This is a genomic window from Aquibium sp. A9E412 (assembly GCF_030398335.1).
Lineage (GTDB): Bacteria > Pseudomonadota > Alphaproteobacteria > Rhizobiales > Rhizobiaceae > A9E412.
Genome location: NZ_JAOAOP010000009.1, coordinates 57672 through 101306 on the forward strand (window position 1 = coordinate 57672; position 43635 = coordinate 101306).

General features: G+C 71.0%; 42 protein-coding genes and 2 tRNA genes (1 of these 44 cut by a window edge). 14 read left to right on the forward strand and 30 right to left on the reverse strand.

The genetic code is table 11. The annotated features are described in order from the left end of the window. The 19 genes from N1F89_RS06105 to N1F89_RS06195 all read right to left on the reverse strand — a co-directional run. Positions 1-543 carry the start of an MFS transporter gene (locus N1F89_RS06105; protein WP_290082548.1) on the reverse strand. Its footprint begins 618 nt before the window's first position, so only the first 543 of its 1161 coding nucleotides appear in the window; its start codon is at positions 541-543; its stop codon lies off the left edge, out of view. Positions 544-983: 440 nt separating this feature from the next. Next, the gene (locus tag N1F89_RS06110) at positions 984-2183 is read right to left on the reverse strand and encodes a nucleoside hydrolase (protein WP_290082550.1); all 1200 of its coding nucleotides are present in this window, start codon (positions 2181-2183) and stop codon (positions 984-986) included. Between the two features lie 315 nt (positions 2184-2498). After that, positions 2499-2987 carry a DUF1772 domain-containing protein gene (locus tag N1F89_RS06115; RefSeq protein ID WP_290082552.1) on the reverse strand — a complete coding sequence of 163 codons (489 nt, stop codon included), beginning with the start codon at positions 2985-2987 and terminating at the stop codon, positions 2499-2501. A 159-nt stretch (positions 2988-3146) separates the two neighbouring features. Beyond that, a complete protein-coding gene (locus N1F89_RS06120; RefSeq protein WP_290082554.1) occupies positions 3147-3626 on the reverse strand; it encodes a VOC family protein in 480 nt (159 codons plus the stop codon). 121 nt (positions 3627-3747) lie between these two features. Further along, positions 3748-4608, reverse strand: coding sequence for an alpha/beta hydrolase (locus tag N1F89_RS06125; RefSeq protein ID WP_354670310.1), 861 nt, complete (start codon positions 4606-4608; stop codon positions 3748-3750). Between the two features lie 17 nt (positions 4609-4625). After that, a complete protein-coding gene (locus N1F89_RS06130; RefSeq protein WP_290082559.1) occupies positions 4626-5057 on the reverse strand; it encodes a VOC family protein in 432 nt (143 codons plus the stop codon). A gap of 27 nt (positions 5058-5084) precedes the next feature. Further along, on the reverse strand, positions 5085-5693 hold the full coding sequence (locus N1F89_RS06135; RefSeq protein WP_290082560.1) for a dihydrofolate reductase family protein: 609 nt from the start codon (positions 5691-5693) through the stop codon (positions 5085-5087). Positions 5694-5766: 73 nt separating this feature from the next. Beyond that, on the reverse strand, positions 5767-7038 hold the full coding sequence (locus tag N1F89_RS06140; RefSeq protein ID WP_290082562.1) for an RNA polymerase sigma factor: 1272 nt from the start codon (positions 7036-7038) through the stop codon (positions 5767-5769). Next, the gene (locus N1F89_RS06145) at positions 7022-7399 is read right to left on the reverse strand and encodes a YciI family protein (protein WP_290082563.1); all 378 of its coding nucleotides are present in this window, start codon (positions 7397-7399) and stop codon (positions 7022-7024) included. The genes N1F89_RS06140 and N1F89_RS06145 overlap by 17 nt, the downstream gene beginning before the upstream one ends. Positions 7400-7782: 383 nt before the next feature. Continuing rightward, positions 7783-7858, reverse strand: a tRNA-Phe gene (locus N1F89_RS06150). A gap of 603 nt (positions 7859-8461) precedes the next feature. Continuing rightward, positions 8462-8665 carry a DNA gyrase inhibitor YacG gene (gene yacG / locus N1F89_RS06155; protein WP_290082566.1) on the reverse strand — a complete coding sequence of 68 codons (204 nt, stop codon included), beginning with the start codon at positions 8663-8665 and terminating at the stop codon, positions 8462-8464. Positions 8666-8673: 8 nt separating this feature from the next. Then, positions 8674-9303 (reverse strand): Maf-like protein, encoded by a 630-nt coding sequence (locus N1F89_RS06160; protein ID WP_290082567.1) that lies wholly within the window; start codon positions 9301-9303, stop codon positions 8674-8676. A gap of 43 nt (positions 9304-9346) precedes the next feature. Continuing rightward, positions 9347-9565, reverse strand: a complete 219-nt coding sequence (gene infA / locus N1F89_RS06165; RefSeq protein WP_099307963.1) for a translation initiation factor IF-1 — start codon at positions 9563-9565, stop codon at positions 9347-9349. Positions 9566-9652: 87 nt separating this feature from the next. Then, a complete protein-coding gene (locus N1F89_RS06170) occupies positions 9653-10159 on the reverse strand; it encodes a low molecular weight phosphatase family protein (RefSeq protein WP_290082570.1) in 507 nt (168 codons plus the stop codon). A gap of 40 nt (positions 10160-10199) precedes the next feature. Further along, positions 10200-10685 carry a UPF0262 family protein gene (locus N1F89_RS06175; protein ID WP_290082573.1) on the reverse strand — a complete coding sequence of 162 codons (486 nt, stop codon included), beginning with the start codon at positions 10683-10685 and terminating at the stop codon, positions 10200-10202. 9 nt (positions 10686-10694) lie between these two features. Beyond that, entirely contained in the window at positions 10695-11987 is a 1293-nt protein-coding gene (hisD, locus tag N1F89_RS06180) for a histidinol dehydrogenase (RefSeq protein ID WP_290082575.1), read from the reverse strand. Positions 11988-11990: 3 nt separating this feature from the next. After that, positions 11991-12428: a DUF2948 family protein gene (locus N1F89_RS06185; protein WP_290082576.1), complete on the reverse strand. Its 438-nt coding sequence runs from the start codon at positions 12426-12428 to the stop codon at positions 11991-11993. Between the two features lie 143 nt (positions 12429-12571). Continuing rightward, the gene (gene murA, locus N1F89_RS06190) at positions 12572-13861 is read right to left on the reverse strand and encodes a UDP-N-acetylglucosamine 1-carboxyvinyltransferase (protein WP_290082578.1); all 1290 of its coding nucleotides are present in this window, start codon (positions 13859-13861) and stop codon (positions 12572-12574) included. Positions 13862-13989: 128 nt separating this feature from the next. Then, positions 13990-14247, reverse strand: coding sequence for a hypothetical protein (locus tag N1F89_RS06195; RefSeq protein WP_290082580.1), 258 nt, complete (start codon positions 14245-14247; stop codon positions 13990-13992). A gap of 173 nt (positions 14248-14420) precedes the next feature. Between N1F89_RS06195 and N1F89_RS06200 the strand changes: the two genes are divergently transcribed. Next, positions 14421-14495 (forward strand) — tRNA-Thr (locus N1F89_RS06200). Positions 14496-14574: 79 nt separating this feature from the next. On the opposite strand, the gene N1F89_RS06205 is transcribed toward N1F89_RS06200, so the two are convergent. After that, a complete protein-coding gene (locus N1F89_RS06205) occupies positions 14575-18039 on the reverse strand; it encodes an indolepyruvate ferredoxin oxidoreductase family protein (protein WP_290082582.1) in 3465 nt (1154 codons plus the stop codon). Positions 18040-18167: 128 nt separating this feature from the next. Here N1F89_RS06205 and N1F89_RS06210 point away from each other — a divergent pair, with 128 nt between their 5' ends. The 3 genes from N1F89_RS06210 to N1F89_RS06220 all read left to right on the forward strand — a co-directional run bounded on the left by N1F89_RS06210 (position 18168) and on the right by N1F89_RS06220 (position 20477). Further along, positions 18168-18665: an Lrp/AsnC family transcriptional regulator gene (locus N1F89_RS06210; protein ID WP_290082584.1), complete on the forward strand. Its 498-nt coding sequence runs from the start codon at positions 18168-18170 to the stop codon at positions 18663-18665. A 61-nt stretch (positions 18666-18726) separates the two neighbouring features. Beyond that, the gene (locus tag N1F89_RS06215) at positions 18727-20049 is read left to right on the forward strand and encodes a homoserine dehydrogenase (RefSeq protein WP_290082586.1); all 1323 of its coding nucleotides are present in this window, start codon (positions 18727-18729) and stop codon (positions 20047-20049) included. Next, a complete protein-coding gene (locus N1F89_RS06220; RefSeq protein WP_290082587.1) occupies positions 20046-20477 on the forward strand; it encodes a GFA family protein in 432 nt (143 codons plus the stop codon). The genes N1F89_RS06215 and N1F89_RS06220 overlap by 4 nt, the downstream gene beginning before the upstream one ends. A 104-nt stretch (positions 20478-20581) precedes the next feature. On the opposite strand, the gene N1F89_RS06225 is transcribed toward N1F89_RS06220, so the two are convergent. From N1F89_RS06225 to N1F89_RS06250, 6 genes are all read right to left on the reverse strand, one after another. Then, positions 20582-21400, reverse strand: a complete 819-nt coding sequence (locus N1F89_RS06225; protein ID WP_290082588.1) for an ABC transporter permease subunit — start codon at positions 21398-21400, stop codon at positions 20582-20584. 3 nt (positions 21401-21403) lie between these two features. Then, positions 21404-22315: an ABC transporter permease subunit gene (locus N1F89_RS06230; protein WP_290082590.1), complete on the reverse strand. Its 912-nt coding sequence runs from the start codon at positions 22313-22315 to the stop codon at positions 21404-21406. Positions 22316-22325: 10 nt separating this feature from the next. Continuing rightward, a complete protein-coding gene (potA, locus tag N1F89_RS06235) occupies positions 22326-23465 on the reverse strand; it encodes a polyamine ABC transporter ATP-binding protein (RefSeq protein WP_290082592.1) in 1140 nt (379 codons plus the stop codon). An 81-nt stretch (positions 23466-23546) separates the two neighbouring features. Further along, entirely contained in the window at positions 23547-24644 is a 1098-nt protein-coding gene (locus N1F89_RS06240; RefSeq protein ID WP_290082594.1) for a polyamine ABC transporter substrate-binding protein, read from the reverse strand. Between the two features lie 121 nt (positions 24645-24765). Next, positions 24766-26163: a glutamine synthetase family protein gene (locus N1F89_RS06245; protein WP_290082596.1), complete on the reverse strand. Its 1398-nt coding sequence runs from the start codon at positions 26161-26163 to the stop codon at positions 24766-24768. Positions 26164-26311: 148 nt separating this feature from the next. Beyond that, entirely contained in the window at positions 26312-26590 is a 279-nt protein-coding gene (locus tag N1F89_RS06250) for an acylphosphatase (protein WP_290082598.1), read from the reverse strand. A gap of 137 nt (positions 26591-26727) precedes the next feature. On the opposite strand from N1F89_RS06250, the gene N1F89_RS06255 reads away from it, so the two are divergent. Next, entirely contained in the window at positions 26728-27705 is a 978-nt protein-coding gene (locus tag N1F89_RS06255; protein ID WP_290082599.1) for an NADPH:quinone reductase, read from the forward strand. A gap of 19 nt (positions 27706-27724) precedes the next feature. Here N1F89_RS06255 and N1F89_RS06260 read toward each other — a convergent pair whose 3' ends face one another. After that, positions 27725-29170 (reverse strand): short-chain fatty acyl-CoA regulator family protein, encoded by a 1446-nt coding sequence (locus N1F89_RS06260; RefSeq protein WP_290082600.1) that lies wholly within the window; start codon positions 29168-29170, stop codon positions 27725-27727. A gap of 220 nt (positions 29171-29390) precedes the next feature. Between N1F89_RS06260 and aceA the strand changes: the two genes are divergently transcribed. The 5 genes from aceA (at position 29391) to N1F89_RS06285 (ending at position 34524) form a co-directional block, all read left to right on the forward strand. After that, positions 29391-30680, forward strand: a complete 1290-nt coding sequence (aceA, locus tag N1F89_RS06265; protein ID WP_290082602.1) for an isocitrate lyase — start codon at positions 29391-29393, stop codon at positions 30678-30680. 28 nt (positions 30681-30708) lie between these two features. Continuing rightward, on the forward strand, positions 30709-30957 hold the full coding sequence (locus tag N1F89_RS06270; protein WP_290082603.1) for a hypothetical protein: 249 nt from the start codon (positions 30709-30711) through the stop codon (positions 30955-30957). 208 nt (positions 30958-31165) lie between these two features. Next, positions 31166-31612 carry a response regulator gene (locus N1F89_RS06275; RefSeq protein ID WP_290082604.1) on the forward strand — a complete coding sequence of 149 codons (447 nt, stop codon included), beginning with the start codon at positions 31166-31168 and terminating at the stop codon, positions 31610-31612. A 90-nt stretch (positions 31613-31702) separates the two neighbouring features. Further along, the gene (locus tag N1F89_RS06280) at positions 31703-33136 is read left to right on the forward strand and encodes a glutamine synthetase family protein (protein ID WP_290082605.1); all 1434 of its coding nucleotides are present in this window, start codon (positions 31703-31705) and stop codon (positions 33134-33136) included. Between the two features lie 101 nt (positions 33137-33237). Then, positions 33238-34524: an FAD-binding oxidoreductase gene (locus tag N1F89_RS06285; RefSeq protein WP_290082607.1), complete on the forward strand. Its 1287-nt coding sequence runs from the start codon at positions 33238-33240 to the stop codon at positions 34522-34524. A 38-nt stretch (positions 34525-34562) separates the two neighbouring features. Here the strand turns inward: N1F89_RS06285 and N1F89_RS06290 are convergent, their stop codons facing one another. From N1F89_RS06290 to N1F89_RS06300, 3 genes are all read right to left on the reverse strand, one after another. Further along, positions 34563-36335 carry an SLC13 family permease gene (locus N1F89_RS06290; RefSeq protein WP_290082609.1) on the reverse strand — a complete coding sequence of 591 codons (1773 nt, stop codon included), beginning with the start codon at positions 36333-36335 and terminating at the stop codon, positions 34563-34565. A 70-nt stretch (positions 36336-36405) separates the two neighbouring features. Further along, entirely contained in the window at positions 36406-37155 is a 750-nt protein-coding gene (locus N1F89_RS06295; RefSeq protein ID WP_290082611.1) for an SDR family oxidoreductase, read from the reverse strand. A 150-nt stretch (positions 37156-37305) separates the two neighbouring features. Next, on the reverse strand, positions 37306-38781 hold the full coding sequence (locus tag N1F89_RS06300) for an aldehyde dehydrogenase family protein (RefSeq protein WP_290082613.1): 1476 nt from the start codon (positions 38779-38781) through the stop codon (positions 37306-37308). A gap of 178 nt (positions 38782-38959) precedes the next feature. Here N1F89_RS06300 and zwf point away from each other — a divergent pair, with 178 nt between their 5' ends. The 4 genes from zwf to N1F89_RS06320 all read left to right on the forward strand — a co-directional run bounded on the left by zwf (position 38960) and on the right by N1F89_RS06320 (position 43609). After that, complete coding sequence (zwf, locus tag N1F89_RS06305; protein ID WP_290082615.1) at positions 38960-40432, forward strand: glucose-6-phosphate dehydrogenase; 1473 nt, start codon at positions 38960-38962, stop codon at positions 40430-40432. Between the two features lie 3 nt (positions 40433-40435). Then, entirely contained in the window at positions 40436-41158 is a 723-nt protein-coding gene (gene pgl / locus N1F89_RS06310) for a 6-phosphogluconolactonase (protein WP_290082617.1), read from the forward strand. Next, positions 41155-42981, forward strand: a complete 1827-nt coding sequence (gene edd, locus N1F89_RS06315) for a phosphogluconate dehydratase (RefSeq protein ID WP_290082618.1) — start codon at positions 41155-41157, stop codon at positions 42979-42981. The genes pgl and edd overlap by 4 nt, the downstream gene beginning before the upstream one ends. 214 nt (positions 42982-43195) lie before the next feature. Then, a complete protein-coding gene (locus N1F89_RS06320) occupies positions 43196-43609 on the forward strand; it encodes a universal stress protein (protein ID WP_290082620.1) in 414 nt (137 codons plus the stop codon). Positions 43610-43635: the final 26 nt, after the last annotated feature.

Sequence of the window (43635 nt, forward strand, 5' to 3'; positions counted from 1 at the left end):
CGCAAGGAACAACTGGATAAGCGCCCAGCCGATACAAGCCTCGCGCCAGCCCCATGTTGCGAGCATCAGCCCAGAAAGCGGCCAACCGACGGTGCTAGCAAATCCGGCAATCAGCGTGATGCCGGTGATCGGTCCACGCGCGTCCTTGCCGTAAATCCCCGCCAGTGTGGCAAACCCGGCTTCATAGAGCCCTATGCCCATCCCAAGCCCAATGACCGCCCAGCCTGCGAAAAGGATCGGCGGTGATGGGGCAGCGGCGAGCAGCATGAGGCCGGCGGCAAACACGATGTTCGACAGCATCAACACGCCCCGCCCCCCGGCGCCGTCAATCCTCGCTCCCGCCCAGGGGCCGACCATGGCCGAAACCATCATTGCCATGGAGAATGCGCCGAACACCCAGACCGGCGACAGACCCAGATCTTCGGCCATTGGGACCGCCAAGACCGCCGGAAGGTAGTAGCTCGAGGCCCAACTGACCGTGAGGGACGTTCCGAGTACGGCCACGGTCGGACCGCGCCGCACCGGTGTCAGTCGTGGGATCATGCTCGGTTTTTCCGTTCGGAGGGAAGCGGTGAAGCCGCTGCCGCGGATCAAGCCATCGAGAACAACAGGCCCGAAGCAAGAGCTCTGGTCAACAACACGCGATGTAGAGCGCGAAGGCTGCTGCCGCGCCAAGGTCCCAACGAACATGCTCGGCGTTGCGCAGCCGACGCACAAGCGGCAGGGCCGCGCAGCCGTTCCGAGAACGGCTGGATCACCAAACGGGATCGCGGTCAAGGTTGCGGCCGGGCTCCGGACCAGCATCGCGCATATCCTGGACAACGACCAAGGTCGGCCACCGGTCAGCTACGCGGCGGGGAACGGTGTCGGCGTCAGCGCCGCCCTGCCAGCTCCAGAGGCAGGAACAAAGCCACCGGGATAAGTGCGATCAGTCCTTCGAGGAGCCATTTGACCTGCAAGATCCCGGCTGCCGCCAGGGCGGTTCATGGCGACCGAGGCGTCCTTTCGGCATCGGCGCCATCTGCGCGTGTGCGCGTGCCGGCCAGTTTGCTCATCAGCCAGGCGCGCAACGCGGGGTCGATCCCCACGCAATAGATCAAGTCGGTTTCCGCCATCGCGTCGTCGGAGCGTTCCGCGCGCAAACCGACCTGCAACGCGAGCGGATCGACGAGCGGGAGGTTGTCGAGCCGATGGTCGCGGCCGATCCATGCCAGGGCAACGGCGCAATCGAAGCGTTCCGGCCGAAGCACGTAGGCGGCTGCCAGGAGGTCGAAGGGATGGAATCCGTCGAGCCCGATGTCTTCCCGCCAGAAGTCGAGCCACTCTCGTGCGCCGGATGCGATCCATGGTCCCGTCTCGCCCGCCCGGGCGAGACGATCGAGATCAGCCTCCGTCAGGCTGATCCCGCGCGCCACGTCATAGGGGATCAGCGACATCGGCAGTTGCATGGCGAGCAGGTCGAGGGCCGCCTCGCGGTCCATATCGAAGTTGAGATCGCGGAAGACGGGACCGTGCCCGAACAGGATGCCGTCTCCCTGGCCTTCGGACGGGTGGAAGATGTGACCTGGCCGGCGTCCCATCACCGCAACCACGCGCCGGACGTTCTGCTGCAATCCCGGCCGCCCCTTCAGCGCCGCGGAGACATTCGTCAGCGGCCCGAGCGCGACGATCGTCAGGGGCCCACCCGCAAGAGCCTCGCGCAGTCCCGCCTGCGCCGGGGTCGCGGCGGCGGCAGGCGCGTCTGCACCAGGCAACACAGCGGGAACCCGCGCACCGTCACGGCGCAGCTTGCCGGCCAGCGTGCGAGCGGTCCGGTCGGTGTCCTCCAGGTCGGCATTGCCGAACACGCTCGACATGCCAACGATCCGGATGTTCGGATCGCGGGCAAGCAGCATCAAAGCAAGGCAATCGTCCGGGTCGGTACGGCGGCCGACACCGCATGCCGCATCGGTGTCGATCCACACGCGATCAGCCGCTGCGATATCCGGGCCGTTCTTGATGATCGGCAGCGGCGGCGCGGGCAGCCGGCCCGTGCGCCAGACGGAAACAGGCATGGCCAGGAGAAGGACAGCCAAAGCCGCCAGGACCATTGCGGCCATGCTGATTGCCTTGAGGGTCTTGCCAAGCGGTGCCATCGCAAAATCGAATCCGAGTGCGCCGGACAACGAGCCGGCGATCAGCACATGCGCCGACGCCGCGCCGGCGGCGAAACGCTCGGGGTGAGGAGTGAAGGCCCTGCCCCGCCCGCACGTGCTGGAGCAGCGCGGGCCGCAGGCTCGCGCGACCTGCCCCGCGCCATGCGGCCCTCAGGCCCGCCGATGAACCGGGTCACGTCGTTCCCTCGCTCCCTTGCGTCGTGCCGCTTGCTCGGTCGACCCCACGGGCCCTGGGGTCCGTTCCTCCTAAAGCGCTTCCAGGCGATGTGGAAACCGGTTCGCCGTTCGCAAACGCGTCAAGGCAACAAGCTGGAGCCGATCTGCGATACCAAAACGGATACTCTAGGGCCCGGTCAGCCCGACTGCGAGCGCAAGCAGGCTCGCTCCGGCGAGAACGGCGCGCAGCACATGCGAGCGCTCCCAGCGGTCGCGCATGGCTCGCCAGTCGCCTTCCGCGCGCGATCCGGCGGCGAAGAAGCGCGACGCTGCCGAGGTCGTCGCAACGTCCCTGACCCAGAAGTCGTTGACCGGATGGGTGAAAAGCCAGTAGGCGGCGTGCACCGCGACGAGCAGCGCAAGCGCTGCGGCCGTCCACCAGAAACGGTCGGTTCCGTAGGGAAGCGGCAGGAGCGCGGCCGCCAGCAACACGATGCCGCCCAACTCGCCGACCAGCCCGCCATAGGTGAACCCGGGATAGTAGATCGCCTGCACGGCACCATACGTGTTGCGGTCGAGGCGCATCTTTCCCGGAAGCTCCAGGGCATGCGCGAGCGCGAGCCCGAACGTGACGGCGACGCAAAGCAGCGCGGCGATGGTGATGACCTGGATCATGTCTTGGCTCGGTCCCTCCCCGGTTCCTCCCGGCGCTCGTGATCTTGCGTGCGCCACTGCCGGAAGGATGCGAAACCATCCGGCTGGGCACCGGTCGGTTCCCGAAAGCCCGACGCCCGCCGCGTTCCGGGCGGCACCGAAGGCCGCGGGAACAACGCGTCAGACACGACGCGCCGCTTCGATGGCGGCGACGTCGATCTTCCGCATGTCCATCATTGCCTCGAAGGCCCGCTTCGCCTCGTCGCCACCGGCGGCCATCGCCTCGGTCAGCACGCGCGGCGTGATCTGCCAAGAGATGCCCCATCGGTCCTTGCACCAGCCGCAGGCGCTTTCCTCGCCGCCGTTGCCCACGATGGCGTTCCAGTAGCGGTCGGTCTCCTCCTGGTCGTCGGTGGCGACCTGGAAGGAAAAGGACTCGTTGTGCCGGAACGCCGGACCGCCATTGAGGCCGAGGCAGGGGATGCCGAGGACGGTGAAGTCCACGGTCAGCACGTCGCCGGCCTTGCCGGACGGATAGTCGCCGGGTGCGCGGTGCACCGCATACACCGCGCTGTCGGGAAAGGTGGCGGCGTAAAAACGCGCGGCGGCCTCCGCATCCTTGTCGTACCAGAGGCAGATCGTGTTCTTCGCAGTGGTCATGGCGTTTCCTCTCTCGCATTGATCGTGCCGGGGGCGACGCGACCGGCGCGTCGCGGCCAATGCCGGCACCCGGGTGCGCTGCCGGGCCGGGCACGGCTTCCGCCCCCGGACAGACAGGACTTCAGTCCCACATTCCCGCGGGCGTCTCGCCCTGCAGGAACGGCTCCATGAAGCGCATGAGCATCCCGGGCTGGTTGATCACGGCCGTGTGGGAGGTCGCCGGCAGGATCGCAAGGCGCGACGCGGGCAGCGGTGGGCCCAGATCGCCCATGGCGCCACCGCCGAGAAGACGAAACAGCGCGACCGTGTGTTCGAGGGTCACGACGTCGGCATCTCCGGCAATGAGGAGCACCGGCAGGTCGAGCGCCTCCACCGCCTCCTTCCAGTGCATCGGCTGCTTCTCGAGCGCGATCAGCTTCTCGGCCAGCTCGGCGAAGCCATCGGGATCGGGGGCAAGGTTGCGCCACTCGGTTTCGAGCGGGCTGCCGACGAGCATGTCCGGCGTCATCTGCGGGATGAAGTCGCGGAAGGCGTGCTGCCACCCGCTCTCGTCGAAGGCGACGGAGGCGAGCACGAGCCGGTCGACCCTTTCCGGATGACGAATCGCCAGCTGCAGGGCGGCGGCGGCGCCCATGGAGTAGCCGAACACATCCGCTTGCGGCAGGTCCACAGCCGCCATGAACGCGGCCACATCGTCAGCGAGGTTCGGATAGGTGATCGGCCGACCGGTATCCTCCGTGCGACCGTGACCCTGGAATTCCAGCGCGTAGACGCGGTGCGTCTCGGCCGCCAGGGGGATGATGTCGCCCATGGATTCGATGCTCATATAGGCGCCATGCAGGATGACCAGCGGTTTGCCAGCTCCGGACACCTCGTAATACATCTCCATGCCATTGACCTCGGCGACATGTCCGGTCGGGCCGTCATCGGCTTCGGCGGGTATTGCCATGAGCAGCAGCGCGGCGACGACGGGGCGCGCCATGCGGCGGGCTTTCCGTTTCATAAGACCTCCTGCGACGCCTTGGAGCCTTCGTAGTTCATCATCCAGGGGGTGCCGAACCTGTCGGTGAACATCGCGAAACGCTCTGCCCAGAAGGTTTCACCGGGCGGCATGTCGATGGCAAGGGCTTCCTCGGAGAGCGCCGCCAGGATGCGGTCGAACTCCGCGCGCGAGGCGGGCGCGATCTGCACGCGGAAGCCCTGCGGTCGATCGTACATTTCCGCGGGCGCGTCGGAGCCCATGACGGTGGCGCTGCCGAGCCGAATGCTCATGTTCATCACCAGGTCGTCGCCACCGGGCATGCGGCTGTCGGCGTCGGGCGCATCGGCGTTGCGCACGATGCTCAAGACCTCGCCGCCCAGGACCTCGGCGTAGCGGGTCATGGCCTCTCGACACGTGCCGTCGAAGAAGAGGTAGATGGTGGGCTCCATGACGGTGTCTCCTTGAAACAATTCGCCTCAGCGTGACCGGCTGTCCGGCTGCAGGGGACCGACCGGCCGATACATGTTCGCGAGCGCGCCGGACGATGCAGGCCGGCTGTTGACGAGGGCGAGTTCGCGTGGCGCCACCCGGCCGGAAAAGAAGCGCTTTCCTTCGCCCAGCAGGATCGGAAAGACGAAGAGAAGCACCTCGTCGACCAGGCCCTGCTCGAAGAGCAACGGCGTCAGCGTCGAGCTGCCCCAGACGATGATGTCGCGACCGCCCTGCGCCTTGAGCTCGCGCAGGTGGGCGCCGATGTCCCTGCCCAGCCCCTCGGCCGGTCCCCAGCCGAGGGTCTCGGGCCGGTGCGTCGCGACGTATTTCGTTGCGCGGTTCAGAGCGTCGGCGGTCCGGTCGTTCTCGGCGGTCGGCCAGTAGCTGGCGAAGATGTCGTAGGTGCGTCGCCCGACGAGCAGATCGAAGGTCTCGCCCTGCGCGGCCGCAACGTCCCCGCCCATCGCGGGATCGAAATGCCGCATCGCCCAGCCACCGTGCGCGAAGCCGCCGTCGCGGTCCTCGTCCGGCCCGCCGGGTGCCTGAATCACGCCGTCGAGCGAGATGTTGGCGATGATCCTGATCCGTCTCATGCGGCGGCGCGCTCGTCTTCCACTCGGTTCCGACCGAAGGACGAACGATGCGGCGCGATCCCGACAGCCTTCCTCAGATTTTTTTCGGGCTGTCGCCGGCTTCGCCCGCCAGCCGGTCGAGATGCTGGCGGATGTGCGCCGCCTCGGCCGGCGTTCCGGCCAGCGCAACGGCGCGGCCGAACGCGTCACGCGCCTCTGCCGGGCGACCCAATTGGTCGAGCAGCGCTCCGCGCACGCCGTGAAAGTAGAAATAGCCGTCGAGCGCCTCTGCCAGCGGCGCGACCATGTCGAGCGCGCGCTTCGCCCCGTAGAGCTTCGACACCGCCACCGCCCGGTTGAGCCTCACGACCGGGGACGGCGCGTGACTCTCGAGCGCGGCGTAGAGCCGCTCGATCCCGGCCCAGTCGGTGTCCTGCGGGCGCGCGGCGCGGGCGTGCGAGGCGGCGATGGCCGCCTGGATCTGGTAGCGGCCGGGCCGGCGGTGGCGCAGGGCCTTGTCGAGAAGCGCGAGCGCTTCGCCGATGGCAGCGCGGTTCCAGAGCGTCCGGTCCTGGTCGTCCAGGAGAACCGGCAGACCATCCGCATCGAACCGCGCCCGCTGGCGGGAATGCTGAAGCAGCATCAGCGCCAGAAGACCCATCAGTTCGGCCTCGGCCGGGAACATGCGCAATAGCAGACGGGCAAGGCGGATCGCTTCCGCGCAGAAGGCGGCACGGTCGCCGGCGGGATCGGCGTCGGTGTAGCCCTCGTTGAACACCAGGTAGATCATCGCGGTCACCGCAGCCAGCCGTTCGGCGCGTTCCGCGGGGCCGGGTGACTCGAAGGGCACCCGGGCCCTGGCGATGCTCGCCTTGGCGCGGGTGATCCGCTGCTCCATCGCACGGTCGCCCACGAGAAAGGCGCGCGCGATCTGCCGCACGGTCAGACCGCAGACGATCCGCAGCGCCAGCGCTATCTGCTGGGTGGCGGGCAGGTCGGGATGGCAGCAGATGAACAGAAGCCGCAGGATGTCGTCGCGATAGTCGGCCGCGTCGAGGCGTTCGGCCATGTCCGGCTCCACGTCCCGGCGGTCGGAGATCTCGGCCTCGTGCGGCAGTTCCGTCGTCTTTGCCCGGCGCCGCACCTGGTCGAGCGCGGCGTTGCGCCCGACCATGATGAGCCAGCCGTCGGCATCCCGCGGCGGGCCTTTCTCCGGCCAGGTCCTGAGCGCCCTGAGACAGGCCTCCTGATAAGCCTCCTCGGCCAGATCCAGATCGCGGAAATAGCGCAGCAGGGCCGCCACGGCGCGCGGCCGCGCGGCGACCAGCCGCGCCTCGACCCAGGCCGGGTCAGTCGGGGCGGCCATCGTCCGGCCCCGTTGCGCCCGGATAGTAGAGCATCACTGGCCGCACCTCGTAGGCGCCGCCGGGATTGGCCTGCGCCAGGTCGCGCGCCAAGCCGAGTGCCGTCTCAAGCGACTCGGCCTCGAGCATGTAGAAGCCCAGCAGCTGCTCCTTGGTTTCGGCAAAGGGGCCGTCGAGCACGACATCGTCGCTCTTGCGCAGCGTGGTCGCGGCGCTCGTCGGCATCAGGCGGACGACAGGGCGCAGATGGTCGGCCCACCTGCGGTGCACCTCCTCGAGCTTCTTCATCACCGCGGCGTCCTCTTCGTCGCTCCAGGCCGTGGTGACGGCTTCGTCGTGGTAGCAAAGCAGGGTGTAGAGCATTTCCGGAACTCCGTGGTTCAAGAACGTTTTCGGCGCGCCCCGGCCGACACGAGGCGCGGGTTTTTCTTCGGCGATCGGGTGTCGCGTGCGGCATCGGCCGGTTGCACCGTCAGGCCAACCAACACCCGTGCGCAGCACACCGCAATCCCGCAACCGAGGTCGTGGCAAGTTGAGAGGACACGACATCCCGCGCCGGCCGACTTCGACCCCGAACGCTGCCCCTAGCCGGTCGACAGGGACAGGAGCATCGCCGAGATTCGCCGCCCGCGGACCTTGAGAGACCCGACGTCGACGGGCAGCAAGGGATGGCAGGGTTCAGCCATGCAACGCGTTAGAAATGGCGGCTTTTTGGCAAGCTATATTCAACGGGGGTGGAAGGCTGATGGTGCCCAGGGGCGGAATCGAACCACCGACACTGCGATTTTCAGTCGCATGCTCTACCAACTGAGCTACCTGGGCCCTCGACGGCCTGCGAAGCGGGCCGCGGCGCCGGCGGAGCGATGGGCCGCGCCGGCGAAAGCGCGTGGGTTATAGCACGAGATCGGCCGCTGTCCAGCGCCCCGGCGACGGATTTCTCGCCGCGTCACGTCGCCCTGCGCGAGGCTGCGCGGCGGCGGTCCGCACCGCCGGCAAAGGCCGCGCGGAGGCGGGCCGGCAAGCTGCGGCGCGCGCCGCGAAGATCGAGATACAGCGCCCGAACGGCGGCACGCGACGGCGCCACGGCCGCCCCCAGATGCCACCCCCCTTCCGGCCAGCGGCACGGGGCGGACGCGGGCCAGGCGGACGCGGAACCGATGGCGCAACATTGCAGCAAGCCAACGGTTCAGGTCGACGTTCTTGCGGCACGGCAAGCAGAACGGACAGGCGCCCGCGAGGATCGAGACACCGGGCCCGAACGACGGCACGCGACGGCGCCACGGCCGGCCGGCGGATGCCGCCCCTCCGGCCAGCGGCACGGGCGAACGGGGACCGGCGGTGCGGCGGTGCGTGCGGCGCCGGCAGTGCGACCGTAGGTGCGGTGCCGGCGGCGCGGCGGGCGGCGCGCGGGCAGCGGCCGCCGCCTCAGCCGCCCGACGGGTCGTCGCCCTCCTCGTCTGCCGGCGGTCCCGGCACGACGTAGCGGCCGGCCAGCCAGCGGTTCAGGTCGACGTCCTTGCAGCGCGGCGAGCAGAACGGATAGGTGGCGCGCGCGGAGGGGCGGCCGCATTCGGGACACGGACGCGGCGGACGCAGCGGCGTCACCTTGGGTGCGGTCTTCTCGCTCATCGCGGGCGTCAGCTCCCGGCGCCAGCCAGCCAGTTGAAATGCACCTTGTAGCCGTCGGCGACCAGCAGCGCGACGGTCTCGTGCAGCGGCAGGCCGACGACGTTGGTGTAGGAGCCGACCAGCTTGACGACGAAGGTGCCGGCCAGGCCCTGGATGGCGTAGCCGCCGGCCTTGCCGCGCCACTCGCCGGAGGCGAGATAGCTTTCCAGCTCCTCGCGCGACAGCCGCTTGAAGCGCACCCGCGTCTCGACCAGCTTCTGGCGCAGGCGGCCCGACGGCGTGGCCAGGCACAGGCCCGTGTAGACCCGGTGCGAGCGGCCCGACAAAAGCCGCAGGCAGTTCGACGCCTCGTCGAGCAGCTCGGTCTTGGGCAGGATGCGCCGGCCCACGGCGACCACCGTGTCGGCGGCCAGCACGAAGCAGGCGTCGGCCTCGCCGTCCTTCTTCAGCCGCTCCAGCGCCTTCTCCGCCTTGCCGCGCGCCAGCCGCTTGGCCAGCGAGCGCGGATGCTCGGCCTTGAGCGGCGTCTCGTCGATGTCGGCCGGCATCAGCCGGTCGGGCTCGATGCCGGCCTGCTGCAACAGCTCGATGCGGCGCGGCGATCCCGAGGCCAGCACCAGTTTCTGGAAGACGCTCATCTTCGACCCGTCGGCAGGCCGCCACGCGCCGCGTGGCCGGCCGCTACTTGAAGCGGTAGGTGATGCGGCCCTTGGTCAGGTCGTACGGGGTCATCTCGACCAGCACCTTGTCGCCGGTCAGAACGCGGATGCGGTTCTTGCGCATGCGCCCGGCCGTGTGGGCGATGATCTCGTGCTCGTTCTCGAGCTTGACCCGGAACATGGCGTTGGGCAACAGCTCCGTCACCACGCCGGGAAACTCCAATACCTCTTCCTTCGCCATCCGCTGCCTTCGATTTTTCGGGATTGTTGGCGGCGCCGCCGCAATGCGCGCGGAACCTAGCCGATAACGCCGGCTTTGTGAACAAGCTTATTGGCCCTGCGCCGGCGCGCCGTCGGGCGGGTCCTGCGCGGCGGCGGCGGCGAAGCGGCCGGCGATGCGGGCGGCCAGCCGGTCGCGCACGTCGCGGTAGGCGGCGAGGATCTGCTCGCGCGTGCCGCCGATCGTCGTGGGGTCCATCGTCGGCCAGTATTCCACGTCGACGGCCATGGTGCGCGTCAGCTCGAGCGCGGCGTGGTGTGCCTCCGGCGCCAGCGTGACGATCAGCTCGAAATAGGCGTCCTCGAGATCGTCGAGGCCCTGCGGCTGGCGGTCGCCGAGCGACAGGCCCTCCTCGGCCAGCACCGCGTCGACGAACGGGTCGCGCTCGCCGGCGCGCACGCCGGCCGAGGCGACGAAGACGGTGCGCGGCAAGACCCGCCGGGCCAAGAGCTCGGCCATCGGCGAGCGCACCACGTTCATGCCGCACAGAAACAAGACCGAGCGCGGCAGGCCGCCCTCGCCGGCCCGCGCCGTGCGCTCGCCGGCCGCGCTCACCGCCGGCCCCGCCGCGTCGCCCGCCGCCCGCCGGCCACCGCTAGCCGCGCCAGTGCAGCACGCAGACCAGCGTGAACAGCCGGCGCGCGGTGTCGAAGTCGACGTCGATCTTGCCCTTCAGCCGGTCCTTGAGGGTCTGCGAGCCCTCGTTGTGCAGCCCGCGCCGGCCCATGTCGATCGCCTCGATCTGGCTCGGCGAGGCGGTGCGGATCGCCTCGTAGTAGCTCTCGCAGACCAGGAAGTAGTCCTTGACGATGCGCCGGAAGGGCGTCAGCGACAGGATGTGGGTGACGACCGGCTCGCCGTTCTCGCGGGCAACGGCGAAGACCAGCCGCGATTCGGCGAGCGACAGGCGCAGCCGGTAGGGCCCGCCGGCCTCGTCGCCGACCGGCTGGAAGCAGTTCTCCTCCACCAGGTCGAAGATCGCCACCGCCCGCTCGTGCTCGATGTCCGGCGTGGCGCGGCCGATCGACTCGTCGAGCTCGACGTCGATCAGGCGCGCCTTGTCCCGGGCGGGCGTGGCCATGCAGCGATCCTAGAGGTTGAGGCGGACGGAGACGGAGCGGCCGTGCGCGTCGAGCCCCTCGGCCTCGGCGAGCGCCAGGGCGGCCGGCGCCAGCGCGCGCAGCTGGTCGGGCCCGAGCCGCAGGATCGAGGTGCGCTTGACGAAGTCGAGCACCGACAGGCCGGAGGAGAAGCGCGCCGAGCGCGCCGTCGGCAGCACGTGGTTGGAGCCGCCGACATAGTCGCCGATGACCTCGGGCGTGTGGCGGCCGAGAAACACCGCGCCGGCATTGCGGATGCGGGCGAGAAAACCGTCCGCGTCGTCGATCGCCAGCTCGAGATGCTCCGGCGCGATGCGGTCGACCAGCGGCACCGCCTCGTCGCGCGTGCGCACCACGATCAGCGCGCCGTGGTCGCGCCAGCTCGCCGCGGCGATGGCGTTGCGCGCCAGGCCGGCAAGCTGGCGCTCGACGGCGGCCGCCACCGACGCGGCGAAGGCCGCGTCGTCGGTGATCAGGATCGACTGGGCGGCCGTGTCGTGCTCGGCCTGGGCGAGCAGGTCGGCGGCGATCCAGTCCGGGTCGTTGTCGGCGTCGGCGACCACCAGCACCTCCGAGGGGCCGGCGATCATGTCGATGCCGACCTGGCCGAACACCTGGCGCTTGGCGTTGGCGACATAGGCGTTGCCGGGTCCGACGATCTTGTCGACCGGGCGCACGGTCTCGGTGCCGTAGGCGAGCGCGGCGATCGCCTGGGCGCCGCCGATGCGCCAGATCTCGTCGACGCCGGCGATGTCGGCGGCGACGAGGACCAGCGGGTTGAGCCGGCCGTCGGGCGTCGGCACCACCATGGCGATGCGCTTGACGCCGGCCACGCGCGCCGGCACCGCGTTCATCAGGACGGAGCTCGGATAGCTCGCGGTGCCGCCCGGTACGTAGATGCCGACGGCGGCGATGGCGGTCCAGCGGCCGCCGAGCTCGACGCCGGCGGCATCGGTGTAGCGCTCGTCGCGCGGCATCTGGCGCCGGTGGTGGTCGGCGATGCGCCGGTGGGCGAGGCGCAGCGCCTCCACGGTGGCCGGATCGGCGGCGCCGTAGGCGGCCGCGATCTCGTCGCGGCCGATGCGCAGGCCGGTCGCCGCGACGTCGAAGCGGTCGAGCCGGCGGGTGTAGTCGATCAGCGCCGCGTCGCCTTCCGCGCGCACCCGCGCGATGATGTCGCGCACCGTGTCGTCGACATCGGCGGCCGTCTCGCGCTTGGCGCCGAGCAGGGCTGCGAAGCGGTCCTCGAAATCGGCGTCCCCGGTGGAGAGCGTGACGGCCATCGGCTAGACTCCGTGTCTCGGGCGCGCCGGCGTCTGCCACGCGGCGCCCAGGTCGGCGAGCCGGGCCTCGATGCACTCGACGTCGATCGCCAGTTCGGCGCCGCCGGAGAAGGTCAGCAGAACGGTGCCGGCCGGCGGCGCCTCGCCCGGCCGGAAGGTGACGGCGAGCAGCGACAGCACCGTGTCGGGCCGCGCGCGGTCGATGCCGGCGGTGCGCACGGCGAGCGCCCGGTCGAAGGTCAGCGCGGCACGGCGGCGCTCGTGGCCGCGCGCGAACAGGCGGCGCCTCTTCCCCCAGGCGAAGCGGTTCATCGCCGCGGCGAAGCGCTTCTCGCGCGGGCGGTAGACGAGATCGCCCACCTTCATCACCGCGTCCTGCGCATGCGCCGAGATCACCTTGAGGTCGTCCTCGTCGAGCGCCGCGAGCTTGAGCAGGTCCATCGCTCCGCAAAATCCCGGTTGCCGTTTGCCGCACCGCGGTCGAGGCCCGTGGCCGCCGCCGCGCCCGGGGCGGTCGGGCCGCCCTTCGGGCGATCCCTAGTTAGGCCGTCGTCTTGTGCAGCGCAACCGGACGGGCGCCCGGCTCAGCCCGACTGCCGCTCGATCGCCGCGCCGCAGCGCGACAGCTTCTCCTCGAGCCGCTCGAAGCCGCGGTCGAGATGGTAGACGCGGTTGACCACCGTCTCGCCCTCGGCGGCGAGCCCGGCGATGACCAGCGACACCGAGGCGCGCAGATCGGTCGCCATGACCGGCGCGCCCTTCAGCCGCGGCACGCCCTCGACGACCGCCGTCTGGCCCGTCTGGCTGATGCGCGCGCCGAGCCGCGCCAGCTCCTGCACGTGCATGAAGCGGTTCTCGAAGATCGTCTCGGTGATCCGCGCGGTGCCGCCGGCGCGCGTCATCAGCGCCATGAACTGCGCCTGCAGGTCGGTCGGGAAGCCGGGAAACGGCGCCGTCGACACGTCGACCGGGGCGATGCCGGCGCCGTTGCGGCGCACGCGGATGCCGGAGTTGACCGGCGTGATCTCGGCGCCGGCGCGGCCGATCGCCTCGAGCGCGGCCTCAAGCAGGTCCGGCCGGGCGCCCTCGAGCAGCACGTCGCCGCCGGTCATCGCCACCGCCATGGCATAGGTGCCGGTCTCGATGCGGTCGGGGATGACGCGGTGCACCGCGCCCGACAGCGCCGGCACGCCGGACACCGTGATGGTCGAGGTTCCAGCACCCTCGATGCGCGCGCCCATCGCCGTCAGGCATTCGGCCAGGTTGACGACCTCGGGCTCGCGGGCGGCGTTCTCCAGCACCGTCTCGCCGCGGGCCAGCGCGGCGGCCATCACGAGCACGTGGGTCGCGCCGACCGAGACCTTGGGAAAGACGAAGCGGTTGCCGACCAGCCCCTTGGGCGCGTCGGCCTGCACGTAGCCGCCCTCGATCTCGATGCGCGCGCCGAGCGCGCGCAGCCCATCGATGAACAGGTCGACCGGGCGCGTGCCGATGGCGCAGCCGCCCGGCAGCGACACGCGGGCCTGGCCGAGACGCGCCAAAAGCGGCCCGATCACCCAGAAGCTCGCCCGCATCTTGGAGACCAACTCATAGGGCGCGGTGGTGTCGACGATGTTGCGCGCGGTGAAGTGGACGGTGCGCGAATAGCCCTCGCCCTGGTCCTCGCGCCGGCCGTTGACGGAATAGTCGACGCCGTGATTGCCGAGAATGCGGGTCAGCAGCTCGACGTCGGCCAGGTGCGGCACGTTCTCGAGCGTCAGCGTGTCCTCGGTGAGAAGCGCTGCGATCATCAGCGGCAGCGCCGCGTTCTTGGCGCCCGATATGGGGATGGTGCCCCTGAGCTCGTTTCCGCCGGTGATCCTGATCGAGTCCATCCGCCCGCCTTCCGGGCTGCCGGCCCGGCCTGTTGCGTCAAGCCCCAGCCTGTAGACGAAGGCGCCGGCGCGATCAAGAAATCAGCGGGTGCGACGGCAAGGGCGCGGCCGGTCCGCGCCGGCCGGGCTCAACGCCGCGCGCCGGATTTGCCGGCGGGCGGCTGCGCGGCGTCGGTCGGCTGCGCGGCGTCGGTCGGCTGCGCGGCGTCGGTCGGCTGCGCATCGTCGGCCGGCGCGCCCTCGCCGCTGCGCCGCGCGCGCGCCTGCGCCTTGCGGCGGGCGAGGTTGGCGCGCAGCTCGGCGGCGAGCCGCGCCTTGCGCGCGTCGGCGTTGCCGCCCGCGCCTCCTCCGGCCTTGCCGCCTGCCTGTCCGTCCTTTCCGGCCACCGCTCGCCTCCGTGCTTCGCGCCGCCACCATGCGGCCGCGGCGGCCGCCGGACAAGGGCGACGTCGCGGCAAATGCGCCGCACCTGGAACGCGGCGCGGCGCAGGATCATTCCATCGCGACGGGCGCTTGCGCCGGGCCGGCCGATATGGCAGAAGTCCGCCGCATCTCCGGCGCTGCTGTAGCTCAGTGGTAGAGCACTCCCTTGGTAAGGGAGAGGCCGCGAGTTCAATCCTCGCCAGCAGCACCATTCTCCTTTCCGACAAGACGCATGCGCGGTCCGTCGCCCGCGCTGCGGGCCCGTCGAACCGGCGATTCGCGCCGCGGCGTCAGGCGGCCTGCGGTTCGGCCTGCGCGGCGCGCTCCAGCGCGGCCATGCGGTCGTCGAGCTCGGCCTCGACGCGTTCGGCCGCCGCCGCCTTCACCGGGCCGTAGCCGCGGATCTGCATGGGCAGCGCCAGCGCCTCGGCGAGCCTACTGGCCTCGACGCGGCCGACGAGCGGCAGGGCGCGGCGCACATGTTCGCCGTACCAGGCGATCAGGCGGCGCTCCATGCGCCGCTCGGCGGTGCGGCCGAACGGGTCGAAGGCGGTGCCGCGCAGCCGCTTCAGCCGCGCGAGCGCGGCGAAGGGCAGCCGGATCCACGGCCCGAAGCGGCGCTTCAGCGGCCGGCCGCGGGCGTCGGTGCCGCCGGCCAGGAAGGGCGGCGCCAGATGGTGCACGACGCGGAAATCGCCGGAGAACTCGCGCTGCAGCCGCTCGGCGAACCCGGTCTCCGTGTGCAGCCGGGCGACCTCGTACTCGTCCTTGTAGGCCATCAGCTTGAACAGCGCGCGGGCGACCGCCAGCGTGACCGCCTCGCCGCCGCCGGCGGCCGCCTCGGCCGCGCGCACCCGCTCGACCGCGGCGCGGTAGCGCGCCGCATAGGCGGCGTCCTGGTAGTCCGTCAGGAAGGCCTCGCGGCGGGCGATCGTCTCGGCGAGGCTCTCGCGGCCGGGCCGCGGGCCGTCGAGCCACTCGGCCAGCGCCTCGGGCCGGGCGGCGGCGATGCGGCCGGCGAGCAGCGCGCGCCGGTTCGCCTCGACCGCCACGCCGTTGAGCGCGATCGCCTGGCCGAGCGCTTCCAGCGAGACCGGCACCAGGCCGTTCTGCCAGGCGAAGCCCAGCATGACGATGTTGGCATAGACGGTGTCGCCGAACAGCCGCTCCGACAGCCGGTTGGCGTCGAGCGCGGCGAGCGCGTCCCCGCCGGTCACCGCCGCGATGGCGGCCAGCCGGCGGTCGACCGACAGGCTGGCGTCGCGCCGGCGCACGATGTCGCCGGTCGGCATCTCGGCCAAATTGACCGCCGCGCGCATGCCCGGCCGGTAGCTCGCCGAGGCCTTGGGCGAGGACGACACGACGACGTCGCAGCCGATCAGCGCGTCGGCCGCGCCGGCGTCGATGCGCACCTGGTTGAGCGCCTCCGGCCGCTCGGCGAGCCGCACATAGGAGATGACGGGGCCGAACTTCTGGGCGAAGCCGGTGAAGTCGAGCACCGAGGCGCCGCGCGCCTCCAGATGCGCGGCCATGGTGACGAGCGCGCCGACGGTGACCACGCCGGTGCCGCCGACGCCGGTGATCATCAGATCGTAGGGCCGCTCGAGCGGCGGCAGGTCGGGCTCGGCGAGGCCGGCGCCGAGCCGCTCGAGATCGACGGCGGCGGCGCTGCCCTTGCGGCGCGTCGCGCCCTCCACCGTGACGAAGGACGGGCAGAAGCCGTTCAGGCAGGAGAAGTCCTTGTTGCAGGACGACTGGTTGATGCGCCGCTTGGTGCCGAACGGCGTTTCCAGCGGCTCGACCGACAGGCAGTTCGATTCCACCGAGCAGTCGCCGCAGCCCTCGCAAACCAGGTCGTTGATGACCACGAAGCGCTTCGGGTCCTCCATCTCGCCGCGCTTGCGGCGGCGGCGCTTCTCCGTCGCGCAGGTCTGCTCGTAGATCAGCACGGAGACGCCCGGCACCTCGCGCAGCTCGCGCTGCAGCGCGTCCATCGCGCGGCGGTCGTGGATCGTCGTGCCGGCGGGAAAGTCCGGCGCGGCGAATGTCTCCGGCCGGTCGGAGACCAGCGCGATGCGCTCCACGCCCTCCGCGCGACAGCTGTGCGCGATCGCCGCGACGCTGACCGGGCCGTCGACCGGCTGGCCGCCGGTCATCGCCACCGCGTCGTTGTAGAGGATCTTGTAGGTGATGTTGGTGCCGGCGGCGATCGCCTGGCGGATCGCCATCGAGCCGGAATGGTACCAGGTGCCCTCGCCCAGGTTCTGGAAGACGTGGCCGCGGCCGGTGAAGCGCGAGGAGGCGGCCCAGTTGACCCCCTCGCCGCCCATCTGGATCAGCGAGGTCGTTTCGCGGTCCATCCAGCTCGCCATGAAGTGGCAGCCGATGCCGGCCAGCGCCTGCGAGCCCTCGGGCACCCTGGTCGAGGTGTTGTGCGGGCAGCCGGAGCAGAAATAGGGCGTGCGGGTGGCGCCCTCGACGGCGATCGACACCGGCTCGGCGGCGGCGACGGCCCGCGCCCGCTCGGCGAAGCCGCGGCCGGGGAAAAGCCGCTCGAGCCGGCCGGCGACGATCGGCACGAGCTGGCGCGGCGACAGCTCGCCCGTCCACGGCACCAGGCGCGCGCCGGTCTCGTCGCGCTTGCCGACCATGCGCTCGGGCTTGTCGCCGGGCCAGTCGTAGAAATACTCCTTGAACTGGCTTTCGATGATGCCGCGCTTCTCCTCGACCACCAGCACCTCGCGCTTGCCGCGCACGAAGGCGAGCGCGTCGCGGCGGGCGAGCGGCCAGACCATGCCGACCTTGTAGATGTCGATGCCGAGGGCGCGGCACTCCGCCTCGCCGATGCCGAGCAGGCGCAGCGCCTCCATCAGGTCGCCATGCGCCTTGCCGGTGGTCACGATGCCGAAGCCGGCGTCCCTGACGTCGTAGATGTGGCGGTCGATCGGATTGGCCTCGGCGAAGGCGAAGACGGCATGCTTCTTGGCCTCCATGCGCTCCTCGATCTGCGGTCCCGGCAGATCCGGCCAGCGGTAGTGCAGCCCGTCCGGCGGCGGCGCGAAGGCGGGCGCGGCGAAGACGCGCGGCGCCGGCAGATCGAAGGAGGCGGCCGATTCGACCGTCTCCGACACCGCCTTGAAGCCGACCCACATGCCGGAAAAGCGCGACAGCGCGTAGCCGTACGCGCCGAAGGCGAGATACTCGGCGACGCTTGCCGGGTTGAGGGTGGGCATGAACCAGGCCATGAAGGCGACGTCGGACTGGTGCGGCATCGACGACGACACGCAGCCATGGTCGTCGCCGGCCACCACCAGCACGCCGCCATGCGGCGAGGAGCCGTAGGCGTTGCCGTGCTTGAGCGCGTCGCCGGCGCGGTCGACGCCCGGCCCCTTGCCGTACCACAGGCCGAAGACGCCATCGACGGTGCGCTGCGGGCTGGTCTCGACCTGCTGCGAGCCGAGCACGGCGGTCGCCGCCAGGTCCTCGTTGACGGCCGGCAGGAAGTCGACGCCGAGGCTCTCGCGCAGCGCGGCGGCGCGCCACAATTCGAGATCGAGCCCGCCGAGCGGCGAGCCGCGGTAGCCGGAGACGAAGCCGGCGGTGTTCAGCCCGGCGGCGCGGTCGCGCCGCGCCTGGTCGAGCACGATGCGGGTCAGCGCCTGGGTGCCGGTCATGAAGACGCGGCCGGCGGTCTGGGTGTAGCGATCCTCGAGCGCATAGCGGGCGAGGTCGCGGATCGGCCGATGCGCGGTCATCGCTCTCTCCCTCGGTCGATGCGGTTTGCCCATGATAACGCCGCAGCCGCGAAAAGGCTTGCCAGAGTGGCGCGCGACAGGCACCTTTCCGAAAGGATCGACCGGGAATTCGCCAAAAGGCGGCAGGATTGACCGAAAACACCCAGAAACCCAGCGCGCCGGCGCTGACCGAGCAGGACCGGCGCCTGCTCGACGCGCTGCAGAAGAACGGTCGTGCCTCCAACCAGGAGCTCGCCGAGATCGCCGGCATGTCGGCCTCGGCGTGCTGGCGGCGGCTGCGCGCGCTCGAGGAGGCCGGCGTCATCGCCGGCTACGGCGCCCGGCTCGACGCGGCCAGCACCGGGCTCGCCTTCCAGGCGATCGTGCACGTGACGCTGACCAGGCACGACCAGAGCCAGGTCGACACCTTCATCGCCGAGGTCAGGCGGCGCGACGAGGTGCTCGACTGCTTCGCCACCACCGGCGAGGCCGACTACCACCTGCGCGTGCTGTGCGCCGACCTCGACGCCTACAACCGCTTTCTCGAGGGGTTCCTGTTCCGGCTGCCCGGCATCGCCACGGTGCGCACCAACCTCGTGCTCAAGGAGATCAAGCACGAGACGGCGATCCCGCTACGAGCCGGTTGACAAACCCGGCGCCGGTTTCCTCTATCGGCCGGATGAGCGAACGACGCATGGCGGTGGGACGATGACGAATGTGGCGCTGACAGGACTGGCGCGCGACCTGGCGCGGCGCGCCGACGAGGGACGCCCGGTGCGCATCGGCCTGATCGGCTGCGGCGAGATGGGCACCGACATCGTCACCCAGGTGGCGCAGATGACCGGCATCGCCGTGGCGGCGATCGCCGACACGCGCGGCGAGCGCGCCCGCGCGGCGATCGCGCTGGCCGGCCGCGACGCCGACAGCGCCGGCAGCGCCGCGACGCCCGGCGCGATGAGCGACCTGATCGCCGCCGGCCGCACCGCCATCGTCGACGACCCGCGGATGATCTGCAGCGGCGACCTCGTCGACGTCGTCATCGACGCCACCGGCAAGCCGGCCGTCGGCGCCGAGCTCGGCCTGGCGGCGATGGAGCACGGCAAGCATCTGGTGATGATGAACGTCGAGGCGGACGTCACCATCGGCGCCTATCTCAAGCGGCGCGCCGCCGAGCTCGGCGTCGTCTACTCGCTCGGCGCCGGCGACGAGCCGTCGTCCTGCATGGAGCTGATCGAGTTCGTCTCGGCGATGGGCCACCGCATCGTCGCCGCCGGCAAGGGCAAGAACAACCCGCTCAACCACCACGCCACGCCGGACGCCTATCGCGCCGAGGCGCAGCGGCGCAACATGAACCCGCGCATGCTGGTCGAGTTCGTCGACGGCTCCAAGACGATGGTCGAGATGGCGGCGATCGCCAACGCCACCGGGCTGGTGCCCGACCGGCCGGGCATGCACGGCCCGGCGGCCGGCCGCGACGAACTGCACAAGGTGCTGTGCCCGGCGGCCGACGGCGGCGTGCTGTCGCAGGCCGGCTGCGTCGACTACACCGTCGGCAAGGGCGTGGCGCCCGGCGTCTTCGTCATCGCCGAGATGGCGCATCCCCGGCTGCGCGAGCGGATGAACGACCTCAAGCTCGGCGAAGGCCCCTACTACACCTTCTTCCGGCCCTACCATCTGACCAGCCTCGAGGTGCCGCTGACCTGCGCCCGCGCGGTGCTCTACGGCAAGGCCGACATGGTGCCGCTCGACACTCCGGTGGCCGAGGTCTGCGCGGTCGCCAAGCGGCCGCTGCAGCCCGGCGAGCGGCTCGACGCGATCGGCGAATACGCCTACCGCTCGTGGATCATGACGGCGCAAGAGGCGCGCGCGGCGCGCGCCATCCCGTGCGGCCTCTTGGAGGGCGGCACGGTCACCGCGCCGATCGCCGAGGGCGCGCTGCTGACGCACGACAACGCCCGGCTGCCGGCCGATTCGCGGCTCGCCGAGCTGCGCGCGCAACAGGATGCGCTGGTCTTCGGGCGGGCGGCATGAGCGACGGCGGCGTCAAACCCGGCGCGACCGGCGGCTGCCAGTGCGGCGCGGTGCGCTACCGCCTCGCGGCCCGACCGCTCGAGGTCTATGTCTGCCACTGCCGCGAGTGCCGCCGCCAGTCGGCGTCGGCCTTCGGCATCTCCGTCATCGTGCAGCCGGGCGACCTCGAGCTGGTGGCGGGCGAGCCGGCGGTCTGGACCCGGCCGGCCACGGTCGGCGGCACGATCGCCTGCAGCTTCTGCCCGCGCTGCGGCTCCCGGCTGTGGCATGGCGATCGGGCGGGCAGCCAGCCGGTCAGCGTCAAGGGCGGCTCGCTCGACGCTCCGCCCGACATCGCCGGCGCGCGGCACATCTGGGTGTCGCGCAAGCTCGCCGGCGTGGTGATCCCGGACGGGGCGGAGACCTGGCCGGAGGAGCCGCCGTCCTAGAGCCGATCCGCTTTCACGGAATCACAGATCGGCTCCAAGTTATTGTCTTGACGCGTTTCCAAGCGAACCGGTTTCGGGATAGCCCGACACGCCGGTTCGACCGCTCAGCCGCGCGCGGCCATCTGCTCGTCGCGCCGGCGCTGCACCTCCGCGCGCTTGGTGACCAGCGAGGCGACGATGACGCCGACCGACACCACCGCGATCAGGATGGTCGACACCGCGTTGATCTCCGGCGTCACGCCGAGCCGCACCTGGCTGTAGATCTTCATCGGCAAGGTCGTGGCGCCGGGGCCCGAGGTGAAGCTGGCGATCACCAGATCGTCGAGCGACAGCGTGAAGGCGAGCATCCAGCCGGCCAGCACGGCCGGCATGATGACCGGCAGGGTGACCTGGAAGAAGGCGCGCACCGGCGTCGCGCCGAGGTCGAGCGCGGCCTCCTCGAGCGAGCGGTCGAAGGTGATGAGGCGCGACTGCACGACCACGGCGACGAAGCACATGGAAAAAGTGATGTGGGCGATCGTCACGGTCATGAAGCCGCGGTCGAGGTTCATCGCCACGAAGAGCAGCAGCAGCGACAGCCCGGTGATGACCTCCGGCATGACGAGCGGCGCGAACACCATGCCGGAAAACAGCACGCGGCCGCGAAAGCGCGTGTAGCGCGTCAGCGCCAGCGCGGCGAGCGTGCCGAGCACGGTCGCCGTGGTGGCCGACAGGAAGGCCACGCGCACCGTCACCCAGGCCGCGTCGAGCAGCCCCTGGTTGGAGAACAGCGCGACGTACCAGCGTGTCGAGAAGCCGGCCCACACGGTGACGAGCTGCGATTCGTTGAACGAATAGATGACCAGCAGCACGATCGGCAGGTAGAGGAAGGCGAAGCCGAAGACGAGCGACACGACGTTGAACCTGCCCCAGTGCCCGGCCATCGCTCAGAGCCCCTTTTCCTGCGCCCGCGCCTGGGCGCGCTGGAACAGCATGATCGGCACGATCAGGATGACCAGCAGGATGACGGCCACCGCCGAGGCGACCGGCCAGTCGCGGTTGGAGAAGAACTCCTGCCACAGCGTCTTGCCGATCATCAGCGTGCGCGAGCCGCCGAGCAGGTCGGGGATGACGAACTCGCCGACGGCGGGAATGAAGACGAGCATCGAGCCGGCGACGACGCCGGGCATCGACAGAGGGAAGGTCACCTTCCAGAAGGCGGTGACGGGCGGGCAGCCGAGGTCCTGCGCGGCCTCGACCAGCGAATGGTCCATCCTCTCCAGCGTCGCGTAGATGGGCAGCACCATGAAGGGCAGGTAGGAGTAGACGATGCCGATATAGATCGCCGTATTGGTGTTGAGGATGATCAGCGGCTCGTCGATCGCGCCGAGGAAGAACAGGAACTGGTTGAGCAGCCCTTCCGGCTTGAGGATGCCGATCCAGGCGTAGACGCGGATCAGGAAGCTCGTCCAGAACGGCAGGATGACCAGCATCAGAAGCACCGGCCGCACGCTTTCGGGCGCCCGCGCCATGCCGTATGCGAGCGGATAGCCGACCAGCAGGGCGAGCACGGTCGAGACCGCCGCGATCCACAGGCTCGACAGATAGGCGTTGACGTAGAGCTGGTCCTGGAAGAGCCACAGATAGTTCTCCACCGTCAGTTCGCCGAGCGCCGCCATCAGGCCCGACAGCCCCTGCTGCAGGTCGAAGACCGGCGTGTAGGGCGGCATCGCCAGGGCGGTGAAGGACAGCGAGATCTTGAAGACGATGACGAACGGGACGAGGAAGAAGACCAGCAGCCACAGATAGGGCACGACGATGACCAGGCGGCTGGCGAGGGCGGCGAGCAGGCGGTTCATCGCGGCCGCCTCAACGCGTCAGCACGACGCCGGCATCGGCCGCGAAGGAGACCCAGGCGCGGTCGTGCCAGGTGAGCGCGTCCTCGACGACGCGCCGGCTGTTGATGGCCGTCGCCTTGACGATGCGGCCGTCGTCGAGACGGATGTGATAGACGGTGACGTCGCCGAGATAGGCGATGTCCCAGACCTCGCCCTCCACCGCGTTGCCGGCCTCGGGCGGCCGCGCGGCGGACACGCGCACCTTCTCCGGCCGGATGGCGAACCACACCGTGTCGCCCGGCCCCGCCGCGCCGCCCTCAGCAGCACGGAGCCGCATGCCGCCGGCCTCGGCGATCACCACGCCGGCATCCGAGCGTTCGGCAACGGTGCCTTCGAACATGTTCACCGTGCCGACGAAGTCGGCGACGAAGCGCGACGACGGCGCCTCGTAGATCTCCGCCGGCGTGGCGACCTGGATGACCTCGCCGCGGTCCATCACCGCGATGCGGTCGGCCATCGTCATCGCCTCCTCCTGGTCGTGCGTGACGACGACGAAGGTGAGGCCGAGCTCCTGCTGCAGGTCCATCAGCTCGAACTGCGTCTCCTCGCGCAGCTTCTTGTCGAGCGCGCCGAGCGGCTCGTCGAGCAGCAGCACCTTGGGCCGCTTGGCGAGCGAGCGGGCGAGCGCGACGCGCTGGCGCTGGCCGCCGGAAAGCTGGTGCGGCTTGCGCCGGGCGAAGGGCTCGAGCTTGACCAGCTTGAGCATCTCGGCGACGCGCTCGGCGATCGCCGCCTTGGGCATGCCGTCCTGGCGCAGCCCGAAGGCGATGTTGGCCTCGACGCTCATATGCGGGAACAGCGCGTAGGACTGGAACATCATGTTGACCGGGCGGCGGTAGGGCGGAATGCCGCGCAGGTCCTCGCCCTCGAGCAGGATACGGCCGGCCGTCGGCTCCTCGAAGCCGGCCAGCATGCGCAGCAGCGTCGACTTGCCGCAGCCCGAGGCGCCGAGCAGCGCGAAGAACTCGCGCTCGTAGATGGTCAGCGAGAGATTGTTGACGGCGGCGAACGCGCCGAACGTCTTGGTGACGCCCTCGAAGGCGATGTAGGGGACGGCGGCCGGATCGGCCCAGGGGGCGAAGCTCCTGCGGATGCTGCCGAGCGACTTCATGGGCGACTCCGGACCGGCCCCGAGCGGCCCCGGTGGGGCCCGCCCCGGCGGCGCGCCGCCGGGGCCGTCGGGGCGAGGCCTCTACTGGCCGGTCACCACCTTGGTCCAGAGCCGCGTGACGAGGCGCTGGCTGCGCGCGTCGTAGGGCATCGTCGTGAACAGGTTGTCGAGCGTCTCCTCGTCGGGATAGACGGCCGGGTCGTCGAGCACCTCGGAGTCGAGATACTGCTGCGAGGCCTTGTTGCCGTTGGCGTAGAAGACGTAGTTCGACGCCTTGGCGATGACCTGCGGGCGCATGATGTAGTCGAGGAAGACGTGCGCCTCCTCCACGTTCTGCGCATCGGCCGGGATCGCCATCTGGTCGAACCACATCTGCGCGCCCTGCTTGGGGATCGAGTAATCGACGACGACGCCCTGATCGGCCTCCGCCGCGCGGTCGCGCGCCTGGAAGATGTCGCCGGACCAGCCGACGGCCACGCAGATGTCGCCGTTGGCGAGCGCGTTGATGTATTCGGAGGAGTGGAACTTGCGGATGTGCGGGCGGATCGACAGCAGCAGCTCCTCCGCCTCGGCGAACTTCTCCGGGTCGCGGCTGTCGGGATCGTGGCCGAGATAGTTGAGCGCGGCGGGGATCATCTCGACCGGCGCGTCGAGCATGTAGACGCCGCATTCGGCGAGCTTGGAGATCATCTCGGGATCGAAGATGACGTCCCAGGAATCGACGCGCTCGATGCCGAGTGCCTGCTTCACCTTCTCGACATTGTAGCCGATGCCGGTGGTGCCCCACATGTAGTTGATCGAGTAGGCGTTGCCGGGATCGTACTTTTGCGTGCGCTCGCGGATCAGCTCCCACATGTTGCCGAGATTCGACAGCTTCGACGTGTCGAGCTTCTGGAACACGCCGGCCTGGATCTGGCGCTGCAGGAAGGTGCCGGAGGGCACCACCACGTCGTAGCCGGTGCCGCCGGCGAGCAGCTTGGTCTCGAGGATCTCGTTGCTGTCGAAGACGTCGTAAACCACCTCGATGCCGGTCTCCTCGGTGAAGGCCTCGAGGATCGATTCATCGATGTAGTCCGACCAGTTGTAGACATTGACCACACGGTCCTGGGCGGCCGCGCCGAAGGCCACGAGAGCGGCGGCGGCGGCCGTGGTGGAAAGCAGGATCGCCTTGCGGATCATGAAGAGCTCCCTTTGGTCTTTAGGTTCCCCAGAACGTGGCCCGGCTTCTTTCCGCCGGGCTCTTGCGGCAAGCCTATTGGCCTTTGCGAAGGCCCACAAGCGTCTATTTGCCGCCGCGCCGCTACAGGTAGGTGGTGCGCTCGAGCGGCGTGATCTCGCCCCAGAAGGCGAGGATCTCGGCCTGCTTCAGGTCGCGGTAGACCTTGGCGAGCAGCGGCCCCAGCGCGCGCTCGACGAAGCGGCCCTTCTCCATCAGCTGCAGCGCGTCGTCCATGTCGTCGGGCAGCGACAGCGCCTCGTCGTCATAGGCGTTGCCCTCGACCGGCGGCGGCGGCACGGCGTCCGCCTCGATGCCCTCGATCATGCCCTGCAGGATCGCCGCCATCACCAGATAGGGATTGGCGTCGGCGCCGGCGATGCGGTGCTCGACGCGGCGGTTCTCCTCCGTCGAGACGGGAATGCGCAGCGCCACCGAGCGGTTGTTCTCCGCCCACACCGCGCGCGTCGGCGCATAGGAGCCCGGCGTGATGCGGCGGAAGCCGTTCCAGGTGTTGATGAACAGCAGCAGCGATTCGGGCATCGTGGCGAGCAGCCCGGCGACCGCCGACTCCAGCTTGCGGCGCCCCTCCGCGCCGCAGAAGATGTTGTCGCCGGCCGCGTCGAGGATCGAGGCGTGCACATGCATGCCGTTGCCGGCATACTCCAGGAACGGCTTGGCCATGAAGGTGGCGGTCAGGCCGTGATGGCGGGCGCAGCCGGTGACGATGCGGCGCAGCAGGATGACGTCGTCGGCGGCGCGCAGCGGGTTGTCGCGGTGCTTGAGGTTGACCTCGAACTGGCCGGGCGCGGCCTCCTTGATGATCGTGTCGATCGGCAGGTTCTGGGCGTCGGCGGCGTCGCGGATCATGTCGAACAGCGCGGCGTGCTCGGCCAGGTCGTCGAGGCCGTACATGCGCAGCCGGTCCGGCCCCGCCGTGGCGCCCACCGGGCCCGGCATGCCGTCGTCCCAGTCGACGTTCGGGTCGAGCAGGTAGAACTCGAGCTCGAAGGCGGCGACGGGGAAGAAGCCCTTCGCGTTGATCTCGGCCACCTTGCGCTTGAGCGCCTGGCGCGGGTCGGCCAGGAAGGGCTCGCCCTCCGGCGTGAAGGTCTGCAACAGCACCTGCGCGGTCTTGCGCTTGGCCCACGGCACGATGGCGGCCGAGCCGCGCGTCGCCCGGCAATAGCCGTCGCGGTCGCCGGTCTCGATGTGCAGCCCGGTCTCGGCCACCTCGCGCCCCCACACGTCGAGCCCGTGCAGCGACATGGGGAAGTTGACGCCCTCCTGGAAGGCCTTCTTCAGGCTGTCGCCGGGCGCCCACTTGCCGCGCAGCACGCCGTTCGGGTCGACGATCAGGAATTCGACGGCCTCGAGATCGGGATGCGCCGCGACGAAGGCGGCGTACTCGTCGGCATGGTCTTGCGAGATGAAGCCGTCGGCGCGGCCTGCCGGCGCCGCGTCGGCGTCCGGCCGGCGCACGTCTTGATCGGCGGCGGGGGCGTCTCCGGCGTGGCCGGGGCCCGGGAGGGTGTCTGGCAAGCGAAGCCCGTGACTGTGGTTGACGGCGCAAGCGTGCGCCGAGCGCGACCGTCTTGTCAACGGCCGGTTCGGCCGCGCGCGCCGCCCCTCAGCCGGTGACGCGGAAGCGCGGCGGCACCTCGGCGTCGGGCGCGTCGCTGACGGCGACCTCCTCGACGGCGGCGCCCGGCGGCCCGTCGTCGAGCCGCTCGAGCATCGCCGCGACCGCGGCGGCCGGTCCCGACAGAAGCGCGACCACCGTGCCGTCGGGCGCGTTGCGCACCCAGCCGGTCACGCCGCGCGCGGTCGCCTCGCGCTGCGTCCAGTCGCGGAAGCCGACGCCCTGCACGCGGCCGCGCACGGTCACCGCAACGGTCTTGCTCTGCATCGCTCTGCCCTCTCGTCCTGTGGCCTTGCCGGGTCGCCCGTGCCGCGGACGCCGCTGTTTCCGGCCGGCCATCTCTGCTAGACAGGTCTCCGGCAGACAGATTGTCGGACGGCGGCCGAAGTCAACGGGCGGATCGCATGAAGGCGGCGTGGTACGAGAAGAACGGCAGGGCGCATGACGTGCTCACGGTCGGCGAGATGGACACGCCGGCGCCGGAGGCGGGCGAGGTGCTGGTGCGCCTGCACACCTCGGGCGTCAACCCGTCCGACGTGAAGTCGCGGCGCGGCCGGCCGCTGGCGGCGCCGCGCATCGTGCCGCACAGCGACGGGGCCGGCGTCATCGAGGCGGTCGGCCAGGGCGTGGCGCGCAGCCGGGTGGGCGAACGCGTGTGGCTGTGGAACGGCCAGTGGAAGCGGCCGTTCGGCACCGCGGCCGAGTTCATCGCGCTGCCCGAGCGCCAGGCGGTGCGGCTGCCCGACGCCACCTCCTTCGACGCGGGCGCCTGTCTCGGCATTCCGGCGCTGACGGCCATGCATGCGGTGCTGCTGCACGAACCGGTGCGCGAACGCACCGTGCTCGTCACCGGCGCCGGCTCGGCGGTCGGCGACTACGCGACGCAGATCGCCAAGGCGCGCGGCGCCCGCGTGCTCGCCACCGCCTCGCCCGCGCGCGCCGAGCTGGCGCGCAAGGCCGGCGCCGACTTCGTCATCGACTACAAGACCAAGGACGTCGCCGAGGTGGCGAGGAGCCTGACGCGCGGCCGCGGCGTCGACGGCATCATCGACATGGACCTGTCGACGACCACCGACCTGATCTCGGCCGGCGTGCTGGCGCCGCACGGCATGCTGGTGGGCTACGGCTCGAACGTGGCCGCCGACGTGCCGGTGTCGTTTCCCGCGCTGCTGTGGGGCAGCCTGACGCTGCGCTTCTTCCTGGTCTACGACCTCGGCCCGGACGAGCGCGCGCGGGCGGTCGACGCGCTGACGGCGCTGCTGCAGGCCGGCACGCTGCGCCACACGATCGGCGCGCGCTTCCGGCTCGACGAGATCGCCGCCGCGCACGAGGCGGTCGAGGGCGGCCGGGTGGTCGGCAACGTCATCCTCGAGATCGCCTGACGTCCCGGCCCCGCGGCGGCTACTGGAAATCGAAGGCGCTCAGGCCGGTGACCATCTCGTCGAGGCCGAGCGGACGGGTGACCGGCGGCTCGGCGCGCGCCAGGCAGCCCGAGCGCTCGCACACCCGGCAGGCCGGGCCGACCGGGGTGGCGGCCGGCGCGGCGCGGCCGGCGACGCCGGGCGGCGTGGCGGGCAGCGCGGCGGCATAGACCACCTCGTCCTTGAAGCCGATGTCGCAGCCGAGCAGCAGCGCTGTGCGCCGCGGCCGCTCGTTGAAGGCGCCCTGCGGCCCCTCGAGGGTGCGCGCGATAGTCAGGAACTCCGCGCCGTCGGGCATCTCCACCGCCTCGACCAGGATCTGGCCGGGCTGGCCGAAGGCGGCGTGCACCGGCAGCTTGGGGCAGGCGCCGCCGAAGCGGCTTTGCGGGAAGCCCTGCGCGCCGGCCTTGCGGAAGCGGTTGCCGGCGTTGTCGACCTCCAGCATGAAGAACGGCACGCCCGCCGCCTCCGGCCGGCACAGCGTGGCGAGCCGGTTGGCGGCATGCTCGAAGGAGACGCGGAAGCGCGACTTCAAGACGTCGATGTCGCAGCGCGCGCGCTGCGCGGCGGTCTGGAAGGCGTGGTAGGGCATCATCAGCGCGTGCGCGGCGTAGCGGCCGAGCTCGAAGCGGGCAAGCCGGCGCGCCTCGTCCGACGACAGCGCCAGCGACCGCACCTCGCCGGCGACCAGCGCGTCGAAGCGGATCAGGCACGCCTCCATGGCGACCTCGCGCAGCTGGTCGGCCGCCGACAGGCGCTCGGAGACGAACAGGCGCTGCGAATGGCGGTCGTAGCGCCGGCGCCAGTTGGGCATGGTGGCGACCGGCAGGGTGCGCACGGCGATGCCGTGCTCGGCCCTGAGCCAGGCCTTGAGCGCGCCGGCGAGGTCGTCGCCCGCGTCGAGCTCGGCGGCGAACGCCTCGGCCGCCTCCTCGATGGCGGGAAAGTGGTTGGGCCGGCGCTCGAACAGCTCGCGCACCTCGTCGATCGGCAGCCGGGCGCCGGCGGCCGTCGTCGCACGGCCCTCGCGGGCCAGCATCTCCGACAGGTCGCTCAGCCGCTCGGCCTGCTCGCGATAGGCGCGATAGAGCTTGATCAGCGCGGCCGCCGCGTTGGGCGCCGCCTCGGCAACCTCGACCAGCTCCTGCTCGCCGGGCAGCTCGCCCGACAGCAGCGGGTCGGAGAACACCTCGCGCATCGCCGCGATCGAGGTGCCGGCCTCGCCCTGCAGGTCCTCCGGGTCGACCTTGTAGACGGAGGCGAGCTTGAGGATGAGCTGCACGGTGAGCGGGCGCTGGTTGCGCTCGATCAGGTTGAGATAGGACGGCGAGATGCCGAGCCCCTCGGCCATCGCCGTCTGGGTCAGGCCGCGCGCGTGGCGGATGCGGCGGATGCGCGGTCCGGCGAAGATCTTCTGGTCGGCCATGGCGTTCCCGGGCGGTGCGGCGGGCGGGTGCCGCAGCGGCTTTTACAAGATTTACTTTTTTACACGCCTCGGCTGTCAAGGACAAGACAGCGTTGCCCGAATTTTGGCAACGAAATCCGATAAATCCTCGTTTTCTCCCGCACTGCAATGTAAAGGATGTCGCATCCGGAGCCGATCAGTCGGGCTCCACGACCTTTACAATCGTACCGCGGAGATCGTTATGACCGATTTTTACAATCTCGTTCCCGGCGCCCCGGAAGGCCGCTACGAGGGCATCGAGCGCCCCTACGGCCCGGACGACGTGAAGCGCCTGCGCGGCTCGGTGCAGATCAAGCACACGCTGGCCGAGCAGGGCGCCAACCGGCTGTGGAAGCTGATCCGCGAGGAGGACTTCGTCAACGCGCTCGGCGCGGTGACCGGCAACCAGGCGATGCAGATGGTGCGCGCCGGGCTGAAGGCGATCTACCTGTCGGGCTGGCAGGTCGCCGCCGACGCCAACACCGCCTCGGCGATGTATCCCGACCAGTCGCTCTATCCGGCCAATGCCGGCCCCGAGCTCGCCCGGCGCATCAACCGCACGCTGCAGCGCGCCGACCAGATCGAGGTGTCGGAGGGCAACGGCCTGTCGGTCGACACCTGGTACGCGCCGATCGTGGCCGACGCGGAGGCCGGCTTCGGCGGGCCGCTCAACGCCTTCGAGATCATGAAGGCCTACATCGAGGCCGGCGCGGCCGGCGTCCACTTCGAGGACCAGCTCGCCTCGGAGAAGAAGTGCGGCCATCTCGGCGGCAAGGTGCTGATCCCGACCGCCGCGCACATCCGCAACCTGACCGCCGCGCGGCTCGCCGCCGACGTGATGGGCGTGCCGAGCCTGATCGTCGCGCGCACCGATGCGGAGGCCGCCAAGCTTCTGACCTCCGACATCGACGAGCGCGACCGGCCCTTCGTCGACTACGACGCCGGGCGCACGGTCGAGGGCTTCTACAACGTGCGCAACGGCCTGGAGCCGTGCATCGCGCGCGCCGTCGCCTACGCCCCCTATTGCGACCTGATCTGGTGCGAGACCTCGAAGCCGGATCTCGAGCAGGCCCGCAAGTTCGCCGAGGGCGTGCACAAGCACCATCCCGGCAAGATGCTGGCCTACAACTGCTCGCCCTCCTTCAACTGGCAGAAGAACCTGGACGAGGCGACGATCGCCAAGTTCCAGCGCGAGCTCGGCGCCATGGGCTACAAGTTCCAGTTCATCACGCTGGCCGGCTTCCACCAGCTCAACTACTCGATGTTCGAGCTGGCGCGCGGCTACAAGGACCGCCAGATGGCCGCCTATTCGGAGCTGCAGCAGGCCGAGTTCGCCGCCGAGGCCGTCGGCTACACGGCGACCAAGCACCAGCGCGAGGTGGGCACCGGCTACTTCGACGCCGTGTCGATGGCGATCACCGGCGGCCAGTCGTCGACCACGGCGATGGGCGAATCCACCGAGACGGCGCAGTTCAAGCCGGCGGCCGAGTAGCGCGCCGGCCCAGCCAAGGAGCATGATGATGGCGACCAAGACCCGCGTTAAGGAGAGGGCCGAGGAGCAGTCGCTCTCCATGAACACCGACCAGCAGGCGGTCATCCGCATGGTGGCCAACGACCTGCACCGCCTCAACCAGTCGGTGATGAAGGCGGTCGACGCCGGCGTCTCGGTCGAGCTCGTGCGCTCGGCCCGCCACCACGGCGGCGACGGCAACTGGGGCGACCTGCTGATTCCCGTCGTGGTCACCAACCGGCCCGTCGGCGGCGAGTAGCCCCGCCCTTCCCTGCCCGCGCGGCGATGCCGTGCCGTGTCGGCCCGCGCGACGCTGTTCGCGCGGGCCTTCTTGCGTCGGCGCCCGCCGCGCCCGTCGCCCCGGTGTACAAAACCGCATCAGACCTTCGCCCCCCTTGACAAGCCGGTCGTGCTGACGAGTATCCGGCACAACCCTTCATTGAATTGCGGCGAGGCGGTTGTAGTTGATGCGGCATTCCCTCCATGCGCAGCCGTCCTTCGCCGGCGCAGCACCCTCCGGCGGCAAGGACGGCGGCTCGTCCCGGCGCATCGGCATGGCGCTGGTCGTCGCCACCCTGCCGGTCAACCGCATCGTCGTCGCACGCATCGTCGAGCGCTCCGGCATCCGCGTGATGGCGGCGACGCCGGGCGACGCCGGCCGGCTGTTCGACGAGATGGGGCCGGGCCTGGTGATCCTCGACGGCGGCGTCGGCGGCCGCGAATGCGACCACCTCGCCGACGCCCTGGCCGACGCCCGGCGCGCCTCGGCCTGGCGGCTGCCGCGCATCGTCTTCCTCGCCGACCAGCCGTGGCGCGAGCCGCCGGCGCACTGGCGCATCGTCGACACGGTGATCGGCAAGCCGGTGACGGTGGAATCGCTGCAGCCGGCCATCGCGCGGCTGGTCGCAGGCTGACCGAAAGGCCGGACCCGCGGCCCGACACGCCCTTTCCTTTGGCCTGTGCGCGGCTATAATCGCCCATCCGCAACGACCCCCTGGTGATTGATGCTCAATCAGAAGAAGGAAGCCCGGCCGGCCGGTCGTGGTGGGCGCACGCGCGTTCCTGCCTTCGTGAAGAGCCTGCGCGGCGTGAAGAGCTGGAAGGAGGCCGGCGCCTGGCTGGAGTGGCGCGGCATCGAGGACATCGAGTGCATCACCCCCGACCAGGCGGGTGTCGCGCGCGGCAAGATGATGCCGTCGAAGAAGTTCACCTCCAACACCTCGCTGGCGCTGCCCTCGGCCGTCTTCATGACCACCATCTCGGGCGGCTATCCCGAGAACGGCGGCGGCTTCGCCTACCCGGAGGACGACGGCGACCTGAAGCTGGTACCGGACCTGTCGACGCTGTCGGTCGTGCCGTGGGAGAGCGATCCCACCGCGCAGGTGATCTGCGACCTGGTGCACCAGGACGGCCGCGTCGTCGAGTTCACCCCGCGCAACGTGCTCAGGCGCGTCATCGACGAATACGCCGCACGCGGGCTGAAGCCGATCGTGGCGCCGGAGATCGAGTTCTACCTGGTCGACAAGAATCCGGACCCGGACTACCCGCTGACGCCGCCCGTCGGCCGCTCGGGCCGGCCGATCGGCGGCGGCCAGGGCTACTCGATCGCCGGCGTCAACGAGTTCGACGAGCTGATCGACGACATCTACCATTTCTGCGAGACGCAGGGGCTGGAGATCGACACGCTGATCCACGAGGAGGGCGCCGGCCAGCTCGAGATCAATCTGCGGCACGGCGATCCGGTCGAGCTCGCCGACCAGGTGTTCCTGTTCAAGCGGACCATCCGCGAGGCCGCCCTCAAGCACGACACCTACGCCACCTTCATGGCCAAGCCGATCCAGGAGCAGCCGGGCTCGGCCATGCACATCCACCAGTCGGTGATCGACGCGAAGACCGGGCAGAACGCCTTCTCCGACGAGGCGGGCGGCGAGACGGACCTGTTCCGCCACTTCCTCGGCGGCATGCAGCGCCACGTGCCCAACGCGCTCATCATGCTGGCGCCCTACGTCAACTCCTACCGCCGGCTGACGCAGGGCGCGTCGGTGCCGGTCAACACGCGCTGGGGCTACGACAACCGCACCACCGCCTTCCGCGTGCCGCGCTCCGACCCCGGCGCGCGACGCGTGGAAAACCGCATCCCCTCGTCCGACGCCAACCCCTACCTGGCGCTCGCCGCCTCGCTCGCCTGCGGGCTGATCGGCATCCTGGAGAAGAGCGAGCCGGACGCGCCGGCCGGCAGCGCGGTCAACCAGGACGAGATCGAGCTGCCGCGCGGCCTGCTCGAGGCGGTCGCCCTGTTCGAGCGCGACGCCGCGCTCGGCGCCATCCTGGGCGAGCCCTTCGTGACCACCTATGCCGCGATCAAGCGGGCCGAGTTCGAGACCTTCATGGAGGTCATCAGCCCGTGGGAGCGCGAGTACCTGCTGTTGAACGTGTGAGGCCGCGACGGCCGGCGGCGGCGCGTGGCGGCAGCCGCCGGCCGGCCCGCCGCCGCCCGGCGCCCCATCCCCCGAACCGCCCCCGCCCGCCCGAGCCTGCCATGCATTACCAGTCCCCCATCTCCCCCGGCGTCTCCTGGTACGAGGCCTCGGTCGGCGCGCGCCCCGAATACGACCCGCTCGACGGCGACACCGCCTGCGACGTGGTGATCGTCGGCGGCGGCTTCACCGGGCTTTCGGCCGCCGCGCATCTGGCCAAGGCGGGCGTCTCGGTGGTGCTCGTCGAGGCGCACCGCTTCGGCGACGGCGCCTCGGGGCGCAACGGCGGCCAGCTCAACACCGGCCAGCGCGCCTGGCCGGAGGAGCTGGAGGCCGAGCTCGGATTTGCCCGCAGCAAGGCGCTGTTCGACCTGGCCGAGGAGGCCAAGGCGCATCTGCTCGACTTCTCCGCCGCGCACGGCATCGAGATCGACTACGTGCCGGGGCACCTGTCGGTGGCGCACAAGCCGCGCCTGCTCGACGACTACCGCGCCCATGTCGACATCGCCGCCGAGCGCTACGGCTATCCGCATCTGGCCTTCATGGACGCGGCCGAAACGGCCGAGCGGCTCGGCTCGGCGCGCTACCACGGCGGCGTGCGCGACACGGGAACCGGGCACATCCACCCGCTCAAGCTGCTGGTCGGCACCGCCCGCGTGGCGGCGCAGGCGGGCGCGCGGCTGTGCGAGCGGACGCCGGCGCGCGCGGTGTCGGCCGAGGGCGGCCGGGTGCGGGTGACGACGCCGCACGGCACGATCACCGCCGCGCGCGGGCTGATCGCCACCAACGCGCATGGCGGCACGCTCGAGCCGGCTTCGGCCGCGCACATCATGCCGATCGGCTCCTTCATCGGCGCCACCGCGCCGCTCGGCGCCGACAGCCCGGTGCTGCCGGGCGGCGAGAGCGTCGACGATTCGCGCTTCGTGGTGCGCTACTTCCGCCGCACGCGGGACGGCCGGCTCCTGTTCGGCGGCCGCGAGGTCTATTCCACGCAGGACCCGCAGGACATGACGGCGGCGATCCGCCGGCAGATCGCCGAGGTCTATCCGGCGCTCGCCGAGGTCGCGCTGACGCATGCCTGGGGCGGCTATGTCGGCATCACCCTGCCGCGAAAGCCCTTCGTGCGCGAGGTGATGCCCAACGTGATCTCGGCCGGCGGCTGGTCCGGCCACGGCGTCATGCTGTCGAACTTCTCCGGCCGGCTCTACGCCGAGGCGGTGGCGGGCAACCGCGACCGGCTGGCCATGCTGGAGGCGCTCGACGTGCCGGCCTTTCCCGGCGGCCGGCGGCTGCGCCCGGCACTGCTCTTCCTGGCGCTCAACTGGTACGCCCTGCGCGACCGCTTCTGACTGCCCGGCGGCCGGCGCACGCGCGGCCGCACCCGGCCCTACAGCGGCCAGAAGAACAGGATCGCCGGCACCGAGACCGCGATGATCAGCACCTCGAGCGGCAGGCCCATGCGCGCGTAGTCGCCGAAGCGGTAGCCGCCCGGCCCCATGATGATGGTGTTGTTCTTGTGGCCGATCGGCGTCAGGAAGGCGCAGGAGGCGGCCACCGCCACACCCATCAGGAAGGGATCGGGCGACACCTCGAGCGAGGTGGCGATGCTGAGCCCGACCGGCGCGGCGATCACCGCCGTGGCGACGTTGTTGAGGAAGTCGGACAGCGTCATGGTGACGACCATCAGGATGGCGAGGATCGCCCATATCGGCAGCGCGCCGGTCTGCGCCACGATGGCGTCGGCGATGAGCTGCGTGCCGCCCGATTCCTCGAGCGCCAGGCCGAGCGGGATCAGCGAGCCGAGCAGCACGATGACCGGCCACTCGACCGATTCGTAGACCTCGCGCGGGCCGACGATGTTGAACAGCGCATAGACGATGACGGCGGCCGCCAGCGCGATGGCGAGCGGCAGCAGGCCAATCACCGCCAGCGCCACGGCGACGGCGAACACGCCGATGGCGAAGGCCGCCTTGCCGCGCTGCAGCACCGCGTGGCTGCGCTCGGCCAGCGGGAAGACGCCGAGCCATTCGGCGGCGTCGGCGACGCGGCTTTGCGGCCCGAGCAGCAGCAGCACGTCGCCCGGCCGGATGGCGAGCTGGCGCACGCGCTCGCGGAAGCGGCGGCCCTGGCGCGACACGCCGAGCAGCGTGACGCCGCGGCGGTAGAGCAGCCGCAGGCCGAGCGCCGTGCGCCCGACGATGCGCGCATTGTCCGGCACGATCGCCTCGACCAGGGTCAGCGATTCGCTGGTCAGGTTGGCGCGCTTGTCGGCGCCCGGCGGCTTCAGGTCGGCGGCGCCGAGAAAGGCCTCGATCGCCTTGGGCGCGCCTTCCAGCACGATGTGGTCGTTCTTGCGGATCTCCTCGCTGGCGGCGAAGCCGGGCAGCCGCTTGCCGCGCCGCACCAGGCCGACCACCGCCACGTCGTGCTCGTCGCCGAGCGGAAACAGCTCCGACAGCGGCTTGCCGATCGACTTCGATCCCTCCTTGGCGACCGCCTCGGCGACATAGTCGGACGTCTCGCCGCCGGCGTCGAGGGCGGCCTGCTGGCCGCGCTCGGGGATGAAGCGCCAGCCGATCGTCGTCACGAAGGCGATGCCGACGATCGCGCAGACCAGGCCGACCGGCGAGAAGTCGAACATCGAGAAGGATTCGCCGAGCGCGCGGTCGCGGAACTGCGCGACGACGATGTTGGGCGGCGTGCCGATCAGCGTGATCATGCCGCCCAGGATGGTGGCGAAGGACAGCGGCATCAGCGAGCGCGACACCGAGCGCTTGGCCTTCTGCGCGGCCTCCATGTCGAGCGTCATCAGCATGACCAGCGCGGCGACGTTGTTGATGACGGCCGACAGCACCGCGCCGACCACCGACATGATGCCGACATGGGCGTAGAGCGAGCGGCCGCTCGACAGCACCACCCCGGCGACCAGCTCGACGGCGCCGGCATTGGTGAGCGCGCGCGAGACGACGAGCACCAGCGCGATGATGATGACCGCCTCGTGGCCGAAGCCGGCGAAGGCCTCCTCGGTCGGCACCACGCCGGCCGCCACGGCGACGATCAGCGCGGCGAAGGCGACGAGGTCGTAGCGGATGCGCCCCCACACGAGGAAGGCGAACAGGACGCCGAGCAGGGAAAACAGGAAGATCTGCTCGTAGGTCATGCGGCAGGGTCCGGCGTGCGGCGCGAAAGCGCGGGATGGCGGGGCGGCGGGAACACGGGCGGGCGGCGCGTCAGATGCAGCGCCCGCCGTCGACCTCGAGGGCGACGCCGGTGATGAACTCCGCCTCGTCGGAGGCGAGCCAGAGCGCCGCATTGGCGATGTCGAGCGGCGTCGACAGGCGGCCGAGCGGCACCGAGGCACGGAACTGGGCGCGCCGCTCCGGCGTGTCCTCGCCGAGGAACAGGCCGAGCATGCCGGTCTCGCCGGCGACCGGGCACAGGCAGTTGACGCGGATCTTCTTGGGCGCCAGCTCGACGGCCATCGACTTGGTGGCGGTGATCGCCCAGCCCTTCGAGGCGTTGTACCAGGTCAGCCCGGGGCGCGGCCGCAGCCCGGCCGTCGAGGCGGTGGTGATGATCGAGCCGCCGCCCTGGCGCTCCATCACCGGCACCACGGCGAGCGCGGTGTGATAGATCGCCTTCATGTTGACGGCTGCGATCAGGTCGAAGGTCGGCTCGTCGACCTCGAGCATGTCGCCGTTAGCATGGGTGAAGCCGGCATTGTTGACCATGATGTCGAGACGGCCGTGCGCGTCGAGCGCGGCCGCCACCATCGCCTCGATCTCGTCCTTCTGGGTGACGTCGGCCTTCACCGCGATCGCCGCCGCGCCGATGTCGCGCGCCACGCGCTCGGCCCCCTTGCCGTTCAGGTCGGCGACGACGACGCGCGCGCCCTCCTCGGCGAAGCGCCGGGCCATGCCCTCGCCGAAGCCCGAGGCCGCGCCCGTGACGACGGCCACCTTGTCCTTGAGACGGTTCATCCGGCCTCCTTGCCGATCTGCGCCCGCGCGGGCCGGTTGCGCCCGTCGCAGCGACGGTGGATGCGTTCGAGGAAATGCAGGCCGGCTCCAACGCGTTCTCCTGGCGCGTTGCCGGATGGCGAGCCGGCGTCCACGTCGCCCGGAAACGCCTTAGCCATGGTTGAAGACGACCGTCTTGGTGGCCGACATGTCGAACAGCGCCTCGAAGCCCTTCTCGCGGCCGTGGCCGGACTTCTTGAAGCCGCCGAAGGGCAGTTCGATGCCGCCGCCCGCGCCGTAGCCGTTGACGAACACCTGGCCGGCGCGCACCCGCTTGGCGACGCGGTGCTGGCGGCCGCCGTCGCGCGTCCACACGCCGGCGACCAGGCCGAACTCGGTGGCGTTGGCAAGCCGCACCGCGTCGGCCTCGTCGTCGAAGGCCATCAGCGACAGGACCGGGCCGAACACCTCCTCCTGGGCGACCGCCGCGGCGGGATCGACGCTGCCGAACAGCACCGGCGCCTGGTAGAAGCCGGCGGCCGGCGCCGCCGCGTCGACGCTGCCGCGCGCCAGAACGGCGACTCCCGCCTCCTCGGCCGCCGCGACATAGCCGGCGACGCGCTCGGCCTGGCGCGCGTTGATCATCGGCCCGAGGTCGAGGTCGGCGTCGTGCGGCCCGGCGACGAGGGCGGCGAAGCGCCCGGCGAGGCCGGCGGCGACCGCCTCGTAGACCGGCCGCTCGACCAGGATGCGGCTGCCGGCCGAGCAGGTCTGGCCGCCGTTCTGGATGATGGCGTTGACGAGCACCGGCAGCGCGGCCTCGAGATCGGCGTCGGCGAAGACGATCTGCGGCGACTTGCCGCCGAGCTCCATGGTGACGCCGCGGTTGTTGACGGCGGCGGCCTGCTGGATCGCCGTGCCGGTGACCGGCGAGCCGGTGAAGGTGACGTAGTCGACAAGCGGATGGCGCGACAGCGCCGCCCCGGCCTCGGCGCCGAAGCCGGTGACCACGTTGAAGACGCCGGCCGGAAAGCCCGCCTCGAGCGCCAGCTCGGCGATGCGGATCGCCGTCAGCGAGGCGTCCTCGGCCGGCTTGACCACCAGCGTGTTGCCCATGGCGAGCGCGGCGCCGGCGACGCGGGCCAGGATCTGCAGCGGATAGTTCCACGGGATGATGCCGGCGACCACGCCGTGCGGCTCGCGCAGGGTGAGCGCGGTGTAGCCGTCGAGGAAGGGGATCGTGTCGCCGTGCACCTTGTCGGCCGCGCCGCCGTAGAACTCGTAGTAGCGCATCGTCGCCGTCACGTCGGCGCGGCCCTGGCGGGCCGGCTTGCCGGTGTCGCGCGATTCCAGCGCGGCGAGCTCGTCGGCGTTGTCCTCGACGAGCCGGAACAGCCGGGTCAGGCAGCGGCCGCGCTCGACCGCCGGCATGCGGCTCCACGGGCCCTCGTCGAAGGCCGTGCGCGCGGCGCGCACCGCGCGGTCGACGTCGGCGTCGCCGGAGGCCGGAATCGAGGCGAACACCGCGCCATCCGACGGCGACACGACGTCGATGCGGCGGCCCGACAGGGCGTCGACCGCCTGGCCGTCGATCACCTGCATGAAGGCGCGGCCCTCGGCCACGGTGCGCGAAAGCGGCGTTCCCATTCGGCTATCGTCTCCGTCTTGCCCCCGCCGGCAAGGCTCCTATCCTTGCCCGCGTGGCTACGAGAAGCGCAGCGCCGCGTTCAGTGTCAAGCGCCGACAGGGCAAAACGCGGCACTGGCCATTCTAAATCGATTAGATTATAGCCGCCCGCAATGCCCATCCGCGGCCCGGAGTTCGCATGACCGCCAAGACGATTCCCGTCGACCCGTTCGACCTGGTGGTGTTCGGCGCCACCGGCGACCTGGCCGAGCGCAAGCTGATCCCGGCGCTCTACCAGCGCCAGCGCGCCGGCCAGTTCTCCGAGCCGACCCGCATCTTCGGCGCCTCGCGCTCGCGGCTCGACGACGAGGCCTACCGCGCCTTCGCGCGCCAGGCGATCGCCGATCACGTGCCGGCCGACCAGGTGGAGGCCGACCAGGTGGAGCGCTTCGTGGCGCGGCTCGGCTACGTGCCGGTCGACGCCAGCGCCGGCACCGGCTTCGACGCGCTGGCCGCGGCGATCGGCGACAGCGCGGCCGTGCGCGCCTTCTATCTGGCGGTGGCGCCCGGCCTCTACGGCGCCATCGCCGAGCGGCTCGCGGCGCACCGGCTGGTCGCGCCGACCTCGCGCATCGTGGTGGAAAAGCCGATCGGCCGCAGCCTGGAATCGGCCTGCGCGCTGAACGATGCCATCGGCCGGGTGTTCGACGAGCACCGCATCTTCCGCATCGACCACTACCTCGGCAAGGAGACGGTGCAGAACCTGATGGCGCTGCGCTTCGCCAATGCGCTGTTCGAGCCGCTGTGGAACTCCGCCCATGTCGACCACGTGCAGATCACGGTCGCCGAGGCGGTCGGGCTCGAGGGCCGCGCCGACTACTACGACACCGCCGGCGCGCTGCGCGACATGGTGCAGAACCACATCCTGCAGCTTCTGTGCCTGGTGGCGATGGAGGCGCCGTCGTCGCTCGACGCCGACGAGCTGCGCGACGAGAAGCTGAAGGTGCTGCGCGCGCTGACGCCGATCGACGGCGGCAACGCCGCGCGGCTGACCGTGCGCGGCCAGTACCGCGCCGGCGCCTCGGCCGGCGGCGCCGTCAAGGGCTACGCCCAGGAGCTCGAGAACGGCGCCAGCGACACCGAGACCTTCGTCGCGCTGAAGGCGGAGATCGCCAACTGGCGCTGGGCCGGCGTGCCGTTCTACCTGCGCACCGGCAAGCGGCTGGCGAGCCGCGTGTCGGAGATCGTCATCCAGTTCAAGCCGATCCCGCACTCGATCTTCGGCGAGGCGGCCGGGCCGGTCTATGCCAACCAGCTCGTCATCCGGCTGCAGCCCGACGAGGGCGTCAAGCAGTGGATCATGATCAAGGACCCGGGGCCCGGCGGCATGCGGCTGCGGCACATGCCGCTCGACATGAGCTTCGCCGACTCCTTCAACGTGCGCAATCCCGACGCCTACGAGCGGCTGGTGATGGACGTGGTGCGCGGCAACCAGACGCTGTTCATGCGCCGCGACGAGGTCGAGGCGGCCTGGCGCTGGATCGACCCCATCCTCGCCGCCTGGGAGGACAACGGCCAGACCGTGCAGGGCTACACCGCCGGCACCTGGGGCCCGTCGGCCTCGATCGCGCTGATCGAGCGCGACGGGCGCACCTGGCACGAGAGCGTCTAGCCGATGGCCGCCGCCCTCGCCTGGCACGAGCACGCCACGCCCGCCGCGCTGGCCGAGGCGCTGGCCGGCGCCGTCGCCCGCACGCTCGACGCGGCGGTCGCCGCGCGCGGCGCCGCGCTGCTCGTGGTGTCGGGCGGCACGACGCCGGTGCGCCTGTTCCAGGCGCTGTCGCGCAAGCCGCTCGCCTGGGAGAAGGTGACGGTGACGCTCGCCGACGAGCGCTGCGTGGCGCCGGATTCGGAGCGCTCGAACGCGCGGCTGGTCGCCCAGCACCTGCTGCAGAACCGCGCCGCGCGCGCCGGCTTCGTGCCGCTGTGCGACGACGGCGCCGAGCCGGCGGCGGCGGCCGCCGCGGCCGACCGCCGGCTGACCGGGCTCGCCTGGCCGGCCGACGTCATGCTGCTGGGCATGGGCACGGACGGCCACACCGCCTCGCTGTTTCCCGGCGCCGAGGGGCTCGAGGCGATGTTCGCCGAGCGCGACGGCGCGGCCGTGTGGCCGGTCGCCGCCCCCGGCGCCGGCGAGCCGCGGCTGACGCTCGCGCCGCGGCTGATCGCCGGCGCGCGCTTCAAGGCGCTGCACATCGAGGGGGCGGACAAGAAGGAGGCGCTGAAGGCGACGCTGGCGCGTGCGGCGCCGCCCTTCCTGCCGGTGCGCCGCGTCCTCGAAATGGCCACCGGCGAGGTCCATATTCACTGGGCACCGCGAAAGGACAGCCGAGCATGACCGCAAGACGCGAGATCGAAGCCGTCACCGAACGCATCCGCCTGCGCTCGAAGGCCGCGCGCGAGGCCTATCTGGCGCGCATCGACGCGGCGGCGGGCGAGACGGTGCACCGCGCGGCGCTGTCGTGCGGCAACCTGGCGCACGGCTTCGCCGCCTGCCAGGCGGCCGACAAGGCGGCGCTGTCGGGCGACCGGGTGCCCAATCTCGGCATCGTGACGGCCTACAACGACATGCTGTCGGCGCATCAGCCGTTCGAGCCGTTCCCGCAGCTCATCAAAAAGGCCGCGCACGAGGCGGGCGGCGTGGCGCAGGTGGCCGGCGGCGTGCCGGCCATGTGCGACGGCGTCACCCAGGGCCAGCCGGGCATGGAGCTGTCGCTGTTCTCGCGCGACGTGATCGCCATGTCGGCGGCGATCGGCCTGTCGCACAACATGTTCGATGCCGCCGTCTTCCTCGGCGTGTGCGACAAGATCGTGCCGGGGCTGGTGATCGCGGCGCTCAGCTTCGGCCACCTGCCGGCCGTCTTCATCCCGGCCGGGCCGATGACCTCGGGCCTGCCGAACGACGAGAAGGCGCGCATCCGCCAGCTCTACGCCGAGGGCAAGGTCGGCCGCGACGCGCTGCTGGAGGCCGAATCGAAGTCCTATCACGGCCCCGGCACCTGCACCTTCTACGGCACGGCGAACTCCAACCAGATGCTGATGGAGATGATGGGCCTGCACACGCCGGGCTCCTCCTTCGTCAACCCGAACACGCCGCTGCGCGACGCGCTGACGCGCGAGGCGGCGCGCCGCGCGCTGGCGATCACCGCGCTCGGCAACGCCTACACGCCGGTCGGCCGGATGATCGACGAGCGCTCGGTGGTCAACGGCATCGTCGGGCTCAACGCCACCGGCGGCTCGACCAACCACACGCTGCACCTGATCGCCATGGCGGCGAGCGCCGGCATCGCCATCACCTGGCAGGACATCGCCGACATCTCCGCCGCGGTGCCGCTGATGGCGCGCGTCTATCCCAACGGGCTGGCCGACGTGAACCACTTCCACGCCGCCGGCGGACTCGGCTTCCTGATCCGCGAACTGTGCGCGGAGGGCTATTTGCACGCCGACGTGCGCACCGTGTGGGGCGAGGGTCTCGAGGCCTACGCCGTCGAGGCGGTGCTGGGGCCGGACGGCACGGTGGAGCGCCGGCCGGCGCCGGAGAAGAGCGGCGACGAGAAGGTGCTGGCGCCGGCCGGCAAGGCGTTTCAGCCGAGCGGCGGCATCCGCGTGCTCGACGGCAATCTCGGCCACGCCATCATCAAGGTCTCGGCGGTCAAGCCGGAGCACCGGGTGGTGGAGGCGCCGGCGGCGATCTTCCACGACCAGGCCGAGCTGCAGGCCGCCTTCAAGGAGGGGCGGCTCGACCGCGACGTCGTCGCGGTGGTGCGTTTCCAGGGACCGCGGGCCAACGGCATGCCCGAGCTGCACCGGCTGACGCCGCCGCTCGGCGTGCTGCAGGACCGCGGCCACAAGGTGGCGCTGGTCACCGACGGGCGCATGTCGGGCGCCTCGGGCAAGGTGCCGGCGGCCATCCACGTCACGCCGGAGGCGCTCGACGGCGGCGCGCTGGCGTTGCTGCGCGACGGCGACACGGTGCGGGTGGACGCGGTCGCCGGCCGGCTCGAGGCGCTGGTCGAGCCGGCCGAATGGGCCGCCCGCACGCCGGCCGTCGCCGACCTGTCGGCGCACCATGCCGGCTTCGGCCGCGAGCTGTTCGCCGGCTTCCGCCAGCTCGCCCGGCGGGCCGACCAGGGCGCCGGCGCGTTCGGCGACGCCGCCTGACCGGCCGACGCCGCGCGCCGGCCTGCGCCATCGGCCCCGCCTCCCCGGTCGCAATCAAGCCAACCGCGCGGCGCGCGCCCGCCTATCCTTGAGGCAGCGCAAAGCGATCGGCACGCCTTCGGTGCAGGGTCGGGCGAATCGTTCGCCCGCCCGCGCGGCGCGGCGAGCCGACGAACCGCCGGTGCCGGCGGCGCCGAACGCAGAGGAGGGAAGCATGTACAAGAAGATCATCGTCCCGGTCGACCTGGCCCACGCGGACAAGCTCGACAAGGCGCTGGCGACGGCGGCGGATCTGGCCAAGCACTACGGCGCGGAGCTGTGCTGCGTCGGCGTCACGGCGGCCGCGCCGAGCGCTGTGGCGCACAATCCGAAGGAGTTCGGCGAGCGCCTCGAGGCCTTCGCCAAGGACTGCGGCGCCCGCCACGGCGTGACGATGACCGCGCGGACGGTCGAGAGCCACGACCCGGCGCGCGACGTCGACGAGGCGCTCGACAAGGCGGTGCATGCCGAGGGCGCCGATCTGGTGGTGATGGCCTCGCACGTGCCGACCTTCGCCGACCACATCTTCGCCTCGCGCGCCGGCTGGCTCGCCTCGCACACCGACACGTCGGTGTTCGTCGTGCGCTGACGGCCGCAGCGCGGCGGCATCGGCCG

Excerpts from the sequence above, each read along its gene's own strand:
- N1F89_RS06115 (WP_290082552.1), bottom strand. The coding sequence starts at position 2,987 with ATGATCCAGGTCATCACCATCGCCGCGCTGCTTTGCGTCGCCGTCACG.
- N1F89_RS06120 (WP_290082554.1), bottom strand. The coding sequence starts at position 3,626 with ATGACCACTGCGAAGAACACGATCTGCCTCTGGTACGACAAGGATGCG.
- N1F89_RS06125 (WP_354670310.1), bottom strand. The coding sequence starts at position 4,608 with ATGGCGCGCCCCGTCGTCGCCGCGCTGCTGCTCATGGCAATACCCGCC.
- N1F89_RS06130 (WP_290082559.1), bottom strand. The coding sequence starts at position 5,057 with ATGGAGCCCACCATCTACCTCTTCTTCGACGGCACGTGTCGAGAGGCC.
- N1F89_RS06135 (WP_290082560.1), bottom strand. The coding sequence starts at position 5,693 with ATGAGACGGATCAGGATCATCGCCAACATCTCGCTCGACGGCGTGATT.
- N1F89_RS06140 (WP_290082562.1), bottom strand. The coding sequence starts at position 7,038 with ATGGCCGCCCCGACTGACCCGGCCTGGGTCGAGGCGCGGCTGGTCGCC.
- N1F89_RS06145 (WP_290082563.1), bottom strand. The coding sequence starts at position 7,399 with ATGCTCTACACCCTGCTTTGCTACCACGACGAAGCCGTCACCACGGCC.
- yacG (WP_290082566.1), bottom strand. The coding sequence starts at position 8,665 with ATGAGCGAGAAGACCGCACCCAAGGTGACGCCGCTGCGTCCGCCGCGT.
- N1F89_RS06160 (WP_290082567.1), bottom strand. The coding sequence starts at position 9,303 with ATGAGCGTCTTCCAGAAACTGGTGCTGGCCTCGGGATCGCCGCGCCGC.
- infA (WP_099307963.1), bottom strand. The coding sequence starts at position 9,565 with ATGGCGAAGGAAGAGGTATTGGAGTTTCCCGGCGTGGTGACGGAGCTG.
- N1F89_RS06175 (WP_290082573.1), bottom strand. The coding sequence starts at position 10,685 with ATGGCCACGCCCGCCCGGGACAAGGCGCGCCTGATCGACGTCGAGCTC.
- hisD (WP_290082575.1), bottom strand. The coding sequence starts at position 11,987 with ATGGCCGTCACGCTCTCCACCGGGGACGCCGATTTCGAGGACCGCTTC.
- N1F89_RS06185 (WP_290082576.1), bottom strand. The coding sequence starts at position 12,428 with ATGGACCTGCTCAAGCTCGCGGCGCTCGACGAGGACGACCTCAAGGTG.
- murA (WP_290082578.1), bottom strand. The coding sequence starts at position 13,861 with ATGGACTCGATCAGGATCACCGGCGGAAACGAGCTCAGGGGCACCATC.
- N1F89_RS06205 (WP_290082582.1), bottom strand. The coding sequence starts at position 18,039 with ATGACCGCGCATCGGCCGATCCGCGACCTCGCCCGCTATGCGCTCGAG.
- N1F89_RS06215 (WP_290082586.1), top strand. The coding sequence starts at position 18,727 with ATGACGAATGTGGCGCTGACAGGACTGGCGCGCGACCTGGCGCGGCGC.
- N1F89_RS06220 (WP_290082587.1), top strand. The coding sequence starts at position 20,046 with ATGAGCGACGGCGGCGTCAAACCCGGCGCGACCGGCGGCTGCCAGTGC.
- N1F89_RS06225 (WP_290082588.1), bottom strand. The coding sequence starts at position 21,400 with ATGGCCGGGCACTGGGGCAGGTTCAACGTCGTGTCGCTCGTCTTCGGC.
- N1F89_RS06230 (WP_290082590.1), bottom strand. The coding sequence starts at position 22,315 with ATGAACCGCCTGCTCGCCGCCCTCGCCAGCCGCCTGGTCATCGTCGTG.
- potA (WP_290082592.1), bottom strand. The coding sequence starts at position 23,465 with ATGAAGTCGCTCGGCAGCATCCGCAGGAGCTTCGCCCCCTGGGCCGAT.
- N1F89_RS06240 (WP_290082594.1), bottom strand. The coding sequence starts at position 24,644 with ATGATCCGCAAGGCGATCCTGCTTTCCACCACGGCCGCCGCCGCCGCT.
- N1F89_RS06250 (WP_290082598.1), bottom strand. The coding sequence starts at position 26,590 with ATGCAGAGCAAGACCGTTGCGGTGACCGTGCGCGGCCGCGTGCAGGGC.
- N1F89_RS06255 (WP_290082599.1), top strand. The coding sequence starts at position 26,728 with ATGAAGGCGGCGTGGTACGAGAAGAACGGCAGGGCGCATGACGTGCTC.
- N1F89_RS06260 (WP_290082600.1), bottom strand. The coding sequence starts at position 29,170 with ATGGCCGACCAGAAGATCTTCGCCGGACCGCGCATCCGCCGCATCCGC.
- aceA (WP_290082602.1), top strand. The coding sequence starts at position 29,391 with ATGACCGATTTTTACAATCTCGTTCCCGGCGCCCCGGAAGGCCGCTAC.
- N1F89_RS06270 (WP_290082603.1), top strand. The coding sequence starts at position 30,709 with ATGGCGACCAAGACCCGCGTTAAGGAGAGGGCCGAGGAGCAGTCGCTC.
- N1F89_RS06275 (WP_290082604.1), top strand. The coding sequence starts at position 31,166 with ATGCGGCATTCCCTCCATGCGCAGCCGTCCTTCGCCGGCGCAGCACCC.
- N1F89_RS06280 (WP_290082605.1), top strand. The coding sequence starts at position 31,703 with ATGCTCAATCAGAAGAAGGAAGCCCGGCCGGCCGGTCGTGGTGGGCGC.
- N1F89_RS06285 (WP_290082607.1), top strand. The coding sequence starts at position 33,238 with ATGCATTACCAGTCCCCCATCTCCCCCGGCGTCTCCTGGTACGAGGCC.
- N1F89_RS06290 (WP_290082609.1), bottom strand. The coding sequence starts at position 36,335 with ATGACCTACGAGCAGATCTTCCTGTTTTCCCTGCTCGGCGTCCTGTTC.
- N1F89_RS06295 (WP_290082611.1), bottom strand. The coding sequence starts at position 37,155 with ATGAACCGTCTCAAGGACAAGGTGGCCGTCGTCACGGGCGCGGCCTCG.
- N1F89_RS06300 (WP_290082613.1), bottom strand. The coding sequence starts at position 38,781 with ATGGGAACGCCGCTTTCGCGCACCGTGGCCGAGGGCCGCGCCTTCATG.
- zwf (WP_290082615.1), top strand. The coding sequence starts at position 38,960 with ATGACCGCCAAGACGATTCCCGTCGACCCGTTCGACCTGGTGGTGTTC.
- pgl (WP_290082617.1), top strand. The coding sequence starts at position 40,436 with ATGGCCGCCGCCCTCGCCTGGCACGAGCACGCCACGCCCGCCGCGCTG.
- edd (WP_290082618.1), top strand. The coding sequence starts at position 41,155 with ATGACCGCAAGACGCGAGATCGAAGCCGTCACCGAACGCATCCGCCTG.
- N1F89_RS06320 (WP_290082620.1), top strand. The coding sequence starts at position 43,196 with ATGTACAAGAAGATCATCGTCCCGGTCGACCTGGCCCACGCGGACAAG.